The sequence below is a fragment of the Paraflavisolibacter caeni genome (assembly GCF_025628885.1).
GTDB lineage: Bacteria > Bacteroidota > Bacteroidia > Chitinophagales > Chitinophagaceae > Flavisolibacter > Flavisolibacter caeni.
Genome location: NZ_JAOTIF010000015.1, coordinates 115,343 through 158,371, shown reverse-complemented (window position 1 = coordinate 158,371; position 43,029 = coordinate 115,343). Strand labels below are relative to the sequence as shown.

The window sequence follows — 43,029 nt, the reverse complement described above, 5'->3', positions numbered from 1 at the left end:
GGTTATGAAATGCAGAATGGCCTAATCCAGCAGGATCTTGCAGTGAAATCAGGTTATTGGCCACTGTTCCGCTTCAACCCTCTGAAAGAAAAAGGACAGCGATTCGTTGTAGATTGTAAGCAACCTTCTATCCCATTAGAAGATTTCCTCTACAATGAAAACCGCTTTGCCACAATAAAGAATAACTTCCCGGATCGTGCATCAGAATTCTTAGAATTAGCCAAAGAAGGCATGATTCACCGCTGGGAAAGAATTGAAGCATTAAAGGGATTATAACAATAATCCCTTCCAAATTACCTTCCAACAAAAAAGAGGGGGTGACACAATAAATTATGTCACCCCCTTTTATATTTTCTTCCCCTAACTACCAAAGTCCTCCTCTTTCATTCCGTTTCACGTAGCCAACCATCACCACCTTTCTTATCTCCCTCCATACTTCTCCTCCGCTCTTACCGTTTTTGCTCGGCGCTTAAACCGCTCCACCTCCTGGAAAAATTCACTTAGAAAAAGATCATCATCATTTCCTCTGGTAATATGGAATTTCATCATGAGATATAGCTTCTTTCTGCTGCCAATAGGCCAGGATGACAACATGCCCATCCGGAGTATGAAGTTGACGGCCAAAAACTGCATTTACCGTATTGAAGGTTACATCTGTTACTCCGACAGTAAAGGTTTCTGGTGCAGTAGGTTCAGCAATCTTTTCATCGTTCCCAACTGTCACAGGTTTCGGTGCAGTTTTAGCAGCAGGTGTTGGCACCATGACCACAGTGTAACCATTGTACTCTAATATTTTTTTTAAAAACCAACTCCTTTCTGGAGTGACACACTTCTCTACAATGGCACATTTCACCCCATCCAGGTCTTCAAACGTATGATTCTGATTGATTGCCATAATATCATTTTATGCTTTAACTTAATTGATTACAATGAACAAATAACTATATACTACATTAATGTCTGTATATACTCATAGAACCAACTAACTAATCCTATTAATACGATTCCGGCCAGGCAAATTCCCAATGCAAAATTTGCCGCCCTGTTATTCTTAATGCTTTGAATAGGATGCCTGCTTTTATCCATAAACATGACTCTTACTATGTTTAGGTAATAGTACAGGGAAATAACAAGGTTTAATGCAGCAAAGATTACAAACCAATAATGTCCCTTTGAAGCACCGGCTGCCAGCAAAAACAACTTACCAAAGAAACCTGCAGTAGGTGGAATGCCTGCCAATGAAAAGAGAGCCAATGCTAGTGTCCAACTTAGGAAAGGATTTGTTTGGTACAGCCCCTTATAGTCATTGATATGTTCTTTTCCTGTATGCGCAGAAATTACAGATACCACTCCAAAAGCAGCCAGATTCGAGAAAACATAGATGAGAACAAAATAAACAACTGAAGCTAAACCCATATCAGCATTGCTGCTCATCCCCATCAAAATAAAGCCCACCTGAGCAATTGAAGAAAAAGCAAGGAAGCGCTTGATGTTTTGCTGCCTGAGAGCGAACAGGTTGCCTATAAACATCGTTGCCAATGAAAGGATCATTAGTAAAGCATACCACACTTCACTCAAAGGCTGGAATACTTTATATAAAACCGTCAAAAAGATGAAAGCCATAGAGCCTTTAGAAATCACAGAAAGAAAAGATGTGACTGCAATCGGGGAACCTTCATACACATCGGCCGTCCAGAAATGGAACGGAACAGCTGAAAGTTTAAAGCCAAAAGCCGAAGCTAGAAAAACAAAGGCCAGGATCTGCATTGCACTAGCGTTAATGTGACCTGGTAATTGTGAAAAATTGATAGTTCCTGTGGCTCCGTAAAATAAAGAAATCCCAAACAACAATATACCTGATGAGAACGCGGAAGACAAGATTAGTTTCATCGCTGCTTCGGAAGACTTTCTCTTCTCCAAATCAAAGTTTGCCAGCGCAGCTACTGGAATGGTTGCCAACTCCAGTGACAAATAGAACATTAAAAGATTGCCACTGGAAATCAGGAAGAACATACCTAATAAGGAAGAAAACATTAATAAAAAGAATTCCGGCAAATGGGAATGCTTCTTCAGCCAGTCCGTGCTGAGCAACGATATTAAAAAAGTTCCTAAGCTCAATATGCTCTTCTGAAAGGCAACCAGCGAATTAGTGATAAACATATCACCAAACAATACGCCTTCCCGGTTAAAGGTAAGGCTTACGAGAAAGTTGACGAACAATAACACCTGAATCAAGGTAAGCAGGGAAGCATTCTGCATGCCTTTACCTACTTTGATAAATAGCAACAGAAAGATCATCACTGCTAAGAACAGTTCGCCTTTCATTAAAATAAAAAAGTCATTTATTTCCATTGTTAATTATTTAGTTGGGAAATCTTTTCAATGATGTGATGAGCACCTGGAGCTACCAGATCATTTAACCAAAAGGGCGCAACCCCTATAACTACAATACCTGTAATCAGGATCACAGCAGCTAATTTCTCATTCCATGAAGCATCTTTAAGTGTCATATAACGCTCCTCTGTTACAGGTCCCATAGCCGTTTGCCCTATGGCCCTCAATATATAAACGGCCGTAACTACAATAGACATACATGCAGCAATGGTTGCCACTCTATAAGGAATTTCCGGCCTCTCCCAGGAACCCATAAACACTGTCATTTCTGCAACAAAACCACTAAATCCTGGCAACCCCAAAGAACATAGACCTACAATAAAAAATATCGTGGTTATAAATGGCATCACTTTCAACAACCCTCCTAACTTTTTAACTGAGCGTGTATGGGTCCGATCATAGATCATACCGATAACAGCGAAGAAAAGAGCCGTCATCAAACCATGCGACACCATTTGAATCACTGCACCGGTAATGGCAGTCTTTGTTAACATGCCGATGCCAAGCAATACAAAACCACAATGGCTTACCGATGAATATGCATTGATATATTTCAAGTCTTTCTGCATCATAGTAGCAAAGGCACCATATAGAATAGCAATAGCAGCAAGGGCAATGATGATAGTGGAGTACTCCTTGGCCCCTTCTGGTAATATATAGGTAGCTACCCGTAAACAACCATAGCCTCCTAATTTCATAGAAATACCAGCTAAGAACATAGAACCTGCTGTCGGTGCCGAGGAGTGGCCATCCGGAACCCATGTATGAAAAGGAAACAAAGCAGTGAATACACCAAACCCAGCAAACAATAAGGGAAAGAGTAACCTTTGTGTTTCTTGAGGAATAGGTAACCGGGAAAGTTTTAACAGGTCAAATGTTCTTTCTGATCCTGCAAAATACACGCCTAGTAAGCCTACCAATACCAAAGCAGAACCACCCATCAACATTAAGGCCAACTTATTGGCACTATATTCTTTTTCACCACTACCCCAAATCCCTATCAATAAAAATTTAGGCAGCACAGCAATCTCTAAAAAGAAGAAGAGCAAGAACAGATCTAAAGAAAGAAAGAACCCATACGCTCCAATACTTAGTAATATAAGCATCAAATAAAACTCCTTCACCATCTTCTGAACATTCCAGGAAACAAGAACACCAGCTATAACAACAAATGCCGTTAATAAGATCATGGCTACAGAAATACCATCCACACCTACATGAAAATGAATATTCCAAGCAGAAAACCAAGTGTAATTCTGCTGAAACAACATCTGTTCCGTATTGCCGGCAGATCGCTCATTTTGAAAAACAAATAACAACGCGAATGCCAAAACCAGTTGAATAGCAGAACCTACCAAAGAAGTCCATTTAACCTGTTGAGCATTCCGCATCAACAACATTGTGACAGCTGTAATAAGCGGTGCTATAATAAGTAACGTGAGATTCATTGGAATGATTTATTTGTTTATACACTCACTGAGCGATATTGGTTTTAAAACTTAATCACATAAATAAGCAATACACCTAGCCCGATAACACCAAATAAAAAGTAGAGCCCATAATGCTGAACCTTACCCGATTGAATAACCTTTATCCTTTCTGACACCGCTTTTGTTGTTGCTCCTGAAAGATTTACCAATCCATCAATTATATTTCTATCGATCCAGGCAGCCGGACGGCCAACCATAGAAAATAGCACCTTTCGGGTAATGAATAGATATATTTCATCTACATAAAACTTGTGGTAAACTAATTTGTAGACCCTGCTCATAAATGAACTGATTTGATCGGCTTTACCATTTTCCTTTTTGAACAATACCATAGCAGAAAATATTCCAAGCAATCCCAAGGTGACTGGAGCAATGGAGAACAACCAGTGGAAAGGCAATGTTAATAAGCTCCCATCTGAACTTACGAACCTACCAAAAGGAATAAACCCGGCAACTGCAGCACCCACCGCTAACAGGATTAAAGGGAGCATCATAGCAAAGCCTCCTTCGCCATGATGCTTGTGTTGTTGGGATGCCTTATACCAGAAAATTCTGAAGTACAGGCGAAACATGTAATAAGCAGTTAGTCCGGAAGTAGCCAGCGCTAGCCAGAAAACAGCAGGATTATGTTCATATGCTGCTAGCAGTATACCTTCTTTACTGAAGAAACCAGAGAAAGGTGGTACCCCTGCAATGGCCAGGCAGGCAATCAAAAAAGTGATATGTGTAATGGGCAAGTGCTTTTTCAAGCCTCCCATATCCTTCATTTCATTACTATGTACATAGTGAATAACGGAACCTGCTCCCAGGAAAAGCAATGCTTTAAAAAGAGCATGAGTAAACAAATGGAACATGGATGCAGTAAACCCAATACCATTCGATCCTCCATAACCAGAAACACCTAATGCAAACATCATAAAACCAATCTGTGACATTGTTGAATAGGCCAATACCCGCTTGATGTCCGTTTGTGTGCATGCGATTAATGCAGCAATTAAGGCAGTAATGACACCTACAAGAGTGATCAACTCTAATACTTCCGGAGCTGAAAGAGCTAAAACGGGGAACAGGCGAGCCACCAGGTATACCCCAGCAACTACCATGGTAGCAGCGTGTATCAAAGCAGACACTGGTGTAGGGCCTTCCATAGCGTCAGGCAACCAAATATGCAAGGGGAACAATGCACTCTTACCAGCACCACCCATGAATACCAATGCAAGTCCCCAGTTCAAAGCAGATATACCTAAAAAGGATGTTGTAACTGCTGTCTTCAATTCACCTGATCCAGGTGAGGTTAATCGCTGAATAAGTGTATTAAAATCAAGTGTGCCCGAATAAAAAGACAATACAAGAATCCCAATCAGGAAACCAAGGTCAGCAAATCTCGTTACTATAAACGCCTTTTTAGAAGCTGCGACTGCAGAAGGCTTATTGTAATAAAAGCCTATTAAAAGGAAGGAAGATACCCCTACCAACTCCCAAAATATATAGATCTGAAAGATGTTGGAAGAAAGAACCAGACCTAACATTGAAAAAGTAAAAAGCGACAGATATGAATAGTAAGTTGAAAACCGCTCCTCTCCTTTCATGTAAGTCAGACTATAAATATGTACCATCAAAGAAATGAAGGTGACAACCATGATCATCATGACTGAAATAGGGTCCAGGATGATTCCCATATCAATACTCAAACCGTTAGAGAATTCCAACCAGGAAAGTTTTAACGGTACCAGTTTCTGGTAAATACCATTTGCTTTTCCGTACTCAAAGAAATATCCAAATGAAGTATAAATGGAAAGCAAAAAACTGACGAAAAGTGATAATGTTCCGGCTAAACCAGAAGTATTCCTAAATATAGATTTCCCAAACAAACCCAGAATTAAAAAACTGGCAAGTGGAAGAAAAGGAATCAGCACTAATATGATGACATTGGGCATAATACTGTTATTATGATTTTAGAACCAAATCAAGTTTATAATGGTCATACTTATTTGTTTACCACTTCAATTCTTCAGCATGTTTTACATCAATAGATTGGCGGCTTCGGTACAAATTGATAATGATCGCAATGGCAACTGCCGCCTCAGCTGCTGCTATAGCCATAATGAATATGGTAAACAAAACGCCGTCTAACTTGTTTGCCCACAAATATTTATTGAAGGCAATAAAGTTGATGTTCACACTATTTAAAATCAATTCTATACTCATCAACATTGTAATCAGGTTCCTCCTGGTAAAGAAACCATATACACCAATAAAGAATAGGGCAGTACTAATCAATAAAAGATGATAAATTCCTGGTTGCATCTTATACCTCTCCTATTTCCTCTTCTACAAGGATTTTTTGTTCTTTTTGATCAATTGTCACCATTTCCGGTTGTGCTTTGTTTTCTTTAGAAACCACTGCAGTAGGAGACTTCATGGCGATTACAATGCATCCTACCATTGCAGCCAATAAAAGCATGCTGATCACTTCGAAAGGCAAGGCATACCCATCTGCATTTGCTGACAATAATCGCCTACCAATGTTACCAACAGAGGGTTCAACTGGTGTACCAGCCGATTTTGTGAATGAATATTTCCAAACCTGTATTATTGTTAAAAGAAATCCGCAAACAGAAGCTAAAACAGATAATAGTTTTCGTCTCAATGATTGTTTTGGCAGTTGTTCTCCAGCCTGATGGGTTAAAAAGATAGAGAATATAATCAGGACTACGATGCCACCAACATACACAACTACCTGAACGGCAGCTATAAATTCATAATCTAACCAGAAATAAATGCCTGCAATACCTATCAAGGAAAAGAGAAGGAAGATTGCTGCCCGGAAGATCTGCCGTGTAGTTACAGCAACCATGCCACAGCCTAAGGTAAGAGCTGCCAGCAAGTAAAATATAATAGTTGAACCATTCATTATTCGATTCCCTCCATGATTTTAGAACCAGGTTTATTTAAAACTTTAGTCAAAAGTTTCCGGTCATATACGCTGTGCTCAAAAGTTTGCTCCATTTTTATGGCATCAGATGGACACGAGCTCACACAGAGATTGCACAGCGTACACATCTCAAGATGGTATACCAGTTTGTCAACTGCTTTTTTCTTCTTCCCCTCAGGAGTGATATCAAATTTGGTAATCACTTTTATGGTACCATTTGGACAGGCCAACTCACAAGCTGTACATCCTGTACAACGGTGCTCGTTCATTTCATTGTGAGGCATGATTACTTCACCCCTGAAACGTTCTGGTAATACTAATGTATCCTTGTTATCCGGATATTGTTGGGTGATTATTTCCTTGTGATGTGTAAAATAGTAGCCAGTACGCTTCATGCCGGTAAGCAATGATTGAACTGCACCCAATACCTCTTTACAATAATCTTTTAAAAACATACGTTTAGTTTATGGCTTTAGAAATGCCAACCCATGATTGCCATAATGGTTATTAAAAGCAAGTTGAACATGCTAATTGGAAGCAAATACTTCCATTCCAGATTGAGTAACTGATCGATGCGCAACCTTGGAAATGTCCAACGGAACCACATGATGACGAATATGAGAAAGAAAGTCTTTCCAAAGAACCAAAGTGAGGACGGAATGTAATCCATCACATGATTGAAACCTTGCCAACTTCCTATATGTAGAGGCATCCATCCGCCAAGGAACAAGGTGGCACCAATCGCACAAACAATGAACACATTGATATACTCTGCCAGGAAGAATAAAGCGAACTTCATCCCTGAATACTCTGTGTGGAAACCAGCAGTTAATTCAGATTCTGCTTCTGCTAAGTCAAAAGGAGCACGGTTTGTTTCAGCCGTCACTGTAACCAAGAAGATTACGAAGGCCACGACGACTGGTATATGCCCCTTAAAAATCCACCAGCCATTTGCTTGCGCATTGATAATATCAGACAATTGCAGGCTCCCTGTTAATACAACAATGGCCAAAATGGACAGTCCGGCCGACAGTTCATAGCTAACAATCTGGGCACCGCTACGCATGGCACCTAGAAGGGAGTACTTATTGTTACTTGCCCAACCAGCTATCAGAATTGCGATCACAGAAAGAGAGGAAATAGCAGTAATATACAACACACCTATATTTAAGTCCCACATCTGGAAGTTCCTGGCGAAGGCTATTGGAGCCATTACCAACATGGCTCCGATCATGGCAACAAATGGGGCCAAATTAAACAAGAATTTATCTGCACCCTTGGGAGTGAGCCCCTCTTTCACCATCAGTTTCAATGTATCGGCCAATGACTGTAACATGCCCTTAGGTCCTACCCGGTTTGGGCCTAAGCGTATTTGCATGTAAGCCGAGACCTTTCTTTCCATAATCACTAATACAAGCCCTAGCAAGGCAAATAACCCAATGACTAAAACACCAACTAATACCATTTCAATTGTTAATGCAATCGCGGGAGAAAAGGTTTGATTCAGCCAATTATCTATTATGCCAGCTATTTTAGAAAAGCTCCACATACAATTACCTCCAAAGGAGAGTTTTATACCATTTCCAATTGAGTAGTAAAGAATTTAAAAGGAGAACATTTTACCTAATTCCATATACTATTCATAGGAAAATGGCTTCAGTTAAAGAATTTTAAATTAATAGTGTTTACCTGTCGATATCAGGTATTACTAAATCCAATGATCCCATCATAGCAACCAAGTCGCCGATCTTTTGGCCTCGAGCCATTTGATCCAACGCACTTAAGTTGGAAAAGCCTGGAGACCTGAATTTGATCCTGTAGGGAGTTGTTCCACCTTCGCTAACAATATAAACACCGAACTCACCTCTTGCAGATTCAACCCGGGAGTAAAATTCCCCTTTGGGTAATTTGATAACAGCCTTTGTTTTAGCTTGGATATCACCCTCAGGAATATTATCAATCAACTGTTCTACTATCGATAAGGACTGCATCATTTCATTCATGCGCACTTGGTAGCGGGCAAAAGAATCGCACCCATATTCCAGGCATTCTTCAAATTGAAGTTGGTTGTAGATTTCATAGGGATATAATTTTCTTATATCGGAACTAACGCCGCTACCTCGAGCAGCCGGCCCACTGCAACCATAAGAAATAGCATCCTCATATGAGAGCATCCCAACCCCTTTTGTTCTTTCCTGGAAAATAACATTATTTGTCACCAACTCATGGTATTCAGGTAATTTGGACTTAAACAACTTTATAAATTCGTGAACCCTTTTTTGGAAGTTTGGATGCAGATCATACATAACACCACCGGGCATCATATAATTCATAGTTAGTCGCGTACCACAGGTTTCCTCCATGATATCATTGATAACTTCTCTTTCACGAAATGCATGGAAGAAAGGAGTTATTGCTCCCAAGTCCATGGCAAATGCCCCCCACCATAATACATGAGATGCAATACGGGTCAATTCATCCATCAATATTCTGATCACCTGTGCTCTAGGTGGAACATCCAATTGCAAGCCTTTCTCCACACACAATACGCAGCAATGATTATTGATATGCGCAGAGAGGTAATCCATACGGCTTGTCGTTAAGATGAACTGTCGGTAAGTCAGGCTTTCACACATTTTCTCTATGGAGCGGTGAACATATCCAAGGTGGGGCTCCACCTTTTTAATCGTCTCTCCATTTAAAGTAATTACGAGGTGCAATACACCATGGGTAGATGGGTGCTGTGGTCCAACATTAATGACAAGGTCATCTTGCTCCGTAGTACGAATCTCTTCCAGCATATTAAAGTTTGATCATATTAACAGGATCTTCATAATCTTTTCTCAAGGGATATCTTTCCCAATCTTCCGGTAAAATCAGGTTACGCAAATCAGGATGGTGTAAAAAATTAACACCAAAAAGCTCAAATACCTCTCTTTCATGAAATTCTGCAGTCTTCCAGATATGGCTTACAGACTCAATCTCCGGATTATCGCGATCCAGCTTAGATTTTACCACAATGTTGTGGCGATGTACTGTTGAAGACAGGTGATACACCATAGTGAGATGCGTCTTCCAATCTACACAAGTCAAACAGAAAAGATAATCGAAGAGTAAATCCGGATGCTTGCGAAGCTTTTTGGCTAAATGCAACCAGTCTGTAGTATATACAGTCAGCCACTCTCCACCATCTTCAAAGCTGGATGTAGACTGTATTCCCGGCAAGGCTGTTAGTAGTTCTTCGTTAAACATGAGAACAGTTTATAGTTTCAAGTTTATGATCTATAACTTAAGATGATCTTTCATATTGGGTTATCTTTTCATACACCTATATCTATCCGAGTTCTTTCTCCTCCATTCCTGATCTTTTCCTGTAAGGCCATTAAAGCATGGATTAAGGCCTCAGGCCTTGGTGGACAACCAGCTACATAAACATCAACTGGAATTATATGATCAGCACCCTTTATTACAGAATACGTATTGTAAAAAAACGGTCCACCACTTGTAGCACATGCCCCCATTGCAATCACATATTTAGGATCGGCCATTTGATCATATAATCTTTTTAATACAGGGGCCATTTTATTAACGATCGTACCGGCGATAATGATCACATCTGCCTGGCGAGGAGTTGCACGGGCTACTTCAAAACCAAACCTGGACCAGTCGTATTTTGCAGAAGCAGCCGACATCATTTCTATAGCACAACAACTGGTTCCGAAAACCAGAGGCCAGAGTGAATTGCTGCGAGCCCAATTAATCAGGTCATTTAATTTGCTGGTAAGAATACCACCTCCAGGCGTTTGATGCACCGTACCTGGAAAAGTTTGTGGGTTATGTTGCTTTAATTCCATTTTAGCGCTCCCTTTTTATGGGCATATAAGAAGCCCATGAACAATATGAAAAAGAAAACAATGATTTCTACCAATGCGACCCACCCTAAGCTTTTAGCAACAACTGCCCAGGGAAACAAAAAGATCAACTCTACATCAAATACAAGGAATATCAATGCAAAAAGGTAATAGCCAACGTTTAACTGAATCCATGTTTTGCCTTGTGTTGGAATCCCACACTCGTACGGCTCTAACTTTTGTTCGTTGGTACTAGCTTTCAATACCAACTTGGCAACCAAAATGGCAATAGAAGAAAAAGCAATGGCAGCTATGATCAGTACGATCATTGAGGTTGGACCCATATGCAATCGATTAGTTAATTTTATATTATATTAATCCTGAGAATCAAAGGATATCTGAGTCTCAAGTTACCTAACAATCATGGCAATACGCGTTTAAGTAACATTATTTTACTCAACTAGCGGACTGATTTTAATCACATCATTATAGAATTGTCCAAGTCTTTTCACCTGCCAAGATTTTATTCAATGGAGTCTTCCCTTTCTTTTCCCGAACTGACTCAATTTGTTGTGTCATGTTATCTTCATATACCGGGCGTTCGTCTGCGTATATCACGCCAAATGGCCTGGGGAAATGTACCTCATCAAACATTGTATCAAAGAAGCGTGAAATCAGAAAGGCTTTCGTCTTGTCTTTTTCATCATGAATCCATAGATCATTGACAGAGACTTTATCTTCATTAAGATTTACAATAACAGGCGTTAATCCATCCAGTTTAATTCCTTTATCATCATTTTTGCCAAAGACCAAAGGTCTATTATGCTCCAAGAAGATGGCCTCTTCCTTCTTGGTCTCTTTATCTGAGAAAGCGAAGAAAGCTCCATCATTGAATACAGGACAATTCTGATAAACTTCAACAAAAGAAGTTCCCTTATGTTGATGAGCCCTTTTTAAGATGGCTTGCATATGCTTGGGATCACGATCCAACGTACGGGCAACAAAAGAAGCCTTTGCACCTAAGGCTAACTCAGTAGGATTAAAAGGCTCTTCCAAAGAACCATATGGAGAGGTTTTAGTGATTTTCCCCTTTTCTGAAGTTGGTGAATACTGTCCTTTTGTAAGACTATAAATCTGGTTATTGAACATCAGGTAATTGATGTCAAAGTTCTTTCTCATCAGGTGTATAAAATGGTTTCCACCTATGGATAAGGAATCACCATCACCTGAAATGACCCAAACACTCAGGTCAGGATTAGCGGTTTTCACACCGGATGCAATAGCCGCTGCACGGCCATGAATACTATGCATTCCATAAGTATCCATATAATAGGTGAACCTGGAAGAACAACCAATACCAGAAATGAATACAAACTGCTCCTTAGGTACACCCAAATCAGGAAATACAGTCTGTACCTGTTTTAATATTGAATAATCACCGCAACCCGGACACCATTTTACGTCCATGTTTGATGAAAAATCTTTTGGACTTAATTTGCCGCTATTATCTATAGTAATTGTTTCCATGGCTTCTCAGGCTTTAAGAATTTCAATGATTTTTTCTTTAATTTCCAAAGTAGTGAAAGGCTGACCCTGGACTTTGGAATACCCTATTGCAGGCACCAGGTATTTAGCCCTGATCAATTGAATCAATTGTCCACTATTCATCTCAGGAATCAGAACACGTCCATAACCATGCAACAACTCTCCCAAATTTTTAGGAAAAGGATTGATATACCGTAAATGCACATGTGCTACATCATAACCTTCAGAGAGCAAGTCGCGGACGACGGTTTTAATAGCACCATAAGTAGACCCCCAGCCGAGTACCAATAGTTTTGCATTTTCATTCCCGCTATCCGGCTTCGCAAGCGGAATATAATCCTGAATACGTTTTACCTTTTTAGCCCTCAGTCTTACCATATTCTCATGGTTGGCCGGATCATAAGAAACATTGCCTGTAACATCCTGTTTTTCCAAGCCACCAATGCGATGTTCCAGACCTTGCGTACCAGGTATAATCCATGGGCGAATAAAGTCTTCATCCCTCTTATAAGGCTGTAATTCATTATTATCGCCATTTGGCTTATCAAGAAAGCTCACATTTATCTTAGATAATTCATCTTCAGTTGGGAAACGCCAAGGTTCGGATCCATTGGCGATATAGCCATCACTCAAAAAGACAACTGGAGTCATATGCTCCAAAGCAATGCGACTAGCTTCGAAGATTGTTTCGAAGCAATCAGACGGAGATGATGCCGCTATCACAGGCAGAGGAGCTTCACCGTGCCGGCCATGCATTGCCATCAATAGATCTGCCTGTTCTGTCTTTGTTGGCAACCCGGTTGAAGGCCCACCCCGTTGCACATCAACAACAACCAGTGGAATCTCCAACATTGTTGCCAAACCAAGTGCTTCTGTTTTGAGTGACATGCCCGGACCAGAGGTTGTAGTAACAGCAAGATTCCCCACATAAGAGGCACCTATAGCCGAACAAATGCCAGCAATCTCGTCTTCTGCCTGGAAGGTTTTCACTCCATTTGCCTTGTATTTTGAAAGTTCCTGTAAAATATCCGTTGCCGGAGTGATGGGATATGAGCCTATAAATAATGGAAGACCAGCCATTTCTGCTGCAGCAATTAAGCCTATGGCAGTAGCATGATTACCAGTAATATTACGGTATGTGCCAGATGGTAGTTTTGCAGGAGCAATTACAAAACGAGTAGTGAATATTTCGGTATTCTCCCCGAGGTTCCAGCCAGCAGTAAGAGCTTTTATATTTGCATCCGCTATTTCAGGTTTCTTTGCAAACTTTTCCTTTATGAAATTGATGGTATAATTGAGAGGCTTTTCAAACATCCAGAAAAGCAATCCCAGTACAAACATGTTCTTTGAGCGGTCAATCTCTTTAGTACTCAAGCCTGTTGATGACAGGCATTCTTTTGTATGTTTTGTAACATCAACCTTAAAAACAGTGTAGTTTGCCAAGGAACCATCCTCTAATGGATTTGCATCTTTAGGATAATTAGCAAGTGTAAGGTTCTTAGCATCAAAACCCTGGGTATTAGCAATAATGATCCCACCTCTCTTAAGCTTTGGCAAATCGACTTTCAGAGCTGCTGCATTCATAGCAACAAGAACATCATACTGATCGCCGGGGGTATAAATTTCTGTACTCCCAAAATGAACCTGGAAACCTGAAACACCAGCAATAGTTCCAATAGGAGCTCGTATTTCAGATGGGTAATCCGGAAATGTACTTAAATCGTTTCCAAACAGAGCAGCAGTATCTGAAAACTGCATCCCAGTTAATTGCATTCCATCACCGGAGTCGCCGGAGAAACGTACCACTATTTTATCTACTTCTTTAACTTGTGTAGACCTTTCTAAATTCTCTTGTATTGTATTCATATGGCAGCATATAGTTTAAGTACCAATTAAACCTTTACAAATCATAAGCTCCCAATAAAACATTACCAGAGTATGCCAACGGTCAAATTCAATATGGCAATACTATAGCTCCCTCATGCGACAAACCCTGGTAATGCTCTACATGGCCATTGGCACGCAATTTTCAGGCGTGCAACGCTTCTTTCCGAGCGATCAACGCATCAATAACTTCCTGATGTTCCGGATCAAGTACACAGCAATCCACCGGGCAAACACTTGAACATTGGGGTTCTTCATGAAATCCCTGACACTCAGTACATTTGTTTGGGACGATGTAATAAGTGTCGGAAGAAAGTGGAGTTAGACGCGCGCTTGCATCAACAACAGAGCCGTCTAACAACACATAGCTACCGGTAACGGTAGTGCCATCTGCTACGGACCATTCAATACCACCTTCATAAATTGCATGATTGGGGCATTCTGGTTCACATGCACCGCAATTGATACATTCCTCTGTGATTTTGAGAGCCATAAGGTTACGATTTATAAATGTTTTATTAATTAAAAACGAGGTCAAGTTAGGGGATGTACTCATCCTTTTTTCATGATTAAAATCATAATGCAAACATCTTTTGATCAGATTTTTAAGCCGATCTATTCAGGAATTAATTAGTATAAGCATGTCTGTTATTCTCTTTTCATCATTAGGAAGTTGTTGTTTTAATGTTGGCAGGAGATTAGAGGTATGGAATGTTATACCGATCTGGGATGTCTTTTTTGGTGGATTTGGGACACCAGGAGGAAAAGGAGTCAATATCTGGAAATGAAGTGAGGAGGGATGAGTTTGGAGTTTGGAGTTGTGGGGATCAGGAGGGTTCAAAATCTGTTTCGTGCTTCAGGTATGCTGTAAGTGTGCTTCAGGTATGAAAGGTCATTGGAATGGTCAATGGTCATTGGTGAATGACGAGTGGCTCGAATCTGCCAGAGGTGGACAAGTTTGAATGACCAAGGGGAGAAAGGTAAAATGAGGGGGTTCAAAACTTGGAAGGTGGGGGTTGGTTGTGTATCTTTAGGACCAGCTCCATTGACTCCGTTCAGAGCTTTTTAGGGCGTTCTGCCTGTAGGTTGTTTTCCCCTTATTTAGGAGCATTTGCTCCATTCAGATCGAAGCATAGTCGAAAGATGGTCGAAGGATAGTCGAAGGATGATCGAAGGATGGTTGAAGTAGCCTAGGCTTAGGTATGCTTAAAGTATACCTAAAGTACGCCTATGGTACGGCTTAAGTATGGAGTAGGTAGGGAGTAATTATGGGGCAAGTAGAGGGAAGGGTGGGATGCTGTTGGAATACTTTAGCACTACTTTAAGTATACTGAATCTATACTGATGGTATACTGAAGCAACGAAGGATGGGAGGAAATGATGAACAATAAAAAATTACACGAGCATCTTTTGGTCTGTTTGGATTGTATGTAAATCATGCATCATGTTTTTAAGTTGCGGATATATTTGGCTATAAATTTTAAAGAAAGTCGAATATTTTTCATGCTCTTCAGGTTGGGGCTCACAGGTATATGACGCTTCCTGATGGGGAAGGTCTTCAAATGTTTCTACATAGCCTAATGCTTTTAAGGCAAGGTAAACAGCGCCAATTGCGGAAGCATCTTCTGTTTGCATCAGTTGAAGGCTTTTACCGGTAACATTTGCCAACATCTGAATAAAAAATTTAGATTTAAACAAACCGCCACTAACATGTATTTTATTGATTTGCCCTGCAGATTGCTCTATTTTTTGTAATACATCATTCAGAGCAAAACAAACACCTTCGACTACTGCTCTTAAGAAGTGTGTGTTATCGTGAGCTATGGTGACGCCTAAGAAAACACCTTTTGCCTTACTGTCCCAAATGGGGGCTCTCTCTCCCATCAGATACGGTAAAAAAAGCAGTCCCTTGCTTCCGGCCTCTATTGATTCAATCTGACGCAACAGTTCGTCATAATCGTCTTTTAAACTTTTCTGCAACAGGTTTTCCGTACACCATTTTACAGCAATACCACCATTATTTATTGAACCTCCACTAATAAATACGCCTTCATCGAGCAAGTAATTAAACAACATTGATTGGAAGTTGATTACTGGCTTATCTGAAGCAATCCGGACAGCGCCGCTTGTTCCAATAGTAATAGATGCTAAGGATTTTGACATCACAGAACTACCCAAATTGGCCAGGCACCCATCGCTGGCGCCAATAATAAAAGGTGTGGACGCTTCTACATGCAAGGCATGGGCAACGGCTTCAGGCAAATCATAGCGCACCAGACCGGGTGACACGGGAACAGAAAGTTGTGCGGGGGTAATTCCGGCCAGTTTCAATGCTTCATCGTGCCATTTCAATTGCCTAGTATGCAACAAACCTGTAGCGGAGGCAGTTGAATAATCTACCTGGAACTGTTGAAACAATTTAAACCATATATATTCTTTTATTGAAATAAACTTTAAGGCCCTGGAAAATATTTCCGGTTTATTTTCTTTCCACCAGATGATTTTGCAAAGGGGAGACATAGCATGGATGGGCGTTCCGGTGGCTTCATATAAACTTTCAGCTTCTGCTGAAGCTTGAATACGTTCTGCTATTTCGTAACTCCTACTATCGGCCCATGTGAGCATATTAGCCAACGGACGGCCATTTTCATCCACAGGAATGACGCTATGCATTACAGCACTTAAACTAATAGCAGTTGGATTTTCTTTCAGCTGGTTAACAGCCAGACCAATACTTTTCACAAAAGCTTTGAAGATTTCGTCAGGTCTTTGTTCGCTATAGCCGGTTTGTGCCTGGAGGGTATCGTAATAAATTTGAGTGGAGAAAAGGGTTTTACCTTTTAAATCCAAAGCTACCGCTTTGGTGCTTCCGGTGCCAATATCAACACCCAAAAAGTAAGTAGGCATAATCAAATAGGTTAAGGGACACAACGTTCAATGTTGCCTATTAAAAATAGAATAAATTATTTGAATGACGAATAAGGCTGATTGATTGGTCAATCAACCTTATTTATTATGGAGCTTCATTCGAATACTGTATGATTTCTATGTTGCTTAATCCTTATGCTGCACATAATAGTCCTTCATAATTTCGAAGGCTTCCTGCTTCAATTGTTCTGCCGTTTTGTTTTCAGGAGAAATAGGCGCCAGGAAATGCATTTCTACAGGTTGAGGCCAAAAGAAAAACTTTTTATTGTTTGGAAACACTTTGCTGGTATTGAAGATAACAGCTGGTATTATTGATTTGCCGGTGTCAACAGATAACCTGAAAGCTCCATCCTGAAAGCGGGCCAACGGCTGGGAGGTCTTGTTGCGGGTACCTTCGGGATAGATGCACATGTGCAAACCCATAGACAGCACCTGTTTCATTTTTGCGTAGCTCTTTTTGCGGCTTTGTTCGTTTTTGCGGTCGACTAAGACACTACCAGCCTTGTAGATGACGCCAAAAAAAGGAATCTTGGCCATTTCGATTTTGGCTATGGTTTTATTGGGACCGGGTATGGCCGGACTGGATAGAGGTACATCCATGAAGTTGTTGTGATTACAAATAACGATATAGTTTTCGCCTTTTTTAAAGTTTTCCTTCCCCTTAATTCTTCTTTTGACACCAGTAAAGAAAAAAAATGTGGCTAACCAAACGTTAAAGATTTTGAATGAATAGATTGTACGTTTAGGCTCCGGTTGGAAAGAAATGAGCCAAATTGGTATAATGATTACCAAGAGTGAAACACTAAAGTACAGGATTGTCCATAGGGCAAATATGCGGCCCAGTATATTTTTCAACAGATTCATGATGCAAAGAAAAGGATGGAGCGTGAATTTGGGATTAGGAATTTCGGATTTGGGACCAAGTTTAGCATAATGAACCGGATTTAATTGATGGGGTTAATGGAGGGGGAAAGTGTAGAACAGGAAATACCAAGTGCTGCTAAATAGGTTGAACTGGCAAGGCTTTCCGGATGGAGAATCCATCAGACTTACCAGTTCTATCAGGTATTTTACTATGACAGGGCTGTTACGGGGTTAGGTATCGAAATCATTTATAAAGCCCAATCGATGGGGTCGATTCCGTGTTTCATAAGGTAATTATTGGTTTTGGAAAAATGGTGGCAACCGAAGAATCCATTTTTAGCAGATAAGGGGGAAGGGTGGGCTGCTTTCAGGATCAGGTGCTTTTTTGCATCTATGAGCTCAGCCTTTTCCTGAGCAAATCGCCCCCATAGTAAAAAAACTACGTGTTCTTTGAGATCGGAAACTTTTTCTATGACTGTATCAGTCAGTTTTTCCCAGCCGATCTTAGAATGGCTCATAGGTTCCTGTGCACGAACAGTCAGAGATGCATTTAAAAGTAAGACACCCTGTTTCGCCCATTTTTCGAGATTACCGTGGGTTGGGATGGGAACTCCAACGTCTTCGTGCAATTCTTTGAAAATATTGATCAAAGATGGTGGTGGTTGAACGCCGTTCTGCACAGAAAAGCTTAGTCCATGAGCCTGGTTAACACCGTGGTAAGGGTCTTGCCCCAGAATCACCACTTTTACTTCGTCGAAAGGCGTTTTTTCAAAAGCATTAAAAATGAGAGGCCCTGGAGGGTAAATAGTTTTGCCTTGTTTCTTTTCTGTTTTGAGATGATCAGTAATCTGTAAAAAATATGGCTTCTTAAATTCATCTTTCAGGATATCTTTCCATGAGGCCTCTATTTTAACGTCCATCTTTTTTCGATGAAGGTAAAAACAAAAGAAATTGAAATTACTTATGAGGGATTATTTTGAGGGGAAAAGAGACAATATTATAAGAAAAAGAAGAGGAAATCTGATCTGAAGAGGGAAAGTGTAATCCGCTTGAAAGAAGATTAAGAGATTGCAAATGATCATGTTGTTTATTGAATGGCAAGGTTAATAGTGACGTTTAGTGGAATATAATTGGGTGGTGATATGTGGTAAGTAATGAATTGTAAATGGTGCATGATCGTTACCATATTTAGATCGTGGCTTTACAACATTGACTCAGGCAGATTGGCGTTCGGGCGGTGTAATTTTTTGGTATACAGGAGCAGCTACTTTTTTAACTGCGGGCTTTGCCATTTGAGCCGGTTTGGGTGCCTGAACTTCGACCTTGATCGATAATTGGCTTTGATAAAGTTTATTGATTGAAAATAATAACTGTGCGATTGTCGCAAGAAATATCTTTAAATCTAAAAGAAAATTAGCTTTTTTGATATAAAACATATCGAGTTTGAACCGGTGGGTTACATCAAAGTAAGTGTTCACCTTTCCTCGATACCCTTTTATTTGCGCCATACCAGTTATACCAGGTTTCATCGTATGCCTGAGGTTGTAATCCGGAATAACCTGTAAAAAACTCAAGCAATCATTTATCATATGTGGTCTTGGTCCAACAATACTCATATCGCCATTCAGCACGTTTATAAATTGGGGTAATTCATCCAAGTAAGAATACCTTAAGAATTTACCAAAGCGAGTAATGCGCGGATCGTTTGCACCAGCCTGCTCAACATTAGCCATAGCATTTTCGACCATTGATCTTAATTTAATGCAATAAAAAGGTTTTCCGTATGCTCCTATTCTTTTCTGGCAAAAGAACACAGGACCTTTTGAATCTAATTTGATGAGTATGGCTAATATAGGCAATAGCCAAGATAAAAGAAATATTGTTACCAAGAGGGAAACAACAATATCGAAGAGGCGTTTGGAAATTAAAAATAATACAGATGATCCATTCATTTTCGCATGGTTTTTCAGGCACGGCGCCTTATTTCAAACTATTGCTATTCAATCATAATCTTTCTGCCGGGATCGGTTATCATATAAGGGTAACGGAGGAATTAATAGTGACACTACTGCTGACAACGTGCTTTAATAAAACGTTGCATTCTTATCCTCAGTTTAATGGAAATATTATTAACTCATGTATCAGGCTCACTCAGATATATAGCTGCTATTAACAGCAATATATTTTAATCAAGCCTTGTCAAGGCAGTTCATTGTCTGCAGAGTTTATTACAAAAACAAAGCCAGTTATGGAGGTATTACTTTCTCTTATAAAAAGAAAGCTGATCTTTTTGGTTCAAGAAACTAAGAAATCAGAAAGAAGGGTTAAAGAATCAACCACTAAAAATTATTGTTTTATAAAAGGCATCAATGAGCCAGGAGACAAACAGACATACTGCCTTTAACATAGTGTTCATAAAAAAGTATTAAATATTCTGAGATCAAACTGATCGCAAATACTTCATTGAATAAGCATTATTCATGCCTGTTGGTTTAGGTAGATGCAAATAATAAGTAATGACAAGCATTATGCAGAAAGAACACCGATGTTAAGAATCTTTATTTTTTTTCAATTCATATAACTTGGCATACTTCAAAAAGTGGCTTAATGTACTTAGTATAGCCCACGCAAGTCCATGAAAACCATTCAGAAAGTTGCGATGCAAAATGTAATATTTGAAGAAGTTGAAAGGAATAGCCAGCGTCACAATTAACCTGCTCTTATACTTATTTTTTTGGAGTAGTTTGGTAGCACCCAGAGAAGAATACTCGTTTATTTTATTCAGATGCTGAGCATAACTAAAATAGCTATAATGAAATATATGTTTGGAAAGTTTACCCAACTTTCCTTTTAATATCATTTTCTCGTGAACTATGGAACCATCCCAACCGCCTTTATTCCTGTTGAAAAGTCTAATAATAAGATCGTTTGCTTCTTTGCCATAGCGGAATGGTTTATTTACATATACAAGTGTTCGAGGGATCTCAAAGCCTGCAAAGATCATTTCATTTTTACTCAGTTCAGTATTGATTTCCTCTATTAGTGGTCCAGATAAGACCTCATCCGCATCCAGGCATAGAATCCAATCATTTTTCGCATTAGATACTCCATACTTTTTTTGTTCGCCATAGCCATTGAAAGTCCGGGTGAAAATTTTACATCCAAACTGTTTACAGATCTCAACTGTCTTATCGGTACTTCCACTATCAATGATAATGATTTCATCGCACCACCAAAGTTGAGATAAAGTTTTATTCAGGATGTGCTCTTCGTTATAAGTAATAATGACTGCGCTCACTTTTGGTGAACCAGTACTTACTTGTTGCACGGGTGCAGTATGGATTACCTTTTCCAGCATTTGTGGTTACATACGAGTTAGGGGTTCAATATTACAAAACATCTATTTTTTAATGAGTTTTTTCGGTAGTTATTTCAAATAACATTAAAATATTTTCATAATGGTTACTTGTAGTCATGCAAATCCCGGAATGTTTCAGAGCTTAAAAAAAATTCTTTTTAATTGAATATCAATTAGTTAAATTATTATATAATTTACAACAGGTAGGCTACCTAATCAGTTATTCAAGAAGGTTACTAACGGAAGCAACGTTTGAACTATTTAAACAGTCATTGCAGGACAAAAGTCAAAGTATTTCTGAAAACCCAAAATAGCCATATGTATCATGTAAAATAATTTAAACAGATTGGTACTTTTGTTATTGAACAGATTCACCTTTATACCATTATCTTAATGCAAGAAGATATTAAAGACCCAAAGACGCCCAAAGAAACTGAAATAGATTTAGGAGTGTTTTTTAGCCTGATTGAAAAAACATTTAGAAAGATTGGCAATCTTCTGTCCCTTTTTTTTATTTCCCTATTTCAATTTTTTATTGGCATTTTATTGTTCCTCAGGAGAAAAATTCTCTGGTTGGCTATTGGAGCACTCATCGGACTTGGTTTTGGACTTCAGCGTTATATTTCAAAAGGCCCTACCTATTATTCAGAAATGCTGGTAAAGACTAACTTTCAAAGTACAAGACCATTATATAACCTAATCGATTATTTCAATTCGCTTATAGATCAAAAACGGTATATAGAACTGTCCAAGAATTTTGGAATACAAGAAGGAGAAGCCCAGCGCTTGATTAGTTTTGAAATTTCACCAGTAGATGATTATATGGAAACTGCCCGTTTGTATAGAAATACCTTTCTTGATCATAGCCGGACGGGAACCGTGAATAGGGATACACTTTGGAGCAACACCGTAAACTTCAGAGAATTTAAGAATAATTTGAAGCCATATGACTATCCTTCACAAAAAATAAGATTATATAGTACCAATTCCAGTCTATATCCTAAAGTTCAAGAAGGTTTAGTCCATTTAGTGAATAGTAATGAGATTCTAAATTTTTATAAACAAGGTATTAATGGATTAAACTCTGATGAGGTAAACATTCTTCAGCGATCATTAACTGGGTTAGATTCATTAAGGCAGGCATATATTAGTAAACTTAACAGACCGGGAACTTCGGGCAGTAATGGCAACAATATCATCATTTCAGATACAAGTATGTCCAGTCCGGAAATTGCAATGGTTGACAAAGAGTTATTGTTAAAAGATGAATTACTTCAGGCCAAAAGAAAAGCTATAGAAGAACAAGATATTTTACAGGTTTACTCTGGTTTTTCTCCTACAGGCATTAAAGTTACAGATATCACCAGGCAATCATATATAAGATACGCATTATGGGGTCTTTTAGCAGCTTTGGCATTAGTGTTATTTATAGAATTTTATAAATTCCTAAATCATCAGGAGAGAAGGAATACAAGGAAAACAACTGTATAACAATAAAAAACTTGAATAAACTTAATCATACATATTCCACTTGAAACTAATCAAAAATATAGCATCACTTTCCCTGCTTCAAATTGCAAATTATATTCTTCCATTTATCATTTTACCTTATTTAACTAAAGTACTTGGACCTAATAATTTTGGTAAAATCAACTTTGTATTAGCTGTCATTAATTATTTTCTGTTATTTACAGATTATGGATTTAACATGTCTGCAACCCAGCAAGTTGCCATTCACAAAGAGGATCAGAAAACATTAAATAAAATCTTTTGGACAACAAACTTTTCTAAAGCGGCGTTGGCATTCATTAGCTTAATCATTTTGATGGTACTGATTTTCATCATCAAAGAGCTAAGAAAGGATGCATTGCTATATATAATTGGTTTTACAGTGGTATTGCAAAGTCTTTTTTCACCAGTCTGGTTTTTTCAAGGAATAGAAAAGACAGAATGGATTATACCGTTATCACTAATTCCAAAATTTTTAGCGTTCCCTCTTATTTTTATTTATGTTAAAGATAGTAACGATTATGTTGCTACACTAGTCATTCAATGCCTTATTACTTTTTTACTAACTGCCATCAGTTGTATCTGGATCTTTGGTAAAAAAAATTTAGTACAATGGTATCAACCTAGTTTTTTTGAAATCAAAAAAGCCTTACATGATGGATGGCATATCTTTTTGTCAACAGCAGCAATAAATTTCTATACGACCAGTAATATCATTATATTAGGTATTTTTACCAATAACCAAGTAGTGGGTTATTTTGTTGCTGCAGACAAACTTATAAAAGGGGTTCAAGCATTGATTTTCACCATTGGTCAAGCCGCCTATCCCCGTATTAATAAATACATAATGGAGTCGAAAGAGAAAGCAGCAACCTTTTTATTATTATGTATCAAGTGGATGGGAGGTGTCGGCATTATCGCTTCAATGCTGTTATTTTTATTAGCCAAGTTTATCGTACATTTTTTATATGGTTCAACGCAATATAATCCATCAGTAGTATTGATTCAAATTATGGCCTTTACTCCTACCATTGTTTCATTAGGATATGTATTTGGTATATTGGGATTATTGTCATTCGGATTTAAAACAACCTACACAAAGATTTATTTAATGTTCGGTTTATTCAGTTTATGTTTGACTATCCCATTGTGCTACTACTTTAACATGTATGGAGTGTCAGTTTCTATTGTTGTCACAGAGTTTACCATCGTGTCAACAATGTTTTACCAGCTTTATAAAAACAAAATTTTATCCTCATCCAAAAACCTTATTTATAATTAAAATATTTATCACCCTACAAGTAACGATATGCCGTTGACTTCAGTAATCATACCAACTTATAACTCTTCAAAGTTTATAAAGGAAACTATCAATGCAATTCTTGTGCAATCTTTACAAGATTTTGAAATCATTGTCGTAGATGATTGTTCAACTGACAACACCATCAGTTTGATTGAATCCTATCAAGATCCACGAATAAGAATCTTTCAAAATCCTAAAAATATGGGAATTCCTTATACCCATAATAAGTTAATAGAGTTAACAACGACCAATTATATTGCTATCCAGGACCATGATGATATTTCCTATCCTTACCGGCTTGAGAGGCAATATCATTTTTTAAAATCTAATCCAGAGCTCATAGCAGTTGCTTCTTATCCTGACTTTATTGATCAAGAAGGTAAGCCTACATTGCAGCCCTTGCTTAGAAAGTTTCTTCGAATATTTAAACTGAATAATACAGACATCCAGGGTAATGAGATATTTCCAAGTTTGTTATTTAAGAACTTTTTTTGTCACTCAACAGTCATGCTTAATAAAGAGAAATTAGGGAGCTTACGATACCAGTCGGGATTTAGTATTTGTGATGACTATGATTTTTTAGCAAGGATATCAGAAAAGATGGGAATTTTTATTGACAAAAAACCTGTTTTAAAATACCGGAAACATCAAATTAACACATCGACTATACGCACTCAGGAATTTGAAAACGATAGTAATGCAATTCAAGGCAGGTACTTAAAATTATTAAATATAGAGGTGGATCAAACCGCATTATATATTCATAATGGTTATTACAACAGCAGAAATTTCACACCTGATATTCAATATTTACAGGAAAGTCTTAGATGGTATAGAAAAATAATTGAAAACAATAAGCAGGCAAAGCTTTATAAGGATAAGGCTTTAAGGAAAGCGATCGAGCTTAACTGGTTTGAACGATGCCTGGCATTAAGCAATGTTGGATTTAGTGTATGGAAGATATACATTAAAAACAGTTATATCAATGGAGGAAAATTCAAGCAAGCTGCTAAATCGCTTATAATTCTCCTCTCACTAATGCTTAGTAAAAGTAAAAAAATACAATGAGCATATGCTCCAATATTTAGGTATCAATATAAAACAGGAAAATCAAAAGTTTTATCCTCTTGCAATTCATTATTTGCTTGCCATTGTAATCTTTATTACACTCGTTTTTGGAAAAGCTTTTACTAAATATGCTATCCTACCCAATATTTACCTGCATGATACGATCATACTGCTGCTTTGTCTTCTAGGGCTTAATAAAGGAAAGATAATGATCAGAAACCCAGAGGTACTCATCATCATTGCTCTTTCTTTTATATACCTGATAATTTCTTTTCTATTTTTTAGAGACAAACCGGAGTTTTATTTTAAAATGGCCATCAGACAATATGGCTTGTTCATATACCTGGCATTTGCATATATTCTTTTTAATACCTTTTATCGCACTAAGTATGATATTGAAAGTCTCCTAAGATTTATCATATGGATAGGTAAAGTTTCATATTTTCTTACATGGGCCAAAATACTGTTTATATTATTTATTCTTCATTCAGACACTCAATTTGAATTTAGATTTTACTCTTATATAGCTGTTCTTGGCGTCATCACCTATAGTTCTTATACCTTACTATACAAAAAAGGCATTAATAAATATTTAATTTACCTTTCCTGCCTTATATTGTCATTACTTACAAAACAAGCCGCTTTTTTTCTTTCGGAAGTCATTATTGGGTTATCTTATTTCTTTTTTAGAATAAAAGTTGCTCATAGAATCACCTTTTTAGTAATAGGTTTAATTTGCATAGGATTATTGTTTTTAGCTCCTGACTTTACCGACGTTAATGTAAAATGGCGGCTCTTATACTGGAGGCATATCCTTGCAAATGCAGCAGATAATTATTATCTATTTGGAAATGGATTTGGAATGCCCTATATGACAGCCGATTATTCTTATTATCTACAAAATAAAATTCAGAGCAACATAATGACACCTGAATTCAATCCATTAGCCAGACACATTAGTCCCCCACATAACTCTTTTTTAACAATCATCTTCCATATTGGATTATTACCATTTTTTTTATTATTGTGGCCAATTAGAAGGATTTTTAATTTATTATTTATAAAACCATTCAGCAATGATAAGGTTCTGTATTTTTTGAGCCTGACTTTAATAGGCAGCATAGTCTGGTGTAGTTTTAATGTTATACTTGAACTTCCTCATTCGGCAGTTTATTTCTGGTTAATCTTTTTTACAACTGCCTTCCATTTGAGGAAAGAGTTCACACCCACTAGATTTATTGTAAAATCAAAAATCCCAAACCAGGATGAAACCACCTAAAAAGAAAATATTATTTCTTGCTCAATTACCACCACCTGTTCATGGGGCTTCGATCATGAACAATCATGTCCTCAATAGTTCACTTATTCGCTCAGAGTTTGATATTATACCATTGCCATTACAGTTTGCTAATTCAATAGCTGATATTAGCAGGATAAGGTTCAAAAAAATTTGGTTAATGGTTATCTTCTGCTTCAGGCTTGTATATACCGTTATTAAATTCAGACCTAATGTGGCATATTTTACGATAGCTCCAGTGGGTGGAGCTTTTTACAGAGATGCATTTTTCAGCTTCATTTTACGTGTTCTAAATGTAAAAAGGCTTTACCATCTTCATGGTAAAGGCATACAACAGGAAATTGCTGATTCTGCAATTAAAAGAATGCTTTATCGCCTTGTATTCCAAAAAAGTAATGTGATAATATTGGCCAGAATCTTGCAGAAAGACATCGAATCCATATATAAAGGAAGGCCCTTCGTATTGCCTTGCGGAGTTCCCGAAGATTCATATTACAACAGTGTAAAAGCTTCAAGAACAGAACCTGTAATTCTTTATTTATCTAACCTTGTACTCCACAAGGGGATTGATATTTTTCTAGAATGTATAAATCTCTTGCATAAAAAGAACTACAAATTCAAAGCTTATATAGTGGGCGCGCCTTTTGATGTGAGTTTAGAACATGTACAGCAGTTTATCCAAAAAAATGAGTTAACAACTATTGCCGAGGTAAGAGGCCCATTGTATGGAGATGAAAAAAAGAAAATATTGATGGAGTCTGATATATTGGTCTTTCCTTCATACTATAAAAATGAAGCTTTCCCTGTTACCATTCTGGAGGCAATGCAAGCAGGGATTCCCATAATTGCAAGTAACAATGGAGGAATTCAAGAAATGATAGACCAAGGACAAACTGGATTTGTAGCGCCTATCAAGGATAGAGAAGCTATTTTAGAAAAAGTGGAATTATTGATCAATGATCCTGAATTAAGGGCATCATTAGGAAGAAAGGCAAAACAAAAGTTTCATCAATTTTATACTATTGAAATTTTCGAACAATCATTGCTCAGGATATTTGAAGAGGTGACATGATCGTAAATTGTGAATGAACAATGGTAACAATGTTTAATAAGATAATTATAGTTTGGTTATAGAGACCTGATTTATCATTAATATCTAATTATTTATGTGTGGCATTGCAGGTTTTATAAATTTTCAGGAAAACGAGATGCTAGCAAATGCTGCATGCACTAAACAGAAGCATCGTGGTCCTGATGCACAAAGCATATGGAAACATAACAATATTGCTTTATCTCATCAACGATTATCCATCATAGATCTTGAAGCGAGATCGAACCAACCATTGATCAAGGATGGTCTAGCTATTATATTCAATGGAGAGATTTATAATTACCAAGAATTAAAGAATGAACTACTCAATACAGTACCTCACTTGAATTTTATAACGACATCAGACACAGAGGTTTTACTGGAATTATATCGTTATAAAAAAGAAAAGTGCCTTGACTTATTACTTGGTATGTTTGCCTTCGCCATATATGAAATTAAAACAGGAAAATTATTTATTGCCAGGGATCATTTTGGAATTAAGCCATTATTTTATACACAAATCAACAACAGCTTTGCTTTTTCATCTGAATTAAAAACATTGACCAATATTCCTGGTTTTGATAAAACTTTAAATACCAGTGCGTTGGTTGGAGCGATCAATTATTTATGGGTGCCGGGTAATGAATCAATGTTTTGCAACTGTTTTAAATTACCTCCTGCTCATTACATGGTTATTGATACTAATGAAGAGACCATAAAGACAGGCATCATACCATATTGGAAACTTGATACCAGGATTCAATATACAAATGAAGAGCAAATAACAGATTTATTGACAAATTGTATTGAAGCCTCTATACGTCGGCACATGGTGGCTGATGTTCCTGTCAGTTCGTTTTTGAGTGGGGGTTTGGACTCTTCGCTTATAAGTGTATTGGCGTCAAAAACTAATCCCCGTATTTCAACCTATACTATAGCCACCAGTGATACAGATAAGCTGGTTGAGCAAATGCCAGAGGATGAAAAATATGCACGGTTGCTCGCTGATCAGTTCCACTTTGATCATAATGAAATATTGTTGAATGCAAACATTGTAAAAGATCTACCAAGTATGGTTCATATACTTGATGAACCAATTGGTGATCCTGCTGCCATCAATACATATCTTATCTGCAAAGCTGCCAGAGAAAAAGGTGTCAAAGTTATCTTATCAGGTATGGGTGCCGATGAAATCTTTTTTGGATATAGGCGTCAAAAGGCAACATTACTTGCTTTATATTATAGAAAAATACCTCCAGTATTAAGGAGGCCAATAAACTGGCTCATTCAAACCGCACCAGTTAAAGCAAAAGGTAAAGGTATCAGATTAATACGCTGGACCAAACGGTTTCTTTCATTTGCTGAGTTGCCTCTGGAAGAAGCGTATATGCGCAGTTATTCTTATTATGACGAAGAGGAAATTCATGCACTTTTTACTCAAAATATACAGCAGTCTTATGCATCTCTAAGACAACACCATGCTCAACTTTTTAATGCTCATTACGGAGAGGATGTAGTTAATAAAATGTGTTATACAGATATTTACATGTTTATGCTCGGCCTGAATCTAACGTATACAGATAGGGCTTCAATGGCTGCATCGGTAGAAGTGCGTGTGCCATTCATTGATAAAGATGTGATCTCTCTGGCCATGAAGATTGACGGAAATCTTAAGTATAAAGGAGGCAAGTCAAAGTATATACTAAAGAAGGTGGCTGAAAAGTATTTACCTCATCAGATCATTTATAGACCCAAAGCTTCCTTCGGTGCTCCTATCCGGTCGTGGATCAGCGGAGAACTTAAAGGAATGGTAAATGAGTTGTTGTCAAAAGAAGCAGTTGAAAAAAGAGGGCTTTTTAATTATTCATTTGTAAAGCGATTGATTGAGAACGACAGAAAAGGGATTGAGGATAATGCTTACCGGATTTACCAGTTATTAACTATTGAATTATGGTGCAGGGAATATTTAGATGTGCTGTAAAACATGCCTGGTAATTATGAGAAATGAAACAAAGGAAAATACAATGATCTAAAGGTCAACCACTTTAAAAATCTCACATTGCATTTTTTTCAAAAATTGCTCCCATTACAGGACCTCTCTTCTGACAAACATATGTTTTAGAAAATGCAGATTTAATTTTTACATTTAACAGCCTGAAAAAAGGTATTCCTGCTAAAAACGACCGAAACCTTCCATTTTCCTTAGGTATATTTATTACCGATCCATCTTTATTAAGAAGAGGAAATTTATTAATGAATTTATTTACTTCGATTAAACATGGCTTTTTTTTGTAAAAATCACTAAAATCTATAAAGCTCACATTCGCACTTATTTTAGTTGCCATGAACTTCATTGAATCTTCAGTAAACCACCACAGGTGAATAGGAGGAAGTTCAGTTGCCCAGGACACATCTTTAGGAAAAACCGTTTTATTAGGCGTTGTTATGATAATCCGCCCTCCCTTCTTAAGCATCAACATAATTGATTCTAAAAACTTTAATGGTTCATTAAGGTGCTCAATAACTTCCGTTAATATTATAACATTATACAGATTCTGATGCTCTGATACATATTCAAAGACATCGGCACATATATAATAATTCCCAAAACTTTTAATTGCCTCGTCTACTGCATTTTTTGAAATATCTATACCTATAACATCATATCCTTCTTTCACTAAGGCATATGTTAAATACCCAAGTCCGCAACCCACTTCCATTATCTTTATTGTTTTGCTATTGTTCATCTCTAAAAGAGAATGTCTGACAGCCCAATACATTTCCTCTTTTTGAGATAAATAATGGAGGGGGTCTTTACTGCTCTTTATCTCGTTCAAATATTGCCAATAACGTTTATATGCAGGTACCTTACTACCATTTTTATATATGTGTTCATAGATTTGACTTGTTTCAACTCTGGGAGTAGAAAATGAAGTATTACAATTTGAGCAATAATAAATATCAAATGTCAATGGTTCCTGATATCCGGGATATCGTTGTTCAACCAACTCTGCAGAACCTGAGCAAAGCAGACAACTACAAGTTTCCTTAACTTCCATTTTTTCATTTTGATAAGACGTCATCATATGAGCTAACCAAATTCTTTTTTAAACTGCAGCCTTATAACTACGTAAGTAATACGATGTTTATTGCATTTATAGCAAAATATATGCTCAAAATACGTATAGTTATTTGCATACTTTAGTAAATTGATATATAATTTATTACTTCTGATTAAATTTCCATAATACTATTATAACACCGAAGATTTTATCACTCAAACTATGAACAGCGAAGAAATATACAAAGACGGAGCTTACCTTAAAAACAACCAAACATGGCACGTGGAAGATTCACCATGGAAAGCGAAGCAAATCCTGAAAATGTTAACCAAAAATAATTTAAAGCCAAGAACTATTTGTGAAGTAGGTTGCGGTGTAGGTGAAATACTAGCTCAATTACATCAGAATATGTCTGGTGAAACTATTTTTTACGGATATGAAATATCACCTCAAGCATTTGAGTTAACGCAAAGCCGGAAATCTGATAAAGTGAATTTCTATTTGAAAGATCTATTAGAAGAAGATATACATTATGATATAGTAATGGCTATTGATGTGATCGAGCATATTGAGGATTATTTCGGCTTTCTAAGAAAGCTTCGTAATAAGGGCACCTTCAAAATTTTTCATATCCCACTGGATCTATCAGTACAAACAGTGTTTAGAAGTACCCCCATTCTAACAGGGAGAAAACATGTTGGGCACATTCATTATTTTACTAAAGAAACGGCCTTAGCTTCGTTGCAAGACATGGGATATGAAATATTAGATCACTTTTATACAGCAGGAATGGTTGAACAACCAGGAAAACCCATTCAATCTAAAATGCTAAGTCCCATCCGAAAACTTATGTACAAACTTAATAAGGATTGGACTGTTAGAATTCTTGGCGGATATTCTTTAATGGTACTTTCAAAATAAAATGAGTAAAGTATCGTTTTTAAAAGCCATTATTATTATAAAAGAAACCAGGAAAATGAAGCAGGTCATTCAAAACTTTAAAACAGGAAAGCTATACGTTGATGAAGTGCCGTTACCGTCTATATCGAAAGGAATGGTATTGGTTGAAAATAAGTTTTCTCTGATCAGCGCTGGTACAGAAAGGAGCACAGTAAAAGTGGCGAAGGCCAGCTTGCTGGGTAAAGCCAAACAACGGCCTGACCTGGTGGCACAAGTGCTTCAAAACATTAAAAAGGAAGGTTTGAAAGCTACTTTCCAAAAGGTTCAGACAAAGCTGGATACCCTTAAAGCATTGGGATATAGTACAGCTGGCCAAGTGGTCGCGTCTATGGACAGCAATCATTATTTCAAGCCAGGAGATCGTGTAGCCTGTGCTGGCCAGGACTATGCCTCTCATGCGGAAATTGTGTCTGTACCTCAGAACTTAGTTGTGAAGATCCCAGACAATGTTTCTTATGAAGAAGCGAGCTTTACAACTATAGGTGCAATTGCCTTACAAGGTGTTCGGCAGGCAGATCCAAAATTGGGCGAAATTGTATGTGTTATTGGATTGGGACTTTTAGGGCAACTTACCTGTCAACTGTTGAAAGCCAATGGCTGTAAAGTAATGGGTATTGATTTTGCTGAAGGTCTTGTTCAACTGGCTAAAGGATCAGGAACAGATGAAGCCATTTTGCGCAATGATCCCGACTTGCGATCCAAGGTCAGTAATTTCACCAACGGCTTTGGATTTGACAACATTATTATCACAGCGGCGGCTGCCTCCAATGATCCAATTGAATTGTCAGCAGAAATAGCACGTAAAAAAGGAAAAGTGATTGTTGTAGGTGCTGTTCAGCTTCATGTACCAAGGGATCCTCATTTTTACAGGAAGGAACTGGATCTCAGGATGTCCTGCTCGTACGGTCCCGGCCGTTACGATGTAACTTATGAAGAAAACGGCAGTGATTATCCCTATGCATATGTTCGGTGGACTGAGCAAAGAAATATGGAAGCTTTCCTGCAACTGATCTCACAGAGAAAGGTCAATATACAACCACTCATTACCCATACTTTCAATATCGAGGATGCAGAAACTGCTTATGAGATTGTTATGGGAGAGAAACAGGAACACCATATTGGAATCCTGCTACATTACCCTGAAAATAAAGAAAAATTTGCAACAAAGTTTGCCATCAAATCGAAACCTGTTCAACAAATCAATATCGGATTTATAGGCGCTGGCAGTTTTGCCCAGAGTTACCTGATTCCTAATATCAAAGGCCATGGCGCTTCATTGGATACGGTGGTTACTTCTAAAGGAATCACTGCAAACAATGTAGCTCAAAAGTTCGGGTTTAATTTTGCTTCGTCCAATAGCGAAGATGTATTGAGCAAGCCGGAAATTAATGCCGTTTTCATTGCAACTCCACATAACTCACACGCACAGTATGTTCTTAAAGCTTTACAAATGGGCAAACATGTTTTTGTGGAAAAGCCTTTGGCTATGACGGAAGAGGAACTAGAAGAGATCAATGAATATTGCTTGCAAAATGGAAGGAACGTAATGGTAGGCTTTAACCGCCGCTTTTCGCCCATTGCAGAAGAATTAAAGAAGGTTTTTCATAATACAGTTGAGCCAGTAGTCATGAATTACAGGGTAAATGCAGGCATCATACCTAAGGAGCATTGGACACAAAACGAACGTATTGGCGGAGGAAGGATTGTAGGAGAAGTATGTCATTTTGTTGATCTTATGCAATTCTTCACGGGAGCATTACCTCAAACAGTATATGCTCAATGTTTGAATACTCATAACGAGCAAATTAAGAATGAGGATAATATTGTTATTACCATTACTTTTTCCGATGGTTCTGTAGGTACTATTGTTTACGTTGCCAATGGTGACAAGTCTTTACCCAAGGAAAGGATGGAGATCTTTGGCGGCGGCAAAGTTGGTATTATCAATGATTTCAGAGGAGGTGAATTATTTTCTGGTAATAAAAGCAAATTATTGAAGCTGGAAGGGAAGGGACATGCACAAGAAGTGCAGCGCTTCTTAGAAGCTGTAAAGCATGGTAAGGACTATCCTATTCCTATAGAATCCATTTATGCTACAACTAAGGCTACATTTAAAATTCTGGATAGTTTGCATACAGGATTGCCGCAGAAGTTATAATCGCAGGAGAAGAATACATGGAAAGGATTTATTATTACAGCATTTTGCTCATTGCATTTATATTGCCGAGCCCATACTGTGGTTTGACACTTGCATTACTTGCAATAGTATTTGTTTGTTGGCTTCATGCTGGAGATTATAAAAACATTCCCAAGATCATCAAGCAGCCACAAGTATTTTTCCCATTTGCTTTTTATTTGTTTTTGGCAGCAGGATTGTTGTACACAGCGCATCCCAGTAAAGTATTCAGTGGACTATCTACACAAATTGCATTTGCCCTATTTCCGCTTGTCATTGGATCATCTTCAATCATCAATAAAAGGTTGATTAAAGCATCGGGGCAAATGTTCCTTGTTTCTTTAAGTTTTTTTCTTTTTATTTCAATATGCTATGCTCTTTTTGATACTGTAAGAACAGGCGAAAGGAGTATAATGATTGAAGAATCCCTTTACTCTAAGTTCAGGTCTTTTGGACTAACAAGCGTTTTTCGCAACTGGCATCCTACCTATGTTGCGATGTTTGCAAATTTAGGAATTGCGATTCAACTACATTATTGCCTGGAAGCATTCAGTAAGAAGCAAATCATTCTTTCAACTCTTGTTGTACTGTTTTTAGGTATTTGCCTGGTACTATTAAACTCATTGACGGGCATTGCATGTTTTGTTCTGATTGGTTTTTATTATTTTAACAAGGTCTCCAGCCGATTGCATATCAATAAAAGAGTTAAATCCGGAGTTTTAATAGCTGCCTTTTTAGGATTGCTTTCCCTATTTTTTTTCAATCCATTTCAAAATGAAAAAATTGATAGTTTAAAAAACAAAGCATTTATTATTACAGATAATCAGGAACAGCGAAATCTGCTGACTATGCGCCTGGCTAAGTGGGAAACTCATATTGATATATTTAAGGAACATTGGTTAGGCGGCACTACTTTTGGTGATATTAATTACATCAGAAAAGATACCTATATAGCTAAAGGGTATCAGGATTTAGCCCATTATAACTACAATGCACATAATCAATACCTGGAAGTGCTTGCAACTTATGGTATCGTTGGAGTATTTATTTTTCTGGGGTTATTATTATCGCCCATTTTTCAGAGCAACAAATACCCGTTATTTATACCATTCCTGTTTATTGTGTCGATCACTTTTCTGACTGAATCTATTTTAGTGAGGCAGCAAGGCATTTTGTTTTTTATGTTCTTTTATGCGCTCTATACTCATAGAGGCTTCAAGGACACACAACAAGATCAATGCTCAACAATTAATCAACAATTTTAGTCAAGTTATTTCGGCGGGTTTTCTTGTTTTTAGGCTCAGCAACCGCGGAAGTGACAACTTCCATTTCAAGTTGGCCGTTTGTGGTATTTTTTGCCAAGGGTTCGAATTTGTAATCATTTAAGATGTACCTGAATACTAATGCTATGAATTTCAAATTCCCTATAAGATATCTTTTAAACATTCTTCTAGGTTCTTGTAATACACGGAAAAACCATTCCAGGCCTAATCCCTGCATCCATAAAGGAGCCCGTTTAACTATACCGGACACTACATCGAAACTTCCACCAACACCCATTATAAAGTTTACATTTCTCAAAACATCTCTGTTTTGGTAGAGCAAATTTTCCTTTACTGGCGAAGAGATGGCTACAAATAAAATATTTGCCTTGCTGTCAGCAATTTGTTGCACAACTTCCTGTTCATCTTCCTTTCGAAAATAACCATTACGGTAACCCGCAATTATTTCCGGTGAATATTGCCGGCTGAATTTTTCAATCACTTTTTGCAACACTTCCTCCTGAGCCCCCAGGAGGAATATCTTATAATTTTTACGATGTGCTAATTCAACTACTTTACCCATCAGATCAATGCCGGTCACACGTTCTTTTAATGGTTGCCCAAAAATTTTTGAAATCCAAATGACGGCCTGCCCATCAGCATTAATGATATCTGCATTAATTACACTTTCTCTTAATTCCATATTTTCATGCATCGCTACGATCTTCCCTGCATTCACAACGGAATGATGTATGTGCTGATTACCAGCAATTGCGTCATCCACCAAATTTATCGTTTCCTGCATCGTTAAATTATGCACAGGTGTGCCCAATACATACACTCGGTCTTTCATAATTTAGCTTTAATCTTCTACACTTTCGATGTTTCAAAATGTTGTCAATTCAGATCAGGTATACTCTATTTCTCCTAGAAAAATGAAAATTCCTATCTTATTGAGCATCACATTAAATAAAGCGTTGCATGTATAGTGCCAATTACTTAGATTTTTCTTTTGTAATTAACGCATTTAACTTTTAAAATTGTTTTTAGGAAACAACAATTGTGCCGCAGAGTTAGTAAAATATGAAAAAGTTGGATCAAATATTATTCTTGTAAAAACACATGGCGTAGAACATCCATGCCTGTGCCCAGCGCATATAAGGAACGTTTGAACTTAACCGTCTTTTTACCTGGTAATAGAAATAGCCAGCTTTATCCTGCATGTTGTTAATTGTCCAGTTCATTACTTTCTCTGCAAGATTTTTGTATTCATCAAAACGATTGAGCCGTACCAAGGTTGCGATCAGTTGTGCAGGAGCGTGAATATCAATAGGGTATAATCTGTTACTATAATATTTAGCGGAACCATCATTACAAAAGAATGTATTGATATAATAATCAAAACCTTTATCAACATTGCCATTAAAAGAGTGATCGCCTGTATACTGGCCATATTCATAGATGCATTCCAAATTGAACCCAGTATGGAAATTGTCGATCCAATCATGGAAGGGCAATGTGCCATATGCCCATGCACCATTTGGCTGCTGATAGTTGCAGACGAACTGTACAGCTTTGCGAGCCTCTTCTTTCAGGTGTTCCTCTTTTGTAAAACTGTAAGCCCTTGCCAGTAGCCTGGCACCTAATAAAGAAGCATTAAAAACCTGCGTTTGATCCATTGGCGAATAAGAAAACGCAAAGTTGCCCTGCTTATCATATGTCCTGTTCAAGTCATGAAGAACAAAGTTCACACTTGACAAAGCCGTTTCGAAGTAAATGTTATTACCTGTAATTTCATAAGCATTCCATAATGCATCGGCAACAAAAGAAGTTGCCACAACGGTTGGCGTATTTGCAGGTTGAAAAAAAGCCCTTGCCTGCCAATCAAAATAATAACCCCAGCAACTTCCTGAAAAGTTTGGATTTTGCAAATTGATGAGCTTATCGGCAAAAAATATGATCTTTTTTTTATATTCCTCTTTCGGCTGATGCTTATACAAGTTGTAGTAGCCCGTTAAAAATAATGCCAGTCCTTTGGCATTATGCTCTTTTGGCACCAAAGCAAAGCGACGAAAATTAATAGGGCTCAGCTTAAAAAATTGAATCCATGCCAATCTAAAAAAACGATTACCGCGGATCAAGGGTATGGATTTAAATACTTTGCTTGACAAACCATCAAAAGGGTCCCATCCTTTATAATTTTCTTTTTCACAGTAATCACTTAACCGTTTAAAGCTTAATTCAAAGTTGTTATCCATGGAAGCAAAGCTAATGTGTGAAGAGGGATATTGGAGGAGAGGTTTAACTTTGCAAAAAACATTCCGATTCATGAAAAAATTGGCTTTATTGATCATTTTAGGATTAGCTGGTGTTATCACATGGTATTTTTGGGAGACCAAACCGAAACCCAATGACGAAACGCCTCAAATAAAACCTCTTGCTGTTAGCCAGCATAGTGATAGTTTCAATACATCTGTAAAAGGAGCCCTTAACGATTATTATGCTCTTACTGAGGCCTTTGTTAATTGGGACAGCTCATCCGTTACCCTACATGCAAACAAGCTTAAAAACAGTATAGAAGCAGTTAATTTCAATGAAATAAAAAAAGACACTCCTATTTATCAGACAGCTATTAGTTTTATTGATGGTACAAAGGAGCAATTGGCTACAATTTCCAAACCTGGTGTCAATCTAAGTGAAAAACGGGTGTCATTCAATCAACTTTCAGACAACATGTACAATCTCATGCGTACCATACGTTATGATGAATCAAAGATCTATTTGCAGGAATGCCCCATGGCTTTTAATGATAACGAACCCGGCATCTGGTTGAGTAGTAAAGAAGATATCCGCAATCCGTATTTAGGCCTACATCATCCTAAGTATAAAGGAGGCATGGTGGAATGCGGAGAAACTAAAGACACACTCGATTTTATGCAGCACCAATAAGTAAAAATGCGCGCATGGTTTTGCTTTTTCGTCCTTCTGTTGTCTTTAGCAACAGCAGCCCAAGAAAAATATACATTTAATGGTTTTGTAAAAGACAGTGCGACCGGAGAATCCATTATTGGAGCCACAATCTCTGTTGCCAACGGATCCAAATCTGTCAGCAGCAATCAATATGGCTTTTATTCCTTAACACTTGACAGCGGGACGTATAGCATTACCATTTCGCATATTTCTTATTTTTCGCAAACTGAACAAATCGCTCTGCATAAAAACCTACAGGTCAACTTTTTACTTGCTTCCAAATCTGCCGCACTAAGCGAGGTACTTGTATATAGTAAAAGGAGTGATGCCAATGTAGAAAATGCACAAATGGGCAGGATAGACCTGTCTATTAATCAAATTAAAAAAATACCAGCATTTTTAGGAGAAGTTGATATTTTGAAATCGCTTCAACTACTTCCTGGTGTACGGAATGCGGGTGAAGGCAATGCGGGATTTTATGTGCGGGGTGGCGGGCCGGACCAAAACCTGATCATGCTGGATGACGCTATTGTTTATAATACCGGACACTTGTTTGGATTCTTTTCCATCTTCAATTCGGACGCTATAAAAAATGCATCCTTGATCAAAGGAGGCATGCCTGCGCAATATGGAGGCAGGCTTTCTTCTGTGCTAGATATTACCATGAAGGATGGTAATGATAATAAATTCCAGGCAGAAGGAGGTATTGGGTTGATTGCATCTCGCCTATCGCTACAAGGTCCATTACAAAAGGAAAAAGCATCATTCATAGTATCTGCCAGAAGGACTTATGTAGATGTTTTAGCCAGACCTTTCATTAACAGCAACTCAGAATTTCATGGGTCGGGTTATTATTTTTATGATCTCAATGCAAAAGTGAATTACAGGTTTTCAGCAAAAGACAGGCTTTATTTAAGTGGCTATCTAGGCAAGGATGTATTTGATTATAATAATTTGAAACGTTCTTTCAATGCAAATATCCCCTGGGGCAATTCAACAGCAACCTTGAGGTGGAACCATGTGTTCAGTCCAAAGCTATTCGCCAATACAACTCTTGTTTATAACAATTATAAATTCCGTTTTGCTGCGGCTCAGGACAATTTTGAACTTGCGCTTTCTTCGGGTATCAGAGATGGAAATGCAAAGATGGATTTTGATTTTTATCCTGCAACACAACACAGGATAAAGTTTGGAGGACTACTCACCTACCATAAGTTTATTCCGAATGTGGTGACCGGCAAGCAGGACTCTACAGTATTTGAGCCAAGTAATGAAGGAGATAAGTATGCCGTAGAGAAAGCATTGTATATACAGGATGACTGGGATATCAACGAAAAGTTCAAGTTGAATTATGGTTTGCGGTGGAGTTCCTTTTCTCAAATTGGCCCTTATACCAAATATGTCCGTGATGCTGACCGTAATAAACTGGATAGTACTGTATATTCCAGTTTTGAACGCATCAAAACCTATAATGGCATTGAACCAAGGATCACTGCCAGATATTCCATCGATGAAGAAACTTCACTTAAAGCATCAGTAACCCGCAATTTCCAGTTTATTCACCTGGTCAGCAATGCCGGCACTACTCTACCAACTGATCTGTGGGCACCCAGTACTTTCCGTGTTCAGCCTCAAATTAGCTGGCAATATGCAGCAGGATTCTTTAAGAACTTTCAAAACAACAAATATGAAACGTCGCTAGAACTTTATTACAAGGACATGCAGAACCAGATCGAATACAAAGAAGGATACACCCCTGGATTGCAGGATCCTGAAGAAGATTTTGTATTTGGTAATGGATGGAGTTATGGCGCTGAATTACTGATCAATAAAATAAGAGGTAAGCTTACAGGATGGATTGGATACACTTTATCCTGGACATGGCGGAAGTTTCCACAATTAAACGAAGGCAAAGTGTTCCCAGCAAAGTATGACCGCAGACATGACCTGTCGGTAGTTTCTACCTATGAGCTTAACCCCAAATGGCATATTGGAAGCGTATTTGTCTATGGTACAGGCAATGCAACATCTCTTCCTGAAAGGTTTTACATCATCGAAGGCGTATTAACACAGGAGTACAGCCGTATCAATAAATACAGGCTACCATCCTATCACCGATTGGACCTTTCCGCAACGTATACTCCTATTCCTAAAAAGAAGAGAAAAGTTCAGAGCAATTGGGTATTTAGTGTTTATAATGTTTATAGCAGGAAAAACCCATATTTCATCTATTTTGATCAAGAGGGCAGTCCTTATAATGGTTCTTTAAAAGTCGAAGCCGTGCAGGTTTCCCTTTTCCCCATATTACCATCAGTAACGTGGAATTTCAAATTTTAAACTAAGATCTTTTGAGGAGTTTTAAGGATCAGTAGTAGTTATGGATTCATCAACTATTCCGACTTAGGTTATAAGTCGGAATAGTCTGTAGCCTGGAGAAACGTGATGATATGTTTAGACACATTGTTCTTATACTCAGGTTTTGAAGATAATGCCTTCCAGGCGGGATCACTCCCAAAAGTTTTCCAGTGTTTGTCTCGCTCCTCCATGTTTTCAAATGAAGTCATATACATCAAGTTTGGTTTGGTGCAACCTGCCAACACCTCACCATAAAACACAGCGTTAAAGCCTAGTTTATTAAATATGCCAATTTCATCCCCTTTATTGAACATTTCTACTTTATTTGCATAGATCTTTTCCGAAGCGCTTTCATAGCTACGAAGTTCATATATACGTTCTGAACAAGGGGACTTTAATCCAGGTTTGCTTCCCAAAGGCATACCCTCAAATGCCTGAAGAAGGATGCTTTCGATACGTGCATAAGCAGGATTATTATATGCAGTATTAATATAATCGGCACCTTTTTCCAAATAGACCTTATCTTTTTGAATATCTTTTTCTAAAGAGAGGAAGTGTTCTAACTTTTTGTAAGGGATCAGAACATATACACGCTTATTGCTACTTGTATCATTGCCCACAGGTTTAAATACCCCTACCCTTTCATAACCTTGCCTGTGTAAGGCTGGAAGCAATGCATCTTTGAGGTAGCGGTCGACACGATTTTCCTGTTCTTTATTTTGCAGGTGATAAACTCTTATTTCATAAAATTCTTGTTTGTCTTTAGCAGAAGAATGCAAACACACTATACAGCATAAAAGAATGGCAATTAAGTATTTCATATGGTTTTTTGAGTTGGCCGCTAAAATATTAAATTGAACACGAACGGTTAAAATTTTCAATGAAAAAATTATCTTTCGTATATGATACCGGAATTAAGAAAGATTTTCAATGAACAGTTCAGTGACGAAAAATACCAATCCTATATCCAGGAGCTTAAAAATGTTTATCCCGGCCATATGGATTTCAGAATCGCCGAAACACCTGTTTTTGTTCCGAAAGACTTCACACAAAAGATGCTGGATACTTGTGAAAATATCATTGATGTGATCACGGATCCAAACTATATAGCGAAAAGTGATGCAGCAATCCCCAAACACTTGAAAGTACCGGCTCAGGATGCAAGGCCACACTTCCTGATCTTTGACTTTGCAGTTTGTCATAATAAGACAGGTGACCTAGAACCACAGTTGATAGAAATGCAAGGCTTTCCATCACTATTTGCATGGCATGCTTTACTGCCTGAAATTGCACACCATCATTTTACCTGGCCAGAAAACTTTAGTATATACCTTAATGGATTCAATCAAGAAAGCTATTTTGAACTCTTGAAGAAAGTTATTTTGGATGGAGAAGATCCTGAGCATGTTATACTATTAGAGCTATTTCCTCACCGGCAGAAAACCAAGGTTGACTTTTATGCAACCCGGGATCTTCTAGGCATTAACATAGTTTGCATCACAGAAATCATCCAAGAAGGTAAACATCTCTTTTATATAAAAGATGAAAAGAAAATAATTATCAAGAGAATCTATAACCGAGTTATTTTCGATGAACTGCTTCAACAACCCAAGGAAGTCCAGGAAAAGGGAAAGTTCTTTCAAGAAGAAGTCGATGTAGAGTGGGTACCTCACCCTAACTGGTTTTACCGTATCAGTAAATTCAGCCTGCCATTCATCAAACATCCCTTAGTACCGAAAACAGTATTCTTACATGAATTGAATACATTTCCAACTGATTTACATAACTATGTTGCCAAACCGCTTTTTTCATTTGCTGGCCATGGAGTCATCATTGATGTTACAAACGAAGCTCTTAACAATATAGAAGATAAAGAAAACTGGATCTTACAACGGAAGGTTACCTATGCTCCTATAATTGAAACGCCTGATGAAAAAGCAAAGGTGGAGATCCGTCTTTTTTATTTCTGGGAGCCGGGAACACCCAGGCCTTTAGCCACTAATAACTTAGCCAGGCTTAGTAAAGGAAAAATGATTGGAGTCGATTATAATAAAGATAAAAGTTGGGTTGGAGGGAGTTTTTGTCTGTTTGAGCAATGACAGATTGGTGAAGAGTAACTTATTATATAAAGGATGTATGTTCGAATGTTTAGCAAGAATAAAAAGACTTAAGGAGAAAGGATTCTACTATAGAAAACTGGTATTTAGCAAGAAACAATTACTATAGGTTACATTAAAAATTGAAAAATGATTGTAGTATTAATGCGAGCCTATATAAGATGATTATCTCATGAGTTACAGACATACGCATTCATAGAAAATAGTTTTAAGAGCTTACTATTTCCAAATTGTGAAACGGCACTGAGTTGTCAAACAGGCTTATACTTTAACTGCTTTTCTTTTTGGTAGTACTTTTACTTCAGTTTCTTCAACTTCCATTTCTACAGCTTCCAGCTTTTTAAATTGAGCAGCATCCCAAACATGATCTAAAGAAACTTGCTCTATGTTTTCATATCCAGCGCTAAACAGTTTATTCCAACTGCTTTCGCGATTAAGATCTGTTACTATTTTGGAAGTAGCTTTTGGATAAGCTATCCAAAGCTTGGATTCTTCCTTTAATGCGGGCATAATATCTTGCAGAATACAATTCAACTGGTATTCACTAACTGAAAATATCAGTGCAAACTCAATTTTTCTGCTTCTCAATAAAGGAGTGAGATTTTTTGCGA

General features: G+C 37.7%; 38 protein-coding genes (1 of these 38 running past the window's edge). 13 read left to right on the top strand and 25 right to left on the bottom strand.

The features are described from left to right. The coding region (locus OCK74_RS17265; protein WP_279298312.1) for a thiamine pyrophosphate-dependent enzyme at nucleotides 1-276 on the top strand (276 nt) is incomplete at its 5' end. 241 nt (nucleotides 277-517) lie between these two features. Here OCK74_RS17265 and OCK74_RS17260 read toward each other — a convergent pair. The 20 genes from OCK74_RS17260 to OCK74_RS17165 all read right to left on the bottom strand — a co-directional run bounded on the left by OCK74_RS17260 (nucleotide 518) and on the right by OCK74_RS17165 (nucleotide 21,249). Then, nucleotides 518-895, bottom strand: coding sequence for a hypothetical protein (locus tag OCK74_RS17260; RefSeq protein WP_279298311.1), 378 nt, complete (start codon nucleotides 893-895; stop codon nucleotides 518-520). A gap of 53 nt (nucleotides 896-948) precedes the next feature. Beyond that, nucleotides 949-2,352, bottom strand: coding sequence for an NADH-quinone oxidoreductase subunit N (locus tag OCK74_RS17255; RefSeq protein WP_279298310.1), 1,404 nt, complete (start codon nucleotides 2,350-2,352; stop codon nucleotides 949-951). A 2-nt stretch (nucleotides 2,353-2,354) separates the two neighbouring features. Further along, nucleotides 2,355-3,842, bottom strand: coding sequence for a complex I subunit 4 family protein (locus tag OCK74_RS17250; protein ID WP_279298309.1), 1,488 nt, complete (start codon nucleotides 3,840-3,842; stop codon nucleotides 2,355-2,357). Nucleotides 3,843-3,886: 44 nt separating this feature from the next. Then, on the bottom strand, nucleotides 3,887-5,821 hold the full coding sequence (gene nuoL / locus OCK74_RS17245) for an NADH-quinone oxidoreductase subunit L (protein ID WP_279298308.1): 1,935 nt from the start codon (nucleotides 5,819-5,821) through the stop codon (nucleotides 3,887-3,889). A 58-nt stretch (nucleotides 5,822-5,879) separates the two neighbouring features. After that, nucleotides 5,880-6,191 (bottom strand): NADH-quinone oxidoreductase subunit NuoK, encoded by a 312-nt coding sequence (gene nuoK, locus OCK74_RS17240; protein WP_279298307.1) that lies wholly within the window; start codon nucleotides 6,189-6,191, stop codon nucleotides 5,880-5,882. 1 nt (nucleotide 6,192) lies between these two features. Continuing rightward, the gene (locus OCK74_RS17235) at nucleotides 6,193-6,798 is read right to left on the bottom strand and encodes an NADH-quinone oxidoreductase subunit J family protein (RefSeq protein WP_279298306.1); all 606 of its coding nucleotides are present in this window, start codon (nucleotides 6,796-6,798) and stop codon (nucleotides 6,193-6,195) included. Next, complete coding sequence (locus OCK74_RS17230) at nucleotides 6,798-7,274, bottom strand: 4Fe-4S binding protein (protein WP_279298305.1); 477 nt, start codon at nucleotides 7,272-7,274, stop codon at nucleotides 6,798-6,800. The genes OCK74_RS17235 and OCK74_RS17230 overlap by 1 nt, the downstream gene beginning before the upstream one ends. A gap of 17 nt (nucleotides 7,275-7,291) precedes the next feature. Next, complete coding sequence (gene nuoH, locus OCK74_RS17225; RefSeq protein ID WP_279298304.1) at nucleotides 7,292-8,368, bottom strand: NADH-quinone oxidoreductase subunit NuoH; 1,077 nt, start codon at nucleotides 8,366-8,368, stop codon at nucleotides 7,292-7,294. Nucleotides 8,369-8,504: 136 nt separating this feature from the next. Next, nucleotides 8,505-9,620 carry an NADH-quinone oxidoreductase subunit D gene (locus tag OCK74_RS17220; protein WP_279298303.1) on the bottom strand — a complete coding sequence of 372 codons (1,116 nt, stop codon included), beginning with the start codon at nucleotides 9,618-9,620 and terminating at the stop codon, nucleotides 8,505-8,507. A 1-nt stretch (nucleotide 9,621) separates the two neighbouring features. Continuing rightward, the gene (locus OCK74_RS17215; protein WP_279298302.1) at nucleotides 9,622-10,071 is read right to left on the bottom strand and encodes an NADH-quinone oxidoreductase subunit C; all 450 of its coding nucleotides are present in this window, start codon (nucleotides 10,069-10,071) and stop codon (nucleotides 9,622-9,624) included. Between the two features lie 68 nt (nucleotides 10,072-10,139). After that, nucleotides 10,140-10,673, bottom strand: coding sequence for an NADH-quinone oxidoreductase subunit B (locus OCK74_RS17210; RefSeq protein WP_341483204.1), 534 nt, complete (start codon nucleotides 10,671-10,673; stop codon nucleotides 10,140-10,142). Next, nucleotides 10,664-11,014: an NADH-quinone oxidoreductase subunit A gene (locus OCK74_RS17205; protein WP_279298301.1), complete on the bottom strand. Its 351-nt coding sequence runs from the start codon at nucleotides 11,012-11,014 to the stop codon at nucleotides 10,664-10,666. The genes OCK74_RS17210 and OCK74_RS17205 overlap by 10 nt, the downstream gene beginning before the upstream one ends. A 142-nt stretch (nucleotides 11,015-11,156) precedes the next feature. Then, on the bottom strand, nucleotides 11,157-12,197 hold the full coding sequence (locus OCK74_RS17200; RefSeq protein WP_279298300.1) for a 2-oxoacid:ferredoxin oxidoreductase subunit beta: 1,041 nt from the start codon (nucleotides 12,195-12,197) through the stop codon (nucleotides 11,157-11,159). Between the two features lie 6 nt (nucleotides 12,198-12,203). Further along, nucleotides 12,204-14,081 (bottom strand): 2-oxoacid:acceptor oxidoreductase subunit alpha, encoded by a 1,878-nt coding sequence (locus OCK74_RS17195; RefSeq protein WP_279298299.1) that lies wholly within the window; start codon nucleotides 14,079-14,081, stop codon nucleotides 12,204-12,206. A gap of 163 nt (nucleotides 14,082-14,244) precedes the next feature. After that, nucleotides 14,245-14,685, bottom strand: a complete 441-nt coding sequence (locus tag OCK74_RS17190; RefSeq protein ID WP_279298298.1) for a 4Fe-4S dicluster domain-containing protein — start codon at nucleotides 14,683-14,685, stop codon at nucleotides 14,245-14,247. Nucleotides 14,686-15,494: 809 nt separating this feature from the next. Next, nucleotides 15,495-17,006: a gluconokinase gene (locus OCK74_RS17185; RefSeq protein ID WP_279298297.1), complete on the bottom strand. Its 1,512-nt coding sequence runs from the start codon at nucleotides 17,004-17,006 to the stop codon at nucleotides 15,495-15,497. Nucleotides 17,007-17,153: 147 nt separating this feature from the next. Beyond that, complete coding sequence (locus tag OCK74_RS17180) at nucleotides 17,154-17,891, bottom strand: lysophospholipid acyltransferase family protein (RefSeq protein ID WP_279298296.1); 738 nt, start codon at nucleotides 17,889-17,891, stop codon at nucleotides 17,154-17,156. A 248-nt stretch (nucleotides 17,892-18,139) separates the two neighbouring features. Beyond that, a complete protein-coding gene (gene ung / locus OCK74_RS17175; RefSeq protein WP_279298295.1) occupies nucleotides 18,140-18,811 on the bottom strand; it encodes a uracil-DNA glycosylase in 672 nt (223 codons plus the stop codon). Between the two features lie 294 nt (nucleotides 18,812-19,105). Further along, nucleotides 19,106-19,843 (bottom strand): sugar transferase, encoded by a 738-nt coding sequence (locus OCK74_RS17170; RefSeq protein ID WP_279298294.1) that lies wholly within the window; start codon nucleotides 19,841-19,843, stop codon nucleotides 19,106-19,108. 596 nt (nucleotides 19,844-20,439) lie between these two features. Then, nucleotides 20,440-21,249 (bottom strand): glycosyltransferase family 2 protein, encoded by an 810-nt coding sequence (locus OCK74_RS17165; RefSeq protein ID WP_279298293.1) that lies wholly within the window; start codon nucleotides 21,247-21,249, stop codon nucleotides 20,440-20,442. A gap of 393 nt (nucleotides 21,250-21,642) precedes the next feature. Between OCK74_RS17165 and OCK74_RS17160 the strand changes: the two genes are divergently transcribed. The 6 genes from OCK74_RS17160 to asnB all read left to right on the top strand — a co-directional run bounded on the left by OCK74_RS17160 (nucleotide 21,643) and on the right by asnB (nucleotide 29,497). Continuing rightward, complete coding sequence (locus OCK74_RS17160; RefSeq protein WP_279298292.1) at nucleotides 21,643-22,740, top strand: hypothetical protein; 1,098 nt, start codon at nucleotides 21,643-21,645, stop codon at nucleotides 22,738-22,740. A gap of 40 nt (nucleotides 22,741-22,780) precedes the next feature. Next, nucleotides 22,781-24,040: a flippase gene (locus OCK74_RS17155; RefSeq protein WP_279298291.1), complete on the top strand. Its 1,260-nt coding sequence runs from the start codon at nucleotides 22,781-22,783 to the stop codon at nucleotides 24,038-24,040. A gap of 27 nt (nucleotides 24,041-24,067) precedes the next feature. Beyond that, a complete protein-coding gene (locus OCK74_RS17150) occupies nucleotides 24,068-25,129 on the top strand; it encodes a glycosyltransferase family 2 protein (protein WP_279298290.1) in 1,062 nt (353 codons plus the stop codon). Nucleotides 25,130-25,133: 4 nt separating this feature from the next. Next, nucleotides 25,134-26,408: a hypothetical protein gene (locus OCK74_RS17145; protein ID WP_279298289.1), complete on the top strand. Its 1,275-nt coding sequence runs from the start codon at nucleotides 25,134-25,136 to the stop codon at nucleotides 26,406-26,408. Continuing rightward, nucleotides 26,395-27,498, top strand: coding sequence for a glycosyltransferase family 4 protein (locus tag OCK74_RS17140; protein ID WP_279298288.1), 1,104 nt, complete (start codon nucleotides 26,395-26,397; stop codon nucleotides 27,496-27,498). Before OCK74_RS17145 ends, OCK74_RS17140 begins: the two co-directional genes overlap by 14 nt. A gap of 94 nt (nucleotides 27,499-27,592) precedes the next feature. Then, nucleotides 27,593-29,497 carry an asparagine synthase (glutamine-hydrolyzing) gene (gene asnB, locus OCK74_RS17135; RefSeq protein WP_279298287.1) on the top strand — a complete coding sequence of 635 codons (1,905 nt, stop codon included), beginning with the start codon at nucleotides 27,593-27,595 and terminating at the stop codon, nucleotides 29,495-29,497. 73 nt (nucleotides 29,498-29,570) lie between these two features. Here asnB and OCK74_RS17130 read toward each other — a convergent pair whose 3' ends face one another. Further along, nucleotides 29,571-30,575, bottom strand: coding sequence for a class I SAM-dependent methyltransferase (locus OCK74_RS17130; protein WP_279298286.1), 1,005 nt, complete (start codon nucleotides 30,573-30,575; stop codon nucleotides 29,571-29,573). Between the two features lie 225 nt (nucleotides 30,576-30,800). On the opposite strand from OCK74_RS17130, the gene OCK74_RS17125 reads away from it, so the two are divergent. From OCK74_RS17125 to OCK74_RS17115, 3 genes are read left to right on the top strand one after another with little or no spacing between them, the layout of a single operon-like run. Beyond that, entirely contained in the window at nucleotides 30,801-31,499 is a 699-nt protein-coding gene (locus OCK74_RS17125; protein ID WP_279298285.1) for a class I SAM-dependent methyltransferase, read from the top strand. A gap of 1 nt (nucleotide 31,500) precedes the next feature. Continuing rightward, nucleotides 31,501-33,696 carry a bi-domain-containing oxidoreductase gene (locus tag OCK74_RS17120; RefSeq protein WP_279298284.1) on the top strand — a complete coding sequence of 732 codons (2,196 nt, stop codon included), beginning with the start codon at nucleotides 31,501-31,503 and terminating at the stop codon, nucleotides 33,694-33,696. A 17-nt stretch (nucleotides 33,697-33,713) separates the two neighbouring features. Continuing rightward, nucleotides 33,714-34,979, top strand: coding sequence for an O-antigen ligase family protein (locus OCK74_RS17115; RefSeq protein ID WP_279298283.1), 1,266 nt, complete (start codon nucleotides 33,714-33,716; stop codon nucleotides 34,977-34,979). On the opposite strand, the gene OCK74_RS17110 is transcribed toward OCK74_RS17115, so the two are convergent. Next, nucleotides 34,963-35,829 carry a WecB/TagA/CpsF family glycosyltransferase gene (locus OCK74_RS17110; protein WP_279298282.1) on the bottom strand — a complete coding sequence of 289 codons (867 nt, stop codon included), beginning with the start codon at nucleotides 35,827-35,829 and terminating at the stop codon, nucleotides 34,963-34,965. The genes OCK74_RS17115 and OCK74_RS17110 overlap by 17 nt on opposite strands. Nucleotides 35,830-36,073: 244 nt before the next feature. After that, nucleotides 36,074-37,234 (bottom strand): prenyltransferase/squalene oxidase repeat-containing protein, encoded by a 1,161-nt coding sequence (locus OCK74_RS17105; RefSeq protein ID WP_279298281.1) that lies wholly within the window; start codon nucleotides 37,232-37,234, stop codon nucleotides 36,074-36,076. Nucleotides 37,235-37,304: 70 nt separating this feature from the next. Between OCK74_RS17105 and OCK74_RS17100 the strand changes: the two genes are divergently transcribed. Then, the gene (locus OCK74_RS17100; RefSeq protein WP_279298280.1) at nucleotides 37,305-37,925 is read left to right on the top strand and encodes a DUF3347 domain-containing protein; all 621 of its coding nucleotides are present in this window, start codon (nucleotides 37,305-37,307) and stop codon (nucleotides 37,923-37,925) included. Nucleotides 37,926-37,931: 6 nt separating this feature from the next. Continuing rightward, nucleotides 37,932-40,283 (top strand): TonB-dependent receptor, encoded by a 2,352-nt coding sequence (locus OCK74_RS17095; protein WP_279298279.1) that lies wholly within the window; start codon nucleotides 37,932-37,934, stop codon nucleotides 40,281-40,283. Nucleotides 40,284-40,351: 68 nt separating this feature from the next. Here OCK74_RS17095 and OCK74_RS17090 read toward each other — a convergent pair whose 3' ends face one another. Continuing rightward, nucleotides 40,352-41,122 carry an NIPSNAP family protein gene (locus tag OCK74_RS17090; RefSeq protein ID WP_279298278.1) on the bottom strand — a complete coding sequence of 257 codons (771 nt, stop codon included), beginning with the start codon at nucleotides 41,120-41,122 and terminating at the stop codon, nucleotides 40,352-40,354. Between the two features lie 81 nt (nucleotides 41,123-41,203). Here OCK74_RS17090 and OCK74_RS17085 point away from each other — a divergent pair, with 81 nt between their 5' ends. Further along, nucleotides 41,204-42,400 carry a hypothetical protein gene (locus tag OCK74_RS17085; RefSeq protein ID WP_279298277.1) on the top strand — a complete coding sequence of 399 codons (1,197 nt, stop codon included), beginning with the start codon at nucleotides 41,204-41,206 and terminating at the stop codon, nucleotides 42,398-42,400. 279 nt (nucleotides 42,401-42,679) lie between these two features. On the opposite strand, the gene OCK74_RS17080 is transcribed toward OCK74_RS17085, so the two are convergent. After that, on the bottom strand, nucleotides 42,680-43,029 hold the 3' portion of the coding sequence (locus OCK74_RS17080; RefSeq protein ID WP_279298276.1) for a hypothetical protein. Its footprint extends 103 nt past the window's final position; the window shows 350 of its 453 coding nt (coding positions 104-453); its start codon lies beyond the right edge, outside the window — the gene reads right to left on this strand; it ends in the stop codon at nucleotides 42,680-42,682.

Excerpts from the sequence above, each read along its gene's own strand:
- OCK74_RS17105 (WP_279298281.1), bottom strand. The coding sequence starts at position 37,234 with ATGGATAACAACTTTGAATTAAGCTTTAAACGGTTAAGTGATTACTGT.
- nuoK (WP_279298307.1), bottom strand. The coding sequence starts at position 6,191 with ATGCAACCAGGAATTTATCATCTTTTATTGATTAGTACTGCCCTATTC.
- OCK74_RS17250 (WP_279298309.1), bottom strand. The coding sequence starts at position 3,842 with ATGAATCTCACGTTACTTATTATAGCACCGCTTATTACAGCTGTCACA.
- OCK74_RS17235 (WP_279298306.1), bottom strand. The coding sequence starts at position 6,798 with ATGAATGGTTCAACTATTATATTTTACTTGCTGGCAGCTCTTACCTTA.
- OCK74_RS17230 (WP_279298305.1), bottom strand. The coding sequence starts at position 7,274 with ATGTTTTTAAAAGATTATTGTAAAGAGGTATTGGGTGCAGTTCAATCA.
- OCK74_RS17210 (WP_341483204.1), bottom strand. The coding sequence starts at position 10,673 with ATGGAATTAAAGCAACATAACCCACAAACTTTTCCAGGTACGGTGCAT.
- OCK74_RS17205 (WP_279298301.1), bottom strand. The coding sequence starts at position 11,014 with ATGGGTCCAACCTCAATGATCGTACTGATCATAGCTGCCATTGCTTTT.
- OCK74_RS17170 (WP_279298294.1), bottom strand. The coding sequence starts at position 19,843 with ATGAATGGATCATCTGTATTATTTTTAATTTCCAAACGCCTCTTCGAT.
- OCK74_RS17140 (WP_279298288.1), top strand. The coding sequence starts at position 26,395 with ATGAAACCACCTAAAAAGAAAATATTATTTCTTGCTCAATTACCACCA.
- OCK74_RS17110 (WP_279298282.1), bottom strand. The coding sequence starts at position 35,829 with ATGAAAGACCGAGTGTATGTATTGGGCACACCTGTGCATAATTTAACG.
- OCK74_RS17115 (WP_279298283.1), top strand. The coding sequence starts at position 33,714 with ATGGAAAGGATTTATTATTACAGCATTTTGCTCATTGCATTTATATTG.
- OCK74_RS17255 (WP_279298310.1), bottom strand. The coding sequence starts at position 2,352 with ATGGAAATAAATGACTTTTTTATTTTAATGAAAGGCGAACTGTTCTTA.
- OCK74_RS17160 (WP_279298292.1), top strand. The coding sequence starts at position 21,643 with ATGCAAGAAGATATTAAAGACCCAAAGACGCCCAAAGAAACTGAAATA.
- OCK74_RS17195 (WP_279298299.1), bottom strand. The coding sequence starts at position 14,081 with ATGAATACAATACAAGAGAATTTAGAAAGGTCTACACAAGTTAAAGAA.
- OCK74_RS17130 (WP_279298286.1), bottom strand. The coding sequence starts at position 30,575 with ATGGAAGTTAAGGAAACTTGTAGTTGTCTGCTTTGCTCAGGTTCTGCA.
- OCK74_RS17200 (WP_279298300.1), bottom strand. The coding sequence starts at position 12,197 with ATGGAAACAATTACTATAGATAATAGCGGCAAATTAAGTCCAAAAGAT.
- OCK74_RS17220 (WP_279298303.1), bottom strand. The coding sequence starts at position 9,620 with ATGCTGGAAGAGATTCGTACTACGGAGCAAGATGACCTTGTCATTAAT.
- OCK74_RS17095 (WP_279298279.1), top strand. The coding sequence starts at position 37,932 with ATGCGCGCATGGTTTTGCTTTTTCGTCCTTCTGTTGTCTTTAGCAACA.
- OCK74_RS17180 (WP_279298296.1), bottom strand. The coding sequence starts at position 17,891 with ATGAATCTGTTGAAAAATATACTGGGCCGCATATTTGCCCTATGGACA.
- OCK74_RS17260 (WP_279298311.1), bottom strand. The coding sequence starts at position 895 with ATGGCAATCAATCAGAATCATACGTTTGAAGACCTGGATGGGGTGAAA.
- OCK74_RS17145 (WP_279298289.1), top strand. The coding sequence starts at position 25,134 with ATGCTCCAATATTTAGGTATCAATATAAAACAGGAAAATCAAAAGTTT.
- OCK74_RS17125 (WP_279298285.1), top strand. The coding sequence starts at position 30,801 with ATGAACAGCGAAGAAATATACAAAGACGGAGCTTACCTTAAAAACAAC.
- OCK74_RS17150 (WP_279298290.1), top strand. The coding sequence starts at position 24,068 with ATGCCGTTGACTTCAGTAATCATACCAACTTATAACTCTTCAAAGTTT.
- asnB (WP_279298287.1), top strand. The coding sequence starts at position 27,593 with ATGTGTGGCATTGCAGGTTTTATAAATTTTCAGGAAAACGAGATGCTA.
- OCK74_RS17090 (WP_279298278.1), bottom strand. The coding sequence starts at position 41,122 with ATGAAATACTTAATTGCCATTCTTTTATGCTGTATAGTGTGTTTGCAT.
- OCK74_RS17165 (WP_279298293.1), bottom strand. The coding sequence starts at position 21,249 with ATGCTGGAAAAGGTAATCCATACTGCACCCGTGCAACAAGTAAGTACT.
- ung (WP_279298295.1), bottom strand. The coding sequence starts at position 18,811 with ATGGACGTTAAAATAGAGGCCTCATGGAAAGATATCCTGAAAGATGAA.
- OCK74_RS17085 (WP_279298277.1), top strand. The coding sequence starts at position 41,204 with ATGATACCGGAATTAAGAAAGATTTTCAATGAACAGTTCAGTGACGAA.
- OCK74_RS17120 (WP_279298284.1), top strand. The coding sequence starts at position 31,501 with ATGAGTAAAGTATCGTTTTTAAAAGCCATTATTATTATAAAAGAAACC.
- OCK74_RS17100 (WP_279298280.1), top strand. The coding sequence starts at position 37,305 with ATGAAAAAATTGGCTTTATTGATCATTTTAGGATTAGCTGGTGTTATC.
- nuoL (WP_279298308.1), bottom strand. The coding sequence starts at position 5,821 with ATGCCCAATGTCATCATATTAGTGCTGATTCCTTTTCTTCCACTTGCC.
- nuoH (WP_279298304.1), bottom strand. The coding sequence starts at position 8,368 with ATGTGGAGCTTTTCTAAAATAGCTGGCATAATAGATAATTGGCTGAAT.
- OCK74_RS17215 (WP_279298302.1), bottom strand. The coding sequence starts at position 10,071 with ATGTTTAACGAAGAACTACTAACAGCCTTGCCGGGAATACAGTCTACA.
- OCK74_RS17185 (WP_279298297.1), bottom strand. The coding sequence starts at position 17,006 with ATGCCTACTTACTTTTTGGGTGTTGATATTGGCACCGGAAGCACCAAA.